This window comes from Bacteroides sp. AF20-13LB, from assembly GCF_003603065.1.
Classification (GTDB): Bacteria; Bacteroidota; Bacteroidia; order Bacteroidales; family Bacteroidaceae; genus Bacteroides; species Bacteroides uniformis.
The window spans coordinates 192214-249884 of record NZ_QTMH01000006.1 but is presented as its reverse complement, the minus strand read 5'-3'; the positions used below and the strand labels follow the sequence as shown (position 1 = coordinate 249884).

40 protein-coding genes and 1 pseudogene (2 of these 41 only partly in view) are annotated in these 57671 nt (G+C 48.0%); 20 read left to right on the top strand and 21 right to left on the bottom strand.

The features are described 5' to 3' along the window. Positions 1-371, bottom strand: partial view of a 16S rRNA (adenine(1518)-N(6)/adenine(1519)-N(6))-dimethyltransferase RsmA gene (gene rsmA, locus DWX62_RS09030; protein WP_120172753.1) — the start only. It extends 424 nt beyond the left edge of the window; the window shows 371 of its 795 coding nt (coding positions 1-371); it begins with the start codon at positions 369-371; the stop codon falls past the left edge of the window. A gap of 135 nt (positions 372-506) precedes the next feature. Here rsmA and DWX62_RS09025 point away from each other — a divergent pair, with 135 nt between their 5' ends. The 6 genes from DWX62_RS09025 (at position 507) to DWX62_RS09000 (ending at position 12899) form a co-directional block, all read left to right on the top strand. After that, positions 507-1493: a lysylphosphatidylglycerol synthase transmembrane domain-containing protein gene (locus DWX62_RS09025; protein WP_009037168.1), complete on the top strand. Its 987-nt coding sequence runs from the start codon at positions 507-509 to the stop codon at positions 1491-1493. A gap of 370 nt (positions 1494-1863) precedes the next feature. After that, the gene (locus DWX62_RS09020; protein WP_118940842.1) at positions 1864-3321 is read left to right on the top strand and encodes an aminoacyl-histidine dipeptidase; all 1458 of its coding nucleotides are present in this window, start codon (positions 1864-1866) and stop codon (positions 3319-3321) included. Between the two features lie 703 nt (positions 3322-4024). Beyond that, positions 4025-9922, top strand: a complete 5898-nt coding sequence (locus tag DWX62_RS09015) for an alpha-2-macroglobulin family protein (RefSeq protein WP_120172752.1) — start codon at positions 4025-4027, stop codon at positions 9920-9922. Between the two features lie 141 nt (positions 9923-10063). After that, positions 10064-11137, top strand: a complete 1074-nt coding sequence (locus DWX62_RS09010; RefSeq protein WP_016274130.1) for a DUF1573 domain-containing protein — start codon at positions 10064-10066, stop codon at positions 11135-11137. Between the two features lie 49 nt (positions 11138-11186). Next, on the top strand, positions 11187-12290 hold the full coding sequence (meaB, locus tag DWX62_RS09005; RefSeq protein WP_005824008.1) for a methylmalonyl Co-A mutase-associated GTPase MeaB: 1104 nt from the start codon (positions 11187-11189) through the stop codon (positions 12288-12290). A 24-nt stretch (positions 12291-12314) separates the two neighbouring features. Then, on the top strand, positions 12315-12899 hold the full coding sequence (locus tag DWX62_RS09000; RefSeq protein ID WP_005824006.1) for a Crp/Fnr family transcriptional regulator: 585 nt from the start codon (positions 12315-12317) through the stop codon (positions 12897-12899). 16 nt (positions 12900-12915) lie between these two features. Here the strand turns inward: DWX62_RS09000 and DWX62_RS08995 are convergent, their stop codons facing one another. Then, the gene (locus DWX62_RS08995; RefSeq protein WP_009037165.1) at positions 12916-13827 is read right to left on the bottom strand and encodes a DMT family transporter; all 912 of its coding nucleotides are present in this window, start codon (positions 13825-13827) and stop codon (positions 12916-12918) included. Between the two features lie 139 nt (positions 13828-13966). On the opposite strand from DWX62_RS08995, the gene DWX62_RS08990 reads away from it, so the two are divergent. The 4 genes from DWX62_RS08990 (at position 13967) to DWX62_RS08970 (ending at position 17888) form a co-directional block, all read left to right on the top strand. After that, positions 13967-14797: an AAA family ATPase gene (locus DWX62_RS08990; RefSeq protein WP_009037164.1), complete on the top strand. Its 831-nt coding sequence runs from the start codon at positions 13967-13969 to the stop codon at positions 14795-14797. An 11-nt stretch (positions 14798-14808) separates the two neighbouring features. Continuing rightward, on the top strand, positions 14809-15822 hold the full coding sequence (locus DWX62_RS08985; protein ID WP_009037163.1) for a DUF4435 domain-containing protein: 1014 nt from the start codon (positions 14809-14811) through the stop codon (positions 15820-15822). 27 nt (positions 15823-15849) lie between these two features. Next, positions 15850-17127: a mechanosensitive ion channel domain-containing protein gene (locus DWX62_RS08980; RefSeq protein WP_009037162.1), complete on the top strand. Its 1278-nt coding sequence runs from the start codon at positions 15850-15852 to the stop codon at positions 17125-17127. Between the two features lie 335 nt (positions 17128-17462). Then, positions 17463-17888 (top strand): hypothetical protein, encoded by a 426-nt coding sequence (locus tag DWX62_RS08970; RefSeq protein WP_005835201.1) that lies wholly within the window; start codon positions 17463-17465, stop codon positions 17886-17888. A 121-nt stretch (positions 17889-18009) separates the two neighbouring features. Here DWX62_RS08970 and DWX62_RS08960 read toward each other — a convergent pair whose 3' ends face one another. Together DWX62_RS08960 and DWX62_RS08955 are read right to left on the bottom strand one after the other, a co-directional pair. Then, positions 18010-19191, bottom strand: coding sequence for a hypothetical protein (locus DWX62_RS08960; RefSeq protein ID WP_117877855.1), 1182 nt, complete (start codon positions 19189-19191; stop codon positions 18010-18012). Between the two features lie 119 nt (positions 19192-19310). Beyond that, positions 19311-22016, bottom strand: a complete 2706-nt coding sequence (locus DWX62_RS08955; protein ID WP_081028757.1) for a TonB-dependent receptor — start codon at positions 22014-22016, stop codon at positions 19311-19313. 234 nt (positions 22017-22250) lie between these two features. Between DWX62_RS08955 and DWX62_RS08950 the strand changes: the two genes are divergently transcribed. Beyond that, positions 22251-25034, top strand: coding sequence for an ATP-binding protein (locus tag DWX62_RS08950; protein ID WP_120172763.1), 2784 nt, complete (start codon positions 22251-22253; stop codon positions 25032-25034). A gap of 135 nt (positions 25035-25169) precedes the next feature. Here the strand turns inward: DWX62_RS08950 and DWX62_RS08945 are convergent, their stop codons facing one another. From DWX62_RS08945 to dxs, 14 genes are all read right to left on the bottom strand, one after another. Next, positions 25170-26609 (bottom strand): NADH-quinone oxidoreductase subunit N, encoded by a 1440-nt coding sequence (locus tag DWX62_RS08945; RefSeq protein WP_005835210.1) that lies wholly within the window; start codon positions 26607-26609, stop codon positions 25170-25172. Between the two features lie 121 nt (positions 26610-26730). Then, positions 26731-28215, bottom strand: coding sequence for an NADH-quinone oxidoreductase subunit M (locus tag DWX62_RS08940; RefSeq protein ID WP_005823976.1), 1485 nt, complete (start codon positions 28213-28215; stop codon positions 26731-26733). Positions 28216-28266: 51 nt separating this feature from the next. Further along, entirely contained in the window at positions 28267-30180 is a 1914-nt protein-coding gene (gene nuoL, locus DWX62_RS08935) for an NADH-quinone oxidoreductase subunit L (RefSeq protein ID WP_057253163.1), read from the bottom strand. Positions 30181-30238: 58 nt separating this feature from the next. Then, entirely contained in the window at positions 30239-30547 is a 309-nt protein-coding gene (gene nuoK, locus DWX62_RS08930) for an NADH-quinone oxidoreductase subunit NuoK (protein ID WP_005823972.1), read from the bottom strand. Positions 30548-30552: 5 nt separating this feature from the next. Further along, complete coding sequence (locus DWX62_RS08925; RefSeq protein WP_005823970.1) at positions 30553-31065, bottom strand: NADH-quinone oxidoreductase subunit J; 513 nt, start codon at positions 31063-31065, stop codon at positions 30553-30555. A 30-nt stretch (positions 31066-31095) separates the two neighbouring features. Then, a complete protein-coding gene (locus DWX62_RS08920; RefSeq protein ID WP_005835213.1) occupies positions 31096-31599 on the bottom strand; it encodes a 4Fe-4S binding protein in 504 nt (167 codons plus the stop codon). A gap of 57 nt (positions 31600-31656) precedes the next feature. Beyond that, positions 31657-32733, bottom strand: a complete 1077-nt coding sequence (gene nuoH / locus DWX62_RS08915) for an NADH-quinone oxidoreductase subunit NuoH (RefSeq protein ID WP_009037156.1) — start codon at positions 32731-32733, stop codon at positions 31657-31659. A gap of 140 nt (positions 32734-32873) precedes the next feature. After that, positions 32874-34463 carry an NADH-quinone oxidoreductase subunit D gene (locus tag DWX62_RS08910; RefSeq protein ID WP_008665629.1) on the bottom strand — a complete coding sequence of 530 codons (1590 nt, stop codon included), beginning with the start codon at positions 34461-34463 and terminating at the stop codon, positions 32874-32876. A gap of 15 nt (positions 34464-34478) precedes the next feature. After that, positions 34479-35060, bottom strand: coding sequence for an NADH-quinone oxidoreductase subunit B (locus DWX62_RS08905; protein WP_005823959.1), 582 nt, complete (start codon positions 35058-35060; stop codon positions 34479-34481). Beyond that, positions 35051-35401 (bottom strand): NADH-quinone oxidoreductase subunit A, encoded by a 351-nt coding sequence (locus tag DWX62_RS08900; protein ID WP_005823956.1) that lies wholly within the window; start codon positions 35399-35401, stop codon positions 35051-35053. Before DWX62_RS08900 ends, DWX62_RS08905 begins: the two co-directional genes overlap by 10 nt. A gap of 111 nt (positions 35402-35512) precedes the next feature. Then, on the bottom strand, positions 35513-35884 hold the full coding sequence (locus DWX62_RS08895; RefSeq protein ID WP_005823953.1) for a hypothetical protein: 372 nt from the start codon (positions 35882-35884) through the stop codon (positions 35513-35515). Positions 35885-35987: 103 nt separating this feature from the next. Next, complete coding sequence (locus tag DWX62_RS08890) at positions 35988-37439, bottom strand: TrkH family potassium uptake protein (protein WP_005835219.1); 1452 nt, start codon at positions 37437-37439, stop codon at positions 35988-35990. Positions 37440-37460: 21 nt separating this feature from the next. Next, the gene (gene trkA, locus DWX62_RS08885) at positions 37461-38801 is read right to left on the bottom strand and encodes a Trk system potassium transporter TrkA (protein ID WP_005835221.1); all 1341 of its coding nucleotides are present in this window, start codon (positions 38799-38801) and stop codon (positions 37461-37463) included. Positions 38802-38867: 66 nt separating this feature from the next. Beyond that, the gene (gene dxs / locus DWX62_RS08880) at positions 38868-40772 is read right to left on the bottom strand and encodes a 1-deoxy-D-xylulose-5-phosphate synthase (protein WP_117877857.1); all 1905 of its coding nucleotides are present in this window, start codon (positions 40770-40772) and stop codon (positions 38868-38870) included. A 571-nt stretch (positions 40773-41343) separates the two neighbouring features. Between dxs and DWX62_RS08870 the strand changes: the two genes are divergently transcribed. The 6 genes from DWX62_RS08870 (at position 41344) to DWX62_RS08845 (ending at position 50849) form a co-directional block, all read left to right on the top strand. Further along, positions 41344-42441 (top strand): hypothetical protein, encoded by a 1098-nt coding sequence (locus tag DWX62_RS08870; protein ID WP_117877933.1) that lies wholly within the window; start codon positions 41344-41346, stop codon positions 42439-42441. A 154-nt stretch (positions 42442-42595) separates the two neighbouring features. Further along, positions 42596-43585, top strand: coding sequence for a GSCFA domain-containing protein (locus DWX62_RS08865; protein ID WP_009037151.1), 990 nt, complete (start codon positions 42596-42598; stop codon positions 43583-43585). Further along, complete coding sequence (locus tag DWX62_RS08860; RefSeq protein ID WP_009037150.1) at positions 43561-46077, top strand: bifunctional UDP-N-acetylmuramoyl-tripeptide:D-alanyl-D-alanine ligase/alanine racemase; 2517 nt, start codon at positions 43561-43563, stop codon at positions 46075-46077. Before DWX62_RS08865 ends, DWX62_RS08860 begins: the two co-directional genes overlap by 25 nt. A gap of 111 nt (positions 46078-46188) precedes the next feature. Continuing rightward, positions 46189-46404, top strand: a complete 216-nt coding sequence (tatA, locus tag DWX62_RS08855; protein WP_005823939.1) for a twin-arginine translocase TatA/TatE family subunit — start codon at positions 46189-46191, stop codon at positions 46402-46404. A gap of 192 nt (positions 46405-46596) precedes the next feature. Beyond that, positions 46597-47418, top strand: a complete 822-nt coding sequence (gene tatC, locus DWX62_RS08850) for a twin-arginine translocase subunit TatC (RefSeq protein ID WP_009037149.1) — start codon at positions 46597-46599, stop codon at positions 47416-47418. Beyond that, entirely contained in the window at positions 47418-50849 is a 3432-nt protein-coding gene (locus DWX62_RS08845) for an AAA domain-containing protein (RefSeq protein ID WP_009037148.1), read from the top strand. Before tatC ends, DWX62_RS08845 begins: the two co-directional genes overlap by 1 nt. Before the next feature lie 321 nt (positions 50850-51170). On the opposite strand, the pseudogene DWX62_RS08840 reads toward DWX62_RS08845, so the two are convergent. The 3 genes and pseudogenes from DWX62_RS08840 to DWX62_RS08830 form a co-directional block, all read right to left on the bottom strand. Further along, positions 51171-52657, bottom strand: a pseudogene (locus tag DWX62_RS08840) (MFS transporter). Between the two features lie 141 nt (positions 52658-52798). Next, entirely contained in the window at positions 52799-53755 is a 957-nt protein-coding gene (gene kduI, locus DWX62_RS08835; protein ID WP_005823932.1) for a 5-dehydro-4-deoxy-D-glucuronate isomerase, read from the bottom strand. A gap of 27 nt (positions 53756-53782) precedes the next feature. After that, the gene (locus DWX62_RS08830) at positions 53783-55174 is read right to left on the bottom strand and encodes a PTS sugar transporter subunit IIC (protein ID WP_005823931.1); all 1392 of its coding nucleotides are present in this window, start codon (positions 55172-55174) and stop codon (positions 53783-53785) included. 467 nt (positions 55175-55641) lie between these two features. On the opposite strand from DWX62_RS08830, the gene DWX62_RS08825 reads away from it, so the two are divergent. The 3 genes from DWX62_RS08825 to DWX62_RS08815 form a co-directional block, all read left to right on the top strand. Continuing rightward, a complete protein-coding gene (locus DWX62_RS08825; protein ID WP_005823929.1) occupies positions 55642-56208 on the top strand; it encodes an RNA polymerase sigma-70 factor in 567 nt (188 codons plus the stop codon). Between the two features lie 104 nt (positions 56209-56312). Continuing rightward, positions 56313-57488 (top strand): FecR family protein, encoded by a 1176-nt coding sequence (locus tag DWX62_RS08820; protein WP_005823927.1) that lies wholly within the window; start codon positions 56313-56315, stop codon positions 57486-57488. A gap of 18 nt (positions 57489-57506) precedes the next feature. Further along, a protein-coding gene (locus tag DWX62_RS08815) for a TonB-dependent receptor (RefSeq protein WP_117688888.1) crosses the window boundary here: on the top strand, positions 57507-57671 show its beginning. It continues 3192 nt past the right edge of the window; the window shows 165 of its 3357 coding nt (coding positions 1-165); its start codon is at positions 57507-57509; its stop codon lies beyond the right edge, outside the window.

The window sequence follows — 57671 nt, the reverse complement described above, 5'->3', positions numbered from 1 at the left end:
AGGTCCTTATATTCCAGCATTTTGAAGAATATCTGGCTGGAGATATTATAAGGATAGTTTCCCGTCAATACAAAAGCTTGTCCGCCAAACAACCGTTGCAGGTTCATTTTGAGGAAGTCGTCCTCAATGATGTTGTCTTTCAGTTGCGGATAGGCTTCCCGTAGGTAGGCCACTGACTCGTAGTCCAGTTCTACTACTTTGACGTTGCGCTCTTTGGGCAGAAGAAACTGGGTCAGTACCCCCATTCCCGGACCAACTTCGAGGATGGGAATTTCGGGACAGACATCTACCGTGTCGGCGATGTCTTGTGCCACTTTCAGGTCTTTCAGGAAGTGCTGCCCGAGAAACTTTTTAGGTTTAACTACTCTCATGTATCAACTAAATCATTACTTTTGCTCCGTAAATGCAGGCTGTAATGCGAACTACAACCTATCTTTACACGGAGCAAAGGTAGTTCTTTTCAATGAAGAATGAAGAATGAAGAATGAAGAATTTGGGAATATCGTATGAATAAGCTGCTAAAAAAGACATTGAAAATCATCTTACCCATTTTATTAGGTGGTTTTATCCTCTATTGGGTATATCGTGATTTTGACTTTTCAAAGGCAGAAGAAGTTCTCCTTCATCAGACGAACTGGTGGTGGATGTTGTTGTCCTTGTTCTTCGGTGTGATGAGCCATGTGTTACGAGGCTGGCGTTGGAAGCAGACTTTGGAGCCACTGGATGCTCATCCCAAAACAAGCGATTGCGTCGATGCCATTTTCGTATCTTATGCCACCAATCTGGTACTGCCCCGTGTGGGAGAGGTTTCACGTTGTGGAGTACTTGCCAAATATGATAATGTTTCCTTTGCGAAGTCCTTGGGGACGGTGGTGACAGAGCGGTTGGTAGATACGCTTTGCATTCTGCTGATTACGGGGATTACTTTTTTGGTGCAGATGCCCGTTTTTTTCCGTTTTTTCGAGGAGACGGGCACCAAGATTCCTTCGCTGGTGCATCTTGTGACTTCCCCTTGGTTTTATGTGGCTTTTTTTTCTATTATTGGTGTTTTGGTACTTCTCTATTTTCTGTTGCGTATGCTTTCTTTTTTTGAAAAGGTAAAGGGAGTAGTCTTGAATATATGGGAAGGTGTGATGTCGCTTAAGAATGTGAAGAATGTGCCTTTGTTTGTTCTTTACACTTTACTTATTTGGCTATGCTATTTCTATCATTTCTATATAACTTTCTATTGCTTCCAGTTTACGGAGCACCTTAGTTTCCTTGCCGGGCTGGTGATGTTTGTCGGCGGAACGTTTGCAGTTATTGTTCCCACGCCCAACGGGGCAGGACCCTGGCACTTTGCTGTCATCACTATGATGATGCTTTATGGGGTAAATGCTACGGATGCGGGTATATTTGCTCTGATAGTGCATGGCATACAGACGTTGCTGGTGATAGTGTTAGGCATCTACGGGTCGTTGCACCTGGCATTGGCGAATAGGGCAAAGAAATAGACGTTTCTTGTGGTGGGTTCCTATATTGTCACTTCTTGTGTTAGAGGATAGAGACAGTACTTATAGAGAGTACTCCTTTAAAAGTACTGTAATACTTCTTTGCAAGTACTTCAGTACTTCCTTATAAGTACTGAAGCCTAAAGGTTGTTGGAAGATTGGTTTCTTTAAACGATATTGTTGCTTGGATATAGAAGTGGGAGAAATTCCTAAATATGGTAGCTATATTAGGTGCAGATGTTCTATCGCAATATGTGAAGATGTAAAAGCCATGTTTAAGATAGCTGATGATTTAGTACTTTAGAAAAATCCCGGTTTATTGTACTTTCCGAGAATAAACCGTTATATTTGCGAAAACTAACTTTTTAGAATTATGAGTACAATCTTACAGTTAGCTCCACAGAATGTATGGAAGCACTTTTATTCACTGACCCAGATTCCCCGTCCGTCAGGACATATGGAGAAGATTACCAAATTCCTTATTGATTTTGGAAAAGGTTTGGGGTTGGAATCATTTGTCGACGAGGTCGGCAATGTTATTATTCGTAAGTCTGCCACTCCGGGTATGGAAAACCGCAAGGGCGTCATCCTTCAGGCGCATATGGACATGGTGCCCCAGAAGAACAACGATACTATCCACGATTTTACAACAGATCCCATTGAAACCTATGTTGACGGTGATTGGGTGAAAGCCAAAGGAACTACGCTGGGAGCAGATAATGGTTTGGGAGTGGCTGCCATTATGGCGGTGCTCGAAGATAATAACTTGAAGCATGGTCCATTGGAAGCCCTGATTACCAAGGATGAAGAAACGGGAATGTATGGTGCATTCGGCTTGAAACCCGGGACTATGCAAGGGGAAATTCTGCTGAACCTTGATTCTGAGGACGAAGGCGAACTCTATATCGGCTGTGCCGGTGGTCTTGATATTACTGCTACTTTGGAATATAAGGAGGAGACGCCTATGGCCGATTTCGTTGCTCGTAAGATTACGCTGAAAGGTTTGCGTGGCGGTCACTCCGGTTTGGAAATCAATGAAGGGCGCGGTAATGCCAATAAATTGCTGGCACGCATCGTACATGATTTGCTGATTGAGTTTGACTCCCAGCTGGCAAGTTTTGAAGGTGGTAATATGCGTAATGCTATCCCTCGCGAAGCACATGCAGTATTGGTGTTCAATCCTGAGGATATGGACGGTTTGGAAGATTATATGAAGGAATACGAGGCACAACTGAATGACGAATATGCTCCGATTGAAAGTGGTATTACCCTGAGTATAGAAGAGGTAACTCTACCCACTGCCGTTGTTCCTTCAGAAATCCAGGATAATATGATTAACGTGTTGATGGCTTGCCAGAATGGTGTGATGCGTATGATTCCTACTGTTCCCGATACTGTAGAAACCTCCTCTAATTTGGCTATCGTAATCATTGCAGATGGTAAGGCCGAAGTTCGTATTTTGGCGCGTAGTTCTTGCGATACGATGAAGGATTTCCTGGCAGACAGCCTGACAGCTTGTTTCGCTATGGCAGGTATGAAGGTGGAGTTGAGTGGTGGCTATTCCGGATGGCAACCCAATGTGGATTCTCCCATACTGCATGCCATGAAGCTGTCCTATAAGCAGCAGTTTGGTGTGGAACCTGCCGTGAAGGTTATTCATGCAGGTTTGGAATGCGGTATTATTGGTGCCAATTGTCCAGGACTCGATATGATTTCTTTCGGTCCCACTTTGCGTTCTCCGCATTCACCGGACGAGCGTGCGTTAATTCCTACTGTTTCCAAGTTCTATGATTTCTTGGTGGCTACATTGGAGCAGACTCCTGAAAAGTAGAGAATACTTTATGTAATGAATAGGGGCAGGGTGCTTTATTAAGTATCCTGCCTTTTTTGTCTGTGACAGTTTGTCCTCTTTCTGCCAGAATGTCCCAGACTTATTACAATGGTATGTCAATATCCTTGCACTTTCTCCCTAAAAATTGACCTAAGTCAAGAAATATGTTATAAAACATGTTTTCTATCTGTTTTTTGCTTGTTATCTTGAACAAAGGCTCTATTTTTGTGTTGTAAAACATGAAAACAATAGAAAACTAGTAGATTTTTTAAGGATAACAAGATTGATTTTAGGAGGATAACAAAATGAAAATGTTAAAGAGTTTTTTTAAGCATGTCGGCGAAGCCGATAAGAACATTTGGGGTTACGTAATGCTTTAAGCATTCCCCCCCCTTTCGTGAAGTATTGAATTTTAGTTTTCAGGTATTAGTTTAATTTTTTAAGATTATGAAAAAGAAGATTGCAAATTCATTTAAGCACATTCTTACCGCAGCTGGTAAGAATTGGATGGAGGCAATGAGATATTATAGCCTCCAAATGTGAGTACACTAACATTTAAGTATAGCACAAGGGATATGTTTGCAAAACATATCCCTTGTTTTTTTGTAGGAGTAGAATAAGATTTTTTATGTCCAAAAGTACATTTGTTTGAACTTTATTCACTTCCTTTGTTATTAATACAAAGACTAACAAACGAATAATTATGAGAGTAATTCAAAGAATTTGTAGCATATTGTTGCTGCTGGTTACATTTGGGGCTTCGGCATTGTATGCGCAGACGTACGATAAGTTGTGGAAGCAGGTGGAGCAGGCTCAAAAGAAAAGCCTGCCTCAAACAGTGATAAAACTGGCTGATGAAATCTATCGGAAAGGTCGGCAAGAGCAGAATGCTCCGCAAATGTTGAAAGCCTACATTTGTAGGGAGACTTATCAAGAGGGGCTGACTCCGGACAGCCTTTACTCCAGTCTGAAATATATGGAATCTTGGGCACAATCGGAGAGGAATCCGGTGAACAAGGCTATTCTACACTCTTTGTTGGCATATGAATATGCTGACTTGATGCGGAAGAATCGCCGTGTCTTGCTGTCACGTACTTTACTGACTGTTGACGAGGTTCCAGAAGATATCCGTGAGTGGAGTATCAGCCAGTTTGTGGATAAAATAGATAGGTGTAACCGTGCATCCTTGCAGGATTCCATCCGCTTGCTCAATACATCTGCAGAACAATATGTGCCTTTTGTGGTGTTGGAAGACGGTAGCCGGTTCTATGGGCACGATATGTACCATCTATTGGTAAGCCGTGCTGTTGATGCTTATCGGCAGCTGGATGGTTTCAGCGTGGATTCTTTGGTACAGACCCGTATCGAAAGGATTTATCTGGATATGATGAATGCTTATCGCCATCGTGCCGGTTCGGAAGATGCTATGTTGCTCTGTTGTCTTGATTATTGGAACTGGAAGTTGACCGGTGGTATCAGCCAGCAGCCTTATCCTACTTTCCGAATGCGTCAGGAAAAGGCTAATCGGGAATATCTTGAGGTTTTGGATAAATTGATAAAGGAATACGGTTCACGAGAGGTTTGTGCCGAGGTTTACATTCATAAAGCCAACCACCTGCGCCGTTTGGAACCGAAACGCGCTGATGAGGCTCTAAAAGTCTGTGAAGAAGGCTTGAAGCGCTATCCTGCGTATAAGCGTATCAATGAGTTGAAAAATATCCGTGAACAGATTTTACAGCCTGAACTCATTCTGACTATGAATGAAAGCGGTTATCCCGGCGATTCGGTGAATATGAGGCTGCATTATCGTAATGTCGAGGGCTTCACTCTCAACTTATATACCACTACTTTAAGTGAAGTACCTTGGATGGACCATGGTATAAATAAAGATACTTATAGAAAGTATGCCCGGAAGTTTTCTTCCACGCATTTTGGCTTAAAGCCGTTGCCAGGCAAGGATAAATTGCCTGAAGATGTCCCTTATCTTGCCTCGGACACTGTATTTAAGTTCATGATTCCTCGGGAAACGGGAGTCTATATTCTTCAAATAGTACCTGATACTGAAACGGCCCGTACAGATGATAAATTTCTGGTATCTACCCGCTTCAAGGTGCTGACATTGGATTTGGGTGACAACCGTATGGAAGTGGCTACATTGGATGCCCGTAGTGGACAGCCGATTGCTGGTGCCAAGGTGAGTTTCTACTCTTCTTATGATGAGAAGAATAGAAAAGTGATGGCAGAGGTACTGACTGATGCCGGGGGGAAAGCTGTATTACCCTGGCAGAGTGAAATCCGAAGTTATGTGGCGCGTAAAGGCAGAGACACAGCCATGATGCCGCAGAACGTTTATATGAATCATCCTTATTACGGTATTAAGGATACAGATTGGAGGCAGATGGCATTGCTGACAGACCGTTCGCTTTATCGTCCCGGGCAGACCGTTCATGTAAAAGGGATAGCTTACAAGCAGAATAGTGATAGCGCCCAGGTACTACAAGGAGTTGATTATGAGCTTGTCTTGTTGGATGCCAACCGCAAGGAACTTGCCACCAGGAAGGGGCGGACCAATGATTTCGGCTCTTTTGCTACGGAGTTTGTACTTCCGGCAGCTTGCCTGAATGGCATGTTCAGCATACGAACCAAAGAGACTCAATCTACCGTCACTTTTAGGGTAGAGGAGTACAAGCGACCTACGTTCGAGATTGCCTTCACTCCGGTTTCGGAAGCTTATCGGCTGGGTGACAAGGTTGTGTTGAAAGGAAATGTCAAGGCCTTCAATGGCATGATGGTGCAGGATGTGCCATTGGCATATACGGTGACTCGCCGGAATCCGAGACCTGGTTATTGGAGCAATGCTGATAAACCATTATTGTCTGACACCATACAATTGGATACCAACGGGGATTTTTCCATACCCTTGACTTTGGAAGCTCCGGCTGTAGATACAGACGGGTATGGGAGTGTGTATACTTATCATGTGGAGGCGGTGGTGACGGATGAGGCCGGTGAAACGCAATCCGCTTCGTATAACTTGTTGGCAGGTCCTAAGGCTTATTCCTTTGATATTCGCTTGCCTCAATATGTTTGTAAGGAAGACAGTATGCTTTTCACTTTTGGAGTGAATAATGTAATGAATATTCCTCAGCACATTGAAGGTTCCTATTGCCTTTATCCATTTGCAGAACAAAATGGGGCAAGGAATATTGCAGGTTCTGAACCCTTGGATGATGTTGTATTGGAGGGTACCTTCACAGCCAATCGGCTCCAGGATTTTTCGGCTTGGAACAAGCTTCCTTCAGGTAACTATCGCTTGAAACTTTCTGTACGTGATAGTTTGGGACGTGAAGAGAATAATGGGGCATATGGCAGTGACAGTTTCATGCTCTTTTCAAAGAGTGACAAGCGTCCGGCTGCGTTTACAGATTTCTTTTATTATAAAGAAAATGAGGAATTTGATGTACAGTACCCTGCCGCTTTTCTTTTGGGGACTTCTTATCGGGATGCATATGTGCTGATGGATGTCTTTTGTGACAGAAAACGCATTGAAAGCCGTGTGTTGCAGTTGAATGATACTATTATTCGTATGGAATTCCCTTATAAGGAAGCATATGGCAAGGGAATCACCATTCTTTTCAGTTTTGTGAAAGCTGGCGAGATGTACAGTCATCAGGTTGAACTGAAGAAGCGGGAGCCGGAACGTGCTCTCGACATGAAATGGGAAGTGTTCCGTGACCGTTTGCGTCCCGGACAGGAAGAAGAGTGGAAGCTCGTCATAAAGACGCCTCAAGGTATGCCTGCTGCGGCTGAGATGTTGGCTACGATGTACGACGCTTCACTGGATAAGATTTATAAGAGTAACCAGATACTACGGGTTTTCTATCCGGATAATCTGTATGGGGCATTCCGTGGTGCGAGCCGTTATAATAGCAATTACTTCTCCGTTTATTTCCCGTTGAAGGCTTGGAGGGTTCCGGTGTGGTCGTTTGACTACTTCTGTTCTCCTTATATGGATGGAAGGATGCGGATAGTGATGGTAGAAGACAATGCGCTTTTGGAAGAAGTAAGTGTTGTGGGGTATGGGACTACCCGGAATAGCTCTTTGACCGGTAATCTTAGAATACGTGGTGCCAACCAGCCGATGCTTGCTTCCAAAGCAGAATCCGGGAATGCCGTTGAAGTGAAATATGTTCCTGCACAAGTAGCGGAAGACGCGGTGGAAGATGTTGTTTTTGAATCGGAAACGATACCGGTTGGCGAGGCCTTGCAACCTATTGAGGGGCTTCGCACCAACTTTGCCGAAACAGCCTTTTTTTATCCTCAACTTCGTACAAACGAACAAGGGGAGCTTGCGTTTTCTTTTACGATGCCGCAGAGCTTGACTCGTTGGAATTTCCGTGGTTACTCACATACTAAGGATATGCTGACTGGGATATTGGATGCTTCCGTTGTAACTGCCAAGGAGTTTATGCTGACTCCGAATATGCCTCGGTTTGTCCGCGTTGGAGATAAAACACAGATAGCCGGAACAATAGCCAATCTGACGGGTAAAGCGGTGAAAGGAACAGCAGTATTCACACTGTTCGACCCTATGACGGAGAAAGTTATTGCTACTCAACGTCAGAAATTCTTGGTAGAAGCAGGAAGAAATACTGCTGTCAACTTCCATTTCGAAGTGTCCGACCGCTATGATTTGCTTGGTATTCGTATGGTTGCCGATGGAGGTACGTTTAGCGATGGCGAGCAGCATCTGTTGCCCGTATTAAGTAATAAGGAGTATATTACGGAAACGCTTGCTATGCCTATCCGTGGCGAGGAGACCCGTACGTTCTCATTAGACAGCCTTTTCAACCGTAATAGCCGTACAGCGACAGACCGTCGTCTGACTGTAGAATTTACCGGGAATCCGGCTTGGTATGCTGTACAAGCGTTGCCGGCATTGAGCCTGCCTGCCAATGATAATGCCATTTCTTGGGCTACAGCTTGGTATGCCAATAGTCTGGCAGGCTTCATTGCCAACAGCCAGCCCCGCATTAAGACTGTATTTGACAGTTGGAAGGCTGCCGGTGGCACGAAAGAAACCTTCCTCAGCCAGTTGGAGAAGAATCAGGATGTGAAGAATATCCTGCTCAGCGAGTCTCCGTGGGTACTGGAAGCTACTACTGAAGCCGAACAGCAGGCACGTATTGCCACGCTGTTTGATATCAACCAACTGAATAACCGCAATCTTTCCGCTTTTACCAAATTGAAAGAATTGCAGGGTGAAGACGGTGGATGGAGCTGGTATAAGGGAATGTCCGGTAGCCGCTATATAACTGGCTATATTACAGAATTACTTGTTCGTCTTCCTCTGCTGACGAAAAATGAACAGCCTGAAGAAGTTGCCGCCATGCGGCAGAAAGCTTTCGGCTATTTGAATCGGCAGGCTTTGGAAGAGTATCGCAATATCCGTAAAGCCGAAAAAAATGGCGCCAGAATTACTGCCAACTCCGAATCGGCAATGACATATCTGTATCTGATAGCCCTTAGCGGCGAACAAGTGCCGGCAGACAATCAAGCGGCTTACCGCTATTTCCTATCAAAAGTAGGTGCCAATCTTAAAGATGGAACCATGAGCAGCAAGGCGCAGTCTGCCATCATCCTGAAAGCAGTAGGGCGTACAGCCGAGGCGAATGAATTCATCGCTTCCCTCAAGGAACATCTGGTACAGACGGATGAACTGGGTGCATACTTTGCTTTCCAAGCAAATCCGTATAACTGGGGTATGCTGCCCATCCCTGCCCATGTGGAAGTAATGGAAGCCCTGCGTATGGCAGGTGGCAACGATGCTTTGGTGGAGGAAATGAAACTCTGGCTGCTGAAACAGAAGCAGACTACCAGTTGGAATTCTCCGGTTGCAACGGCTGATGCTGTTTATGCATTGCTTTGTCAAGGTACTAATCTGCTGGAAAGTCGGGGAGACGTACGTATCACGTTAGGTAACAAAGTTTTGGAAACATTGTCGCCTACAAAGACCATAATCCCGGGTTTGGGTTATGTCAAGGAAACCTTCGCTCAAGGAAGTCCGGAGCTGAAAGCTAAAACCGTCACCGTAGAGAAACGGGATGCAGGCATTGCCTGGGGAGCTGTTTATGCCCAGTATCTGTCACCCATATCTGATGTAAAGCAGCAGGGGGGTGAATTGAATGTAGAGAAGAAACTTTATGTAGAGCGTATATCGGCCGGTGGTAGCAAGTCCTTGCAACCGGTTACGGAAGGGACCGTATTATCCGTCGGTGATAAAATAGTGGCCCGTTTGACTATCCGCTTGGACCGTACTATGGATTTTGTTCAGTTGAAAGACCAGCGGGGTGCCTGCTTTGAACCTATAGGCTCGCTTTCCGGTTATCGTTGGAGTAATGGCCTCGGTTATTATGCAGAAGTGGAAGATGCCGCAACCAATTTCTTCTTCGACCATTTGGGCAAAGGCGTTTATGTCTTAGAGCACAGTTATCGCATAGCCCGTGGCGGAACATACGAAACGGGGCTGGCCACGATACAGTGTGCGTATGCTCCGGAGTATGCTTCGCATTCGGCGGGAGGGATAATTGTAATAAAGTAACAATAGAGTATGGAGCGGAGCGCAATTTGTACAAATTGCGCTCCGCTATTTTAGGTACTCTCGCTAAAAACACCTATTTTTGTCCGACTAATATTGAATGAGAGTGGCAGAATTAGGAAATCTTGATATTAAGAAAAATAGATGAAGCGGATATTGATAACTTTATATGTGCTTGCAAGTGTGGTATTGACTGCTGTAGCGCAAGCTCGTTTTACCTCGAATACAGAGATGTACAGTTTCGGCCAGATAGAATGGAAGCATCCCGTGACTGTGCAATATACCATCACCAATACGGGTGACCAGCCTTTAGTGCTTACAGAAGTGGAGCCGGATTGTGCCTGCTCCGTGGCCCAGTGGACAAAAACGCCTATTGCTCCGGGGGCAAAAGGAACGGTGAATGTGACTTTTGATGCCAAGGCATTGGGACATTTCCAGAAATCCGTGGCTATTTACAGCAATGCGCAACCCAATCTGGTCTATTTGAAGTTCAATGGTGAAGTAGTACAGGAAATCAAGGACTTTACCAAGACGCACCCTTATCTTATCGGTCAGATACGTATTGACAAGAACAGCCTCGATTTTCCCGATATTCAGCATGGTGAGCAGCCGGTGATTCATATCGGCGTGGTCAATCTTTCCGACCGTCCTTATGAACCGGTACTGATGCATCTGCCCCCTTATTTGCAGACAAAAGTAGAACCTAACGTGCTGCAAAAGGGAGAAAAAGGAGTGATTACACTTACATTGAATTCGGAAAGACTGACTGACCTCGGACTGACTCAAGCGTCGGTCTATCTTTCTCGCTTCTCCGGTGACAAGGTGGGCGATGAAAACGAAATTCCCGTTTCTGCCATTCTTTTACCGGATTTCTCCGGAATGACGGAAGTGGAGAAGGCAAATGCTCCTGCCATCAACCTTTCTACCAAAGAAGTTGATATGAGTGCGATATTGGCCAAGAAGTCAAAAGCACGTCAAGATATTACCATTACCAATACTGGGCGTTCTCCTTTACAGATAAACAAGCTCCAGGTATTCCACCCGGCAGTGGGAGTTAACCTCAAGAAGAGTGTATTGCAACCCGGTGAAAGCACTCGCCTGCGGGTAACGGTAGTGAAGAAGAATATAGGCAAGAAGCGTCGTCATCTGCGTCTGCTGATGATTACCAATGACCCGATGCAGCCGAAAGTTGAAATCAACATTAAAGCAAAACAATAAGAAGTCGTAAAGTCCTTCATAACTCATAACTTATAACTCACAACTCGCCATGGAACATCCCGAAAATAATGAAGCATATAAAGGCTTGGTTGTCAATGCAGGCATTGAGCAACCTTCATCGGTCAATCCTTACTTGAAGAACCGTCCCAGGCGGAAGAAACGCGAGCTTTCCGTATCAGACTATGTGGAGGGTATAGTGAAAGGTGATGTTACGGTACTCAGCCAGGCTGTAACACTGGTGGAAAGTGTGAAACCGGAGCACCAGGCTGTGGCGCAGGAGGTGATAGAGAAGTGTTTGCCCTATTCGGGCAACTCCGTCCGTGTGGGTATCAGTGGTGTGCCCGGTGCCGGTAAAAGTACCTCTATTGATGTATTTGGCTTGCATGTACTGGAGGAACACGGCGGCAAGTTGGCCGTTCTTGCCATTGACCCGAGCAGTGAACGCAGCAAAGGCAGTATTCTCGGTGATAAGACGCGTATGGAGAAGCTCTCCGTTCATCCCAAGTCCTTTATACGTCCCAGTCCCTCTGCCGGTTCGCTGGGTGGCGTGGCACGCAAGACGCGTGAAACGATTGTGCTTTGTGAGGCTGCCGGTTTCGACAAGATATTTGTAGAGACGGTAGGGGTGGGGCAGAGTGAGACTGCCGTACATTCTATGGTAGACTTCTTCCTGCTGATACAGCTGGCGGGTACGGGCGATGAGTTGCAAGGCATCAAACGCGGCATCATGGAAATGGCCGATGGCATTGTTATTAATAAGGCTGATGGCGACAATCTGGAGCGGGCCAGACTGGCAGCAACGCAGTTCCGTAATGCGCTGCACCTCTTCCCGGCTCCGGAGAGCGGTTGGACACCCCAAGTGCTGACTTATTCCGGTTTCTATAATCTTGGTGTAAAAGAAGTGTGGGATATGGTCTACAAATACATTGACTTTGTGAAAGATAACGGCTATTTTGAATACCGCCGCAATGAGCAAAGCAAATACTGGATGTACGAGACCATTAACGAACAGCTGCGCGACAGCTTCTACCACAATCCGCAGATTGAAGCGATGCTGACTGGCAAGGAAAAACAAGTGCTACAGGGCAACTTGACTTCTTTTGTGGCTGCCAAGAACTTGCTGGACACCTATTTTGCAGAACTGAAGAAATAGGGGCATATCCCTTTCTCTATATCGATGACTAAGGAAAACAACATGGAAGTGGCGCGGCGGTTTACCCGCCGCCTTCATGAACTCCCTTCTGAGGAGCTGGAGCTCATTGCCGGTTTGTTTGTACGCCGTGAGGTGCACAAAGGAGAACTGTTGATTAGTGAGAAAGATATAGCCAGGGATATTGTTTTTGTAGAGAAAGGACTGCTTCGCCAGTTCTATTTCAAAGAAGGCCGGGACATTACAGAGAACTTTGCCTGCGACGGTGACGGCGCTATGTGTATCGTCAGCCTTTTCACCGGACGCCGTAATTGCCTTCAGCTGGAATCCTTGGAGGAAGGCGTCATCTGGAGCATTTCGTATGCAGGACTGGTCGAACTCTCTGAGCGTTATCTGCATATAGCCCGTCTGCTTCGCCATTTATTGGAGGGGTCTTTAATGCTTTCCCAATATAAAGCAGACTCTTGGCGTTTCGAAACCTCACGCGAGCGGTATGCGCGCTTCGTCAGGGATTATCCGGAGATAGCCCGGCGTGCCTCAGTCAATCACATAGCATCTTATCTGTTAATGACTCCCGAGTCTCTGAGCCGGGTACGTGCCGGAGTACTGTGACGGTGGAACGGCTGTTTTATACGGCTTTCCCTTCTTTCTCGAAATCCTTGCGTGACTTGCTTTGTGTCACGATGTACACTCCCAGGAATACCAAGGCTATGGCTATTCCCTTTTCCAAATTGAACACTCCCAATCCTAAGATGATGGCAACGGTTGAGGCCACGATGGGCTGCATGTAGTTGTACATGCTCACCACAGTGGGGCGCAACAGCCTCTGCGCACTCATTATGAAGATATAGGCAAGGAAGCTTCCTCCCACAACCACATATCCCGCTTGCAGCAGGGCGGCTGTAGATATTTCGCTCCACTGTATGGCAGCCACGTCGTGGTAAGAGAACGGGATGTAGCACATGGAGGCATAGACAAACATCCATTTGTTCAGGGTGATGGGAGAGTATTTTTGCGACAACCCCTTGAATACGGTCAGATAAATGGAGAAGCTGATTTGGGCGAGCAGGCAGAGAAGGTCTCCGATGAGGCTGCCATTGCCGGCACCGGTGGTCTGGCTGCTCATGATGAGTATAAATGCTCCCATAGCCCCTACAAAGATGCCCAGCACTTTCTTGTTGGTGACCGGTTCTTTCAGATAGATTGCAGCCACTATCATGGTGACGATAGGCAGCGTGGTTGTAACGATGGAGGCGTCTATGGGCGAAGTCATGGAGAGTCCGAAGATATAGACACCCTGATTGAATACCAGTGCGAAGAGTGCGGCGAAGAATATCTTCAGCATGTCCCGGTGGTCCACCTGTTCGCGTTTGCAGAATAAGGAGAGGAGCCAGAAGCAGGCGGCTGCGCCTACCATGCGGAATGTGGTTACTGACAACGCGGAAAACTCTACCAGAGCTGACTTGCCTATAGGTGCCATCAAGCCCCATAAGATATTTGCGGTAAGGGCGAACAGATGCCCTTGAATGTTCTTGTTCATACTCTTTTGTTCTTTGCGGGTGCAAAAGAACAACTATTTTCTGAAAAGAGAAAATCTTTCATTATATGATTTTTCTGGTTCATGGGCGTAGAAATAAGAGATTATCGTGTATATTTGCTTCTAATTAAAGCAAGAAACCATGGAAGTACAAGCCAATTACATCAAGCGTATCGAAATACACGGATTGTGGCATCGGTACGATATTGCCTGGGACCTGCGTCCTGACGTCAATATACTTTCCGGCATCAACGGAGTGGGGAAAACCACTATCCTGAACCGTTCGGTCAACTATCTGGAACAGACATCGGGTGAAGTGAAGAGTGACGAGAAGAACGGCGTACACGTCTACTTCGACAATTCTGCAGCCACCTTTATCCCCTATGATGTAATCCGCAGCTACGACCGTCCCCTTATCATGGGCGACTTTACGGCACGCATGGCCGATGCCAACGTGAAGTCGGAACTGGACTGGCAGCTCTATCTGCTCCAGCGCCGTTATCTGGACTATCAGGTGAACATCGGCAACAAGATGATAGAACTGCTCAGCGGTGATGAAGAGCAGCGTAGCCTGGCTCCCTCCCTTTCCCTCCCCAAGCGGAAGTTCCAGGATATGATTGACGAGCTTTTCAGCTATACCCATAAGACGATAGACCGCAAAAGCAACGACATCGTTTTCTATCAGAACGGTGAACGCCTGCTGCCCTACAAACTGTCTTCGGGCGAGAAGCAGATGCTGGTCATCCTGCTGACCGTGCTGGTGCGTGACGATGACCACTGCGTACTCTTCATGGACGAGCCGGAAGCCTCCCTGCACATCGAATGGCAGCAGAAGCTTATCGGCATGATACGCAATCTGAATCCCAATGTGCAGCTTATCCTCACCACCCATTCGCCCGCAGTCATCATGGAAGGCTGGCTGGATGCCGTCACCGAAGTCAGCGAAATCTCATCCCTAATCCCTAATCCTTAATTCCTACCCAAGTGCCCACTTCCCTAAGACATAACCTTACTTCCGCCTATCTGGATGCCGCCCGCAAGTTGTCCCCCAAGAGAGCACGCAGGCGCATAGTGGCGTATGTGGAAAGCTATGACGACATCGCTTTCTGGCGGACGCTGCTGTCTGAGTTCGAGAATGAGGAACGTTATTTTCAAGTGATGCTTCCCTCGGCCACCTCCCTGGCAAAGGGCAAGAAGATGGTGCTGATGAATACGTTGAACACATCGGAACTGGGGCGCAGCCTGATAGCGTGTGTAGACAGCGACTACGACTTCCTGCTGCAAGGTGCCACCAAGGTGTCGCATAGGATAAACAAGAGTCCCTATATCTTCCAGACTTACGGTTATGCCATCGAGAACTTCCACTGCTTTGCCGACAGTCTGCATGAAGTCTGTGTGCAGGCGACGTTGAACGACCGGCATATCCTGGACTTCCCCGCTTTCCTGAAGCGTTATTCGCAGATTGCCTATCCGCTGTTTCTGTGGAATGTCTGGTTCTACCGCCAGCACGACACGCATACCTTCCCGATGTACGACTTCAACGCCTGCGTGCGCCTGCAGGAGATAAACCTGCGTCATCCTTACCGTAGTCTGGACGAGATGCAAAAGACGGTGTCGGCAAAGCTGTCCGAACTGCAAGCCCGTTTCCCCCGCTACATCGACCGGGTGGAGCAGCTGGGCACGGAGTTGGAACGTTTGGGACTGACTCCGGACAATACCTATCTTTATATCCAAGGACACCATATCATGGATTGTGTAGTGCTGAAAATCCTTATCCCGGTATGTACGGTGCTGCGTCGTGAACGCGAGCAGGAGATAAAGCGCCTGGCAGAGCATAACGAACAGTTCCGCAACGAACTGACGGGGTATGAGAACAGTCAGGTCAATGTATCCGTGATGCTGAAAAAAAACAGCGGCTACAAGAACCTTTATCTTTATCAGTGGTTGAAAGAAGACATTATGGAGTTCCTCGAGCGGGAGGAACAGTCGCGTAGATAAGATTGCCGTTATGATAAACATACGATTATGGAGATATTGAAGAAGATAGACGACCTTTTAATCGGGTGGGGCATATCCCCTTCCCGGGCTGATATGCTCGACCAATTCATTGCCTTCGCACTGATACTTGCCGTTGCTTTCCTGGCGGATGCCCTATGCCGGAAAATCCTGCTGAAGGTAGTGGCACAACTGGTGAAGAAGACCAAGGCTACGTGGGACGACATCGTATTCGACCGTAAAGTGATGGTGCACCTCAGCCGCATGGTGGCTCCCGTTATCATCTATCTGTTTGTTCCATTGGCATTTGTCGAAGTCGGTTCATCGGCAATGGATTTTATCCGGCGTATCTGCCTTATTTACATCATCATTACTTTCCTGAGTTTCGTCAACTCGTTCCTGAAGGCTGTTTACAGTGTATACAGTGAGAAGGAGCAATTTCGTGACCGCCCTTTAAAGGGGATGTTGCAAACTATGCAAGTCATCCTATGGCTGGTGGGCGGCATTGTGGTCGTGGGCGAACTGATAGGCCGCGACCCGCTTTCGCTGCTTGCCGGATTGGGTGCTTCGGCAGCCATCCTGATGCTGGTATTCAAGGATTCCATTATGGGCTTTGTCTCCGGTGTGCAGCTTTCGGCCAACGACATGCTGAAGGTGGGCGACTGGATTGAGATGCCCAAGTACGGTGCCAACGGTACGGTGATAGAGGTAACGTTGAACACCGTAAAAGTGCGCAACTGGGACAATACCATTACCACCATCCCTCCTTACCTGCTTGTCAGCGACTCCTTCCAGAACTGGCGCGGCATGCGCGAGAGCGGTGGGCGGCGAGTGAAGCGCAGTATCAATATCGACATGACCAGCGTCCGTTTCTGCACCCCGGAGATGCTGGCAAAATATCGCAAGATACAGCTACTGAAAGATTATGTGGAGCAGACGGAGGAAGTGATTGAAAAGTACAATGTGGAAAACGGCATCGATAACTCCATCCTCGTCAACGGACGCCGCCAGACCAATCTGGGGGTGTTCCGGGCGTATCTGACGGCTTATTTGAAAAGTCTTCCCGACGTAAATCAGGAACTGACCTGCATGGTGCGCCAACTCCAGCCTACCGACCGCGGTATCCCGATAGAACTTTATTTCTTCTGTGCGCTGAAGGATTGGGTGCCCTATGAAGGGGTGCAGGCGGATGTATTCGACCATGTGCTGGCAATCATCCCCGAATTCGATTTGCAGGTATTCCAGTCTCCGTCCGGCAGAGATTTCCAGCGGGTACTGCCTGCTGCTTCCGAAGAAAAAGGAGCTTGATTCCGACCATCAAAAAGGCCTATATCTATTGTATTTCTCATAGGGAGTCATTACCTTTGAACCCTATACTGAAAGGTCAGAACATCCCCATCTTTTCTCCCAAAACATCCCCATGTTTTGGGGTATTACATCCGGGTGTTTTGGGTGAAAACATCCCCATGTTTTGGGGCAATACATCCGGGTGTTTTAGGTATTCAGTCATATAGTGAAAGGTATTCGGTCACGGAGTCTTTACCGTAAGGTATAGGCTTTGTGTATGCAAGTTGTAGGTGTGCCTCGCGTCGGGCGGGAATATCTTTCGTTTTTTACGAACCTAATTATAAAGAAAGATTGGTATGTCAATGAATTATGTGGTCCGCAAGAAGGTGGACAAGAGTGGAGACAAGGAAGTGGTGCGCTACTACGCGGCGTCAAAAGTGCTTCAGCCGGAACCGGTGAGCAATGACGAACTGGCCAAGAGGCTGGCTTTTGTCAGCTCCCTGCAGGTGGGCGATGCCCAGTCCGTGCTGGTGCAACTGCCGGATATTATAGCGGACTATCTGGCCAGTGGACGCACGGTGAACATCAAGGGACTTGGAAACTTTTTTCCCTCCATCACCAGCGAACCGGTGGAACGGATAGAGGACTGTACGGCAGATAAAGTGCGCATTTCGCGTATCTGCTTCAGGGCGGCAGGCAGTTTCATGCAGCGCGTTTGCCGTCATCTGGACTTGTTCAGCTTTCAGGTTCAGGAATTGAAGAAGGAGCTGAAGAAGAAGTAAACGGTACTTTTAGTTTCTTTCTTGAAACAGCGCGTACCCCTTGAAGCCGGAAGGCATTCGAGGGGTACGCTGTTGAAGAAGTTGTGTGTTTCTTTATAGTCTTGTGAGTGCTTCTTTTTTTTTACTTCACCCAGTTTCCGTTCATCCAGCTGCATTCTTTCTTGATGTCCTCGAAAGAACTATAGCTCAGGTTGGCGTCCACCTTGTTGCTTGTCACGGCGATAAAGTCGGCATGGGTGTAGATGCCTTCTTTGCAGCTCAGCTCGGAGGTGAGGGTGATGTTGGTCAGCTTGGAAGTGCCGTTCTTCAGGGCGTTTTCGGTAAGGGCGGTTTCCACGGTCAGGGGTTGGCCTTTGCCGCAGACCTTGGCGTTGTCTATTTCCACTTCCGTGCCGGCACGCAGACGGATGCCTTGCTTGCTGCCGCCGTTGCCGACGAGGATGAGGTTCTTCAATACGGGGTGGGCAACGGGAGTGGCGGCGTTGTTGCTGCCGTTGTTGTCGCACTCCATCAGGCAGTCGCAGTCGTAGCCCAGTGTGGATTCGGCTTCTTGGTAAGCCACGAGGTTGGTGCCTTTGCCGTTCCAGCCTTCGGTCCAGTCGAAGGAGTCGTCGCTACAGCTTACGGCTACGAGGTTGCTCACGTTTACCGAGCCGCCGAAGAACTCAAAGCCGTCATCGGAACCTTTGTAGGCTTGGCAGTGGTCCACGATGGTACCGTTGCCTACGCCGTAGAAAGAGATACCGTTGGCTTCGTGCTCTTCATCGAAGGCAAAGCCGGTGTATTCCAGACGAATGTATTGCAGCGTGCCCGAGTTGTCGGCATCATCGTTGCCGCCGTAAACGGCACCGCCTATTTCAGAACTTCCCTTGCCGCCTTCGGCATTGGTGTGGGCGCGTCCGCAGATGTGGATGCCTCCCCATGCGCCCGGCTCTTCTTTTTCGCTGGTCATTACGATGGGTTTGTCCGGCGTGCCTACGGCGTTGATTTTACCGCCCTGCTTCACGAGGATGTAGTCTGCGATGTCATCGTAGACGGCGATAATCTTCACGCCTTCCTCTATGTGGAGCGTGGCACCTTCTTCTACGATGTATTCGCCGCTCAGCTTGTAGGTGTTTCCGGCAGCCAGGGTCACGTCGGAGGTGATGGTACCTTTCAATATCGTACCGTTTTCGATTTCATTGCCGTTTCCGTTGCCGCCGTTACCGTCATTGTCGTTGTTGTCGTCGCTGCTGCAAGCGGTGAGGATAGACATTCCGGCTACAAAGGCCAGAGAGTAGAATTTCCATTTCATTGTTTTCATAATTCAATTGTTTTAGTTGTTATATCCAATTTATCTGTCTGTCATTCAGATTGATTCTCTTAAATCTGCTTGTTTGTCAAAGAGTGTTCTCCGTTCCCTTCAGGGGGAGGGCGGGGGCTTTATAGGTTGTAGCTTATTCCCACCTCAAAGTTCGTTCCCTTGTGGTAGCGTTCCACTTCCATTTCCTGCCCCGTGGTGGGCACATCTTGCTTGAAGATGACATCGCGGTTCAGCAGGTCGTTCACTTGCAGCTTCAGGTTGAAGTGCTTGTTCAGGCTATATCCGGCGCTGAAGTTCAACGTGTGCAGCGTCTGTTGCCTGACATCGCCCAGACCCGACACGCCTACCGCATGGATGCGGCTGCCTTGCAGGTTGTAGAGCAGGGCGAGGTTGAGCTGCCTGTCTTCGCCGAAGCGTGGCGAGTAGGTGAGGTCGGCATTGGCAAGGATGGGCGATGCGCCTTGCAGCGAACGTTCCTTGTTGGTGTAGGCACCGCCTTGGGGCAGCTTCACGTTGGTGTACATGTAACTGATGTTGGCGCCTAGGCGCAGGTCTTTGACGAGCCGTTTGCGCATCTCCAGCTCCACGCCGGCAGCCATGCCGTTGTCGGCATTCTTGAAGCTGTGCAGCGTGGCGCCGCCTTGCAGGTCTTGGATGCGTTCGATGGGGCTGTCGAGGTATTTGAAGTAGCCGGTCACGGAGAGCATGTCGCCGTCCTTGCCGAAGCGTTCGTAACGTAGGTCGAAGTTGTAGTTGTAACCGTTCTGCAACTCTTCGTTACCGCGGATTTGTGCCGAACCGTAGGACTCTTGATAGAGGAAGGGGGCCATCTCGATGAACGAGGGACGGGTGACGGTGCGCGAGGCAGAGAAGCGGATGCTGTTGGTGGGGTTCACCGCATATTTCAGGTTCAGGGCGGGGAAGAGGTCGTTCTTGTCTAAATTGCGCCGACGGGAGTACCAGTCGCCGCCGTCGCTGGCGTAGCGCACCCATTGCTTGCTCATTTCGTAGCGCAGGCCGAGGTTCACCAAGAGGGCTTCGGTGGGATAGAAGTCGGTCAGCAGGTAGGCGGAGTAGATTTCGTTTCCGGCGCGGTAGCTGTCTTTGGGCTGCATCACACGCTGTACCACGATTTGTCCGTCGGCAATGTTCTGCTGGTTGAGGAAGCCGTCGGTGTTGTAGATGTCGGTGATGACGGGGTTCAGTTTGTTCAGGTTGTAGTAGAAGCGGGTAGCGTTGTAGTCGCGGTTCTTGTCCTTGTAGTTGAAGCCGAGCTTGAGGTGGCTGGTGTCGTTCCACTTCCAGCGCATGGCGAGGTTGGCATTCCACTCTTCTTCGTCCAGGCTGCCGAAGTAGCGCATAGTCTCTTGGCGGTTCAGTTTGAAGAGCCTGAGACTGCCGTCGTTGTCTTTGACGTACATCACTTGCCGTCGGTCGGGCTCTTCGCTGCCGGTCTTGCTGTACGAGCCTCCCCAGGTCAGTTGCCACCTGTCGCCCTCGCCGAAGTTATGGATTCCGTTCAGTTGATGGTTTTGCAGGGTGTATATGTGCATGATGTTGTTGCTGCCGGTCAGCTCGTGTCCTTCGGCATCAGTACCTTCGCGGCGTTGGTAGGTGTCGATGGCATTGCGGGCGTAGAAGAAAGTGTAGCCTATGCGGTCGCTCCGGCGCAAGGTGTAGCCCAGGTAGCCGAGGGCGGCGAGCTTCAGTTCCTGCGCAAAGCTGTCGTAGGAGAAGTCGTCCTGCACGGTGCCAGTGGCTTCGAGTGTCTTGTAGAAGGCATCTTCCATGTTTTGGTAGCCGTTGCTGGCGCTGAAGGAGGCAAGCAGGCTGAGTGTCTGGTTGCTTATACCGAAGTTCTTGCCGAAACCGAGGTTTCCACCCAGTTCGGGCAACGAGCTCTTCTTGCTGGCGGCAAAGGAGGTATCGAAGATATTGTGGGTCTTCACGTATTTGTCAAACTCCATCAAGGGCATGTCGAGGGCGGCCGCGTCTACGCTGGGTGTCTTCAAGAGCGAACCGCTGCGGTCCATCTGATAGCGGTCTTTGCCTAAGGTGTTGAACTTCCCGCCCGTGTTGAGGCTCAGTTGGAAGAAATCTTCCGGTATGTTTTCTTTGGTGCTGATGTTGATGTGCGCACCGCTGTAGTCGGCAAAGGCGGCTGCGTCATACACTTTGCTGACGGTGATGTTCTGTACGGTGGACGAGGGGAACAGGTCGAGCGGCACCAGCTTGTTGTCCGGGTTGGGCGAGGCGATGGGCAGTCCGTTCAGCGTGGTGGTGCTGTAGCGGTCGCCCAGTCCGCGGACGATAAGTTGTCCGGCGCTGGCGATGGAGATACCCGTTATTTTCTTTACTCCTTCTTCCACATTGCCGATGCCTTTGAGGGACATCTCTTTGGAACCGAGGTTCTCGATGGCGAGGGTCGCTTTTTGCCGTTCCATTTGCAAGGCACGTTCGCCTTCGAGGTTCTTCTTGGCGGTGACCTGCACTTCGCCCAAGGTTTGCGTGTCCGGCTCCATGTCGAAGTTCAGCACGGTTTCACCCTTTATCTCTACGGCGTTCATCGTCATGTCTTTGTAGCCGATGTAACGGACGGTGAGGGTATAGGTCCCGTTCTTCAGCTCCAGTGTATAGTTACCATCCAAATCGGCGACGGCGCCTTGTGCTGTTCCGCTTACTTGCACGGTGGCTCCCGTCAGCGGCTCTTTGGTTTGTCGGTCGGTGATTGTCCCTTTGACGGTTCCCGCCGTGGCAGCCATGACGGAAAGTGTGAGGAATAAAATAAGGAAGAAAATCTTTCCCAAGTCTAATTTCATGCTCATCTCTTTTCTTTGTACGTTTTTTAATCCGCTGCAAAGATGAGGCAATGACATTACACCGGTGATACATGGAGCATACGTTTCATTTTCAAATCTATTACGATTTGGTTACCGCACATTCTTCCGGATTGTTTGTTATCCTTATATATAGGCTGCTTGGGACGAAAAAGGTTTCTAATGGTTGCTTATTAGAGTTTTATGGCTATTTTTGTATCTCAAACCAATATTGATAAATATATGGCTGTTCATCGTGACGATAGTGAACGTTTCCGGCGCCTTTCCATTCTTGGCCGGATAGGTTGGTGGGAGGCTGATTTTTCTTCAAGGCAGTATCTCTGCTCCGAATATGTCTGTAAGTTGTTAGGCTTGGAAGGGGAATACCTGAGCTTTGAGGATTTCGGTAAAATGATACGCGAAGACTATCGGACGCGTATCAGCCGGGAGTTCCTTGCCATTCAGAATATGGAGGTCTATGAACAGACGTTTCCTATCTATTCTACTGAAGGAGTGGTCTGGGTCTACTCGCGCGTGGGGTATAAGGAGCATTTGCCGGATGGTACATTGAAGGCTTTCGGAGTGTTGCAGCGCGTAGAGATGCCGAAGGAGGAGGCTGCGAAGCAGGCTTTGCAAAGAGTGAACGATTTACTTTATCGGCAGACCTCAATATCCCATTCCCTATTCCGCTTCCTGAAAGACGAGGATATAAGTGCGGGCATTTACGACATACTGAAAGATATTCTTGATTTCTTTCGCGGCGGACGTGTCTATATATTCCAATATGATGAGAAGTGCCGGTACCAGAGCTGCACATACGAGGTGGTGGCTCCGGGAGTGGCTCCTGAGAAAGAAATGCTTCAAGGAGTTCAGGCTGACAGCCTGCCGTGGTGGACGTCACAGATTATGGCACAAAAGCCCGTTCTGCTGGAAACGCTGGGGCAACTGCCGGAGCACGCTTACGCCGAATATGAAATTCTGGCGAGACAGAATATAAAGTCCTTGATGGTAACTCCGCTGGTTGCCAATGACCAGGTGTGGGGATATATGGGCATTGATTTGGTGGACCGTACCCGAATGTGGACTAACGAGGATTACCAATGGTTTAGTTCGTTGGCAAATGTCATCAGCATTTGCATAGAGTTGCGCAAAACGAAGGATGAGGCTGTGCGCGAACGTACTTTCCTCAGCAACTTGTTCCGCTATATGCCTTTGGGGTATGTGCGGATGTCCATTGTCTGTGATGAAAAGGACAATCCCTACGGGTATTATGTGACAGATGCGAATTCTATCTTTGCCGATTTTCTGGGAAAACCTGCGTCGACGTTTATCGGCAAGACAGCCTCGTCCTTTTCAAGGGAGGCGGCCCCCAGACTGGAATATCTGCTTGAGATAGTGAACACCGGGACACATAAGGAAATGGACATGTGTTTTGAGCTTACCAACAAGCACTGCCACGTGGTGATATACTCTCCGGAAAAGAATGAAGTGGTGGCGTTATTCCTCGATACGACAGACTCGGTACAGACTCATCTGGCTTTGGACCATAGCGAAAAACTGTTCAAGAATATCTTTGCCAATATACCGGCCGGGGTGGAAATCTATGACAAAGACGGATTCCTGGTAGACATCAACAATAAGGATATGGAGATATTCGGGGTCCGTGACAAACAGGATGTCATTGGAGTGAACTTATTCGAGAACCCGAATGTGTCCGCCCAATTGGCAGAACGTATACAGACTGAGGATATGGTCGACTTTCGCCTGAATTATGCTTTCGACCGGACTGAAGGGTATTACTCCACTTCCAAACAGCCGAAGGATGTGATACATCTTTATACGAAAGTGAGCAAGGTGTATGACAGTAAAGGTAACTTTACCGGCTATGCCATGAATAACATCGACAATACGGAACGGATTGATGCCATGAGCCGTATCTGTGATTTCGAGAATTTCTTCCTGCTTATATCGGATTATGCGAAGGTAGGTTATGCCAAGCTGAACCTGCTCGACCGGAAAGGCTATGCCATCAAGCAATGGTATAAGAATATGGGAGAGGACGAGAATACCCAATTGGCAGATGTCGTGGGAATATACAGCAAGATGTACCCCAGTGACCGCAGGAGGATGCTTGATTTCTTCAGTAAGGCCCGTGTGGGCGAAGCCAAACATTTCCAGGGAGAGATGCGCATTGAGCGTCCGGGCGAAAAGGGAAAATGGAACTGGGTACGTACCAATGTGGTTGTCAATCTGTTTGAACCGGAGAACGGACAAATAGAGCTGATAGGCGTCAACTATGACATTACGGAATTGAAGGAGACGGAGGCTATGCTGATTGAAGCCAAGGAGAAGGCAGAAACCGCCGACCGTCTGAAGAGTGCCTTCCTTGCCAATATGAGCCATGAGATACGTACGCCCCTGAATGCGATTGTCGGTTTCTCCAGTCTGATGGGAGAGACCGGGGACATGGAGGAAAAAAGGCAGTATATGGCGATTATTGAAGAAAACAATGACCTGCTGTTGCAGCTGATTTCCGACATACTGGATTTGTCCAAGATAGAGGCCGGGACATTTGACTTTGTGGAAAAAGAGCTGGACGTGAACATGCTGTGTGAGGACATCGTGCGCTTCATGAAGATGAAGGCTAAACCGGGTGTGGAAGTTCTCTTCGACCGTCATCTGCCGGAATGCCGGATTGTCAGTGACCGTAACCGTTTGAATCAGGTCATAGCCAACTTTGTCAACAATGCCATCAAGTTCACCACTGCGGGAAGTATACGTGTAGGATATAATAAGGTGGATGAAACTCATTTGCGTTTTTATGTGGCCGATACGGGCCTTGGCATTGAGCCGGAAATGCAGGCTCAGATATTCGACCGTTTTATAAAGCTGAATACGTTTGTGCATGGCACCGGCCTGGGGCTTTCTATCAGCAAGAGCATTATAGAGCAGTTGGGTGGCACAATCGGTGTGGACAGTGAACCGGGGAAAGGCTCATGCTTTTGGTTTGTGCTGCCGATTGTATAGTATGGAAATGTGCTAAAATACACACTCACCACAAATTATGCAGATTAACACAACTCAAAGCTCTTGATTATCAGAACTTCTAAAGATGATTTGTGCCAATCTGCGTAATTTGTGGTAAGTGATGATACCCTCCGGTTATAATCCGAATGAGAACTTGTCGATGGATTGATATACCACACTTGCAATACTCAGTACCACAATACCCAGCGTGCAAATGGCCAGGCTGGCACGTGTATAGTTGTCACTGCGGAATGCTGCAATCGGCTCGTCGCTCTTGTTGATGTACATTGCCTTTACAATCTTCAGATAGTAATAAAGCGAGATGATTGTATTGATAAGGGCAATGAATACCAGCAGATGGAAGCCGCCTTCGAAAGCTGCCGCGAAGATGAAGAACTTCGAGAAGAAGCCCGCAAACGGCGGGATGCCTGCCAGAGAGAACAGTGCCAGTGTCATCAGGAACGCCAACTTCGGATTAGTGGTATACAGCCCGTTATAGTCTTCAAGTGTGAACTTGCCTGCCCGCAGTGCCACAATCGTGATAACGGTAAATACGGCAAGATTGGCAAACATATATATCAGCACGTAGTATACCAGCGACGTCATACCTTGTGCGCTTCCGCTGATGACACCCAGCATGATGTAACCTGCTTGCGAGATACTGGAGAAAGCCATCAACCGCTTCAGGTTCTGCTGGCGTAGGGCGAAGAGGTTGGCAATTGTGATGGAGGCGATGATAACCCAGTACAGCACTTCCTGCCATTGTTCCACCATTGGAGCGAATACCTTGATGAGAATAGCCATCAGCACGAAAGCGGCAGAGCCTTTAGAGATGACACTCAGATAGGCTGTCACCGTGCTTGGAGCACCTTCGTAAACGTCTGCTGTCCAAAGATGGAAAGGCACCAGTGATATTTTGAATCCCATGCCGGAGAAGAAGAATACGAATGCCATAATCTGCAACGGGTCGCCGGTGAGGCGTGCCGGTATGTCGGCAAAGTAGAGAGTGCCTACCGTACCGTAAATCAAAGATAATCCGTATAGCAGCAATCCGCTGGAGAACAGTGCCGTGAGAATATATTTGGCACCTGCCTCGGCAGAGTGGTGGCGGTATTTGTCGAAGGCAACCAGGGCTGCCATCGGGATGCTTGCCGTCTCCAGTCCGATGAAGAACATCAGGAAGTGTCCGGCGGAAATCATGAAGTACATACCCAGCAGGGTGGAAAGTGTCAGAATGTAGAACTCACCTTGTTTGATGGCAGTGTCCGGACGGCGCATCCATTCGTGGGCCATCAGGAATACAATCAGTGTACCTATACTGAGAATGGATTTCACGATGCTCTGTATCGGCTGGTTGTGATACATGCCGCCAAAGGCATCGGCCACAGGACCGGGGACGATGGTGATAAGTGTATGTATGGTCAGCAGAACAACTGGCAGCATTGTGTTCAGCACCGGTTTGCCGTCATTCTTGTGTGCATCCGGACTCATGAAGAGGTCGGCGACAAAAAGGATGACGATGACCAATATCAGCGAAAGCTCTTCTTTGAGCAGGAGGAATTGGGAATAATCCATATCTATTTACGATTTTACGATTTACGATTTACGATTGAAATTACTCTTGGGATTTACGATTTTACGATTTACGATTGAGGTTACTCTTGGGATTTACAAGTCATTTATCAATCGTAAATCGTCAAATCGTAAATAAATCAGTTATTGGCAGCACGCTGTCTCCAATCATGCCGCTAATCCACCATGGTGCCATACCGAGGGCGGCAACGCATGCGATGAGGATGATGACCGCTGTACGTTCGTCCCAGGTTGCATCGCTCAAGGTGAGGTGATGCTTGTTAGTGCAGGTGCCATAGAGAATCTTTCCTACCAGTCGCAGGATATAGACTGCCGTAATCACGATGGAGCTGCATGCAATGACCGTCCACACGCGGTGGAACGTATCGGGATGCTGGAACGAACCGGTGAAGATGGTCATTTCGGCAATGAAACCGCTGAGTCCGGGCAGTCCCAGATTGGCAAGACCGGCGATTACATAGCAGACAGCCAGAAAAGGCATAATCTTCATCAGACCGGAGAGTTCGCGGACGTCACGCGTATGGGTACGTCCGTATATCATACCGATAAGGGCGAAGAACAAGGCTGTCATCAGTCCGTGAGAGAGCATCTGCAGAACAGCACCCGTGCAAGCTGTCTGGTTCATCATCAGGATGGCGAACAACACCAGGCCGCAATGGCTGACGGAAGAGTAGGCATTGATATACTTCAAGTCGGTTTGTACACAAGCGGAGAATGCACCGTATACCACGGAGATTCCGGTAAGAATCAGGAATATCCATCCCAGTTCTTGTGCAGCTTCGGGCATCAGGTACATGGCTATGCGGAAACATCCGTAACCTCCCAGTTTCATCAATACACCGGCATGGAGCATGGATACGGCAGTCGGTGCGGAGGCGTGACCGTCGGGGCTCCATGTGTGGAACGGGAACAGAGCGCCCAGCACACCGAAACCGAGGAAGGTGAGCGGGAACCAGATACGTTGCTGTTCGATGGGAATATTGTGCATCTGTGCTATTTCCAATAGGTTCATAGAGGTGGCTCCGGCACCGTAGTAGATACCCAGGATACCGATAAGCAGGAAGGCGGAGCCGCCCATCAGCATCAGTGTCAGCTTCATGGCGGAGTACTCCTTGCGTCCCGACCCCCATACACCGATAAGCAGATACATGGGAATGAGGGCAACCTCGTAGAACATGAACATGGTGAACAGGTCTATCGAGATGAAGAACCCGAACACACCGATGGAGAGGAAGGTGAACCAAAGGAAATATTCTTTAGTCAGCGGTTGCAGCCTCCAGGAGGCGAATGTTCCGGTAAAGACAATGATGGCCGAAAGCAGCAGCATGGCTACCGAAATACCGTCTACTCCTACCGAATAGTGGATGTTGAGTGCAGGATACCAGACCATGTCAGCACGGAACAGCATTTCATCCGTGGCACCAGCGTGGCGTGCATTGAGGTACATCACGGTCAATGCTGCAGAAAGAACCAGCAGAGCCGATGCACCGGTCACCATCACCGCGCGTATTTGTGCGATGTTGCGGCTGAGCCAAAGACCCAGCAACATCAGCAAGGGGATGAGTACGAATAATGATAAAAAGTTCATCTTTATATTTACGATTTAACGATTTACGATTTACGATTGAAAAATCTCGGGTTATAGCAATAGTAGCAGTATCAGTGCCAGCGTGCCCAGCAGGAATACAAATGTATATTGCTGGATGCGTCCGCTTTGCAGGCCGCGTATCTCTTCACTGGTAGCTTCAGCCCCCCAGGCAAGGAAGTTGAAGAAACCGTCGACCACGTGGCGGTCCCACCATGCAATGGGGTGGCAGATGCAGCCGAAGATGATGCGGTGGGTGATGAACTGGTAGACCTCGTCCAGATAGAAGCGGTGGTAAGCTGCTGTCCACAAGCCTTTGAAACGGTGTGCCAATGTATCGGCAACGGGTTGCCGGCTACCTGCATAGATGTAGGTGGCAATGGCTATGGAAACCACCGCTACGGCGATACTTGTACCTGCCACACTCCAATCCAGATGGATGTTATATGCTTCACCGTTGGAACTGATGAAGTGTCCGAAAGGAATGAAACCGGCAACTATCGTAACCACAGCAAGGAGCATCAGGGGCAGGGTCATCGCCAGAGGACTCTCGTGGGGGTGAGGCATGTGGCTGTCGCCCCCATCGCTTGCCGACTTTTGTCCCGGCTCAGAGCCGGCCCAAAAGATACCATAATAAAGACGGAACATATAGAATGCTGTCATACCTGCAATCACTGTCATAATCCATCCCATGATGGGGCTGAACTGGAAGCATGCCGTCAGGATTTCATCTTTGGAGAAGAATCCGGAGAACGGAGGAATACCTGCAATGGCAAGGCAAGCGATGAGGAACGTGATATGCGTAATGGGCATATACTTCCGCAGTCCACCCATGGCAGACATCTCGTTGCTGTGTACGGCATGGATGATGCTACCCGCTCCGAGGAACAGCAATGCCTTGAACATGGCGTGTGTGAACAAGTGGAACATGCCTGCCATGTAGCCCAGTCCCCCTTCGTGTGGGTCGGCTGATGTACATACACCCAGCGCCACCATCATGAAACCGATTTGGGAGATGGTGGAGAATGCCAGTACACGCTTGATGTCACTCTGCACACATGCCACACTGGCGGCATAGAATGCCGTGAAGGCTCCTACGTATGCCACGATGTGCAGCACGCTGGGAGCATATTCTATGAACAACGGGAACATGCGTGCCACCAGATAGACACCTGCAACCACCATTGTGGCGGCATGAATCAGTGCACTGACCGGCGTAGGACCTTCCATGGCATCGGGCAGCCAGATGTGCAACGGGAACATGGCACTCTTTCCGGCACCACCGATGAACATCAGTCCCAAGGCAAGCGGAATCATTGCCGCACCGCCCTTTGCCAGCGCCATCTCATTAGGGCTGAAGGTGTATGTACCGGCATAATACCCATAGACGAGGATACCTATAAGGAATCCCAGGTCAGCAAAACGGGTCACGATAAAAGCCTTCTTCGAAGCGGCAATAGCCGCCGGCTTCGTATAATAGAAACCAATCAGCAGATAGGAGGACACGCCCACCAACTCCCAGAACAGATACATCTGGAAGATATTCGTTGCTACTACCAGTCCGAGCATGGACATGGTGAAGAGCGACAGGAAGGCGTAGTAACGCTGGAAACCGCGTTCGCCCTTCATGTAGCCGAAAGAGTATATGTGTACCAGCAGCGAAACGGTACTGATGACCACGAGCATCATAACCGAAATCGGGTCGAGTAGGATACCCATGTCGATACTGAGGCTTTCTGTGAAAGGCAGCCATTTGAAGTTATAGGGCATCAGCGCCTCGTACGTACCATCGGCAAGGCGGGGAGCGCTGAAGTACATTCCTGCGGTGAGATAGGAAAGCACTGCGACCACACCCAGTGCCGCAGTTCCGATAAGGCCGGCAGTGCGGTGTGACATCCATTTACCTCCAAGTCCCAGAGCGAGGAAAGAGAGGAAAGGGAGTAGAAGGATTAATATTGTATATTCCATATATACTATGTTTATCAATTATTACTATTCAAGAAACATCGCTTGGCGATTCTTGCTCTTACCACTTCATCTCATCCAGTTTGTTCACCTGGATACTGCGGATGTTACGGTAGATGTTAATCATGATGGCAATGGCTACAGCCGTTTCGGCCGCCGAGATGGCGATGGAGAATAAAGAGAAGAAATATCCTTCCAGTCCTCCGGGGAATAGGAAACGGTTGAACACCGCAAAGTTGATGTCCGTGGCATTCAGAATCAGCTCGATGCTGATAAGTATCGCCAGCGTGTTGCGGCGGGTAAAGAACCCATAGATGCCTGCGAAAAACATGATAGCCGAAACTATCAGATAATATTCCATGTGTATCATAATTCTTATCTTTTACGTGCTATTAATAATCCACCTACGATACATGCCAATAACAAGATGCTGACAGCTTCGAAGGGAAGCAGATAACCATACTTGTCACCGCTCAGCATGTGGTGACCGATGGTCTTGATGTTGACCTCCAAAGGTTCCACGTCGGTGGTGGCAATGAACTTATGCTTCAAAGTGATGAATACTACGATGATGGCACCGCCCACGGTGGCACCCAGTCCGGCAAGGAACCTGCTACGCTTTAACTTCTCGATGACATCGCCTTCGCCACTGGTAAGCAGTATGGAGAAGACGTAGAGCACTACGATACCGCCGGCATAGACCATAATCTGCACGGAACCGAGGAAGGTGTAACCCAGCAGAAAGTAGATGCCTGCCGTACCGAAAAGTACGAACAGCAGGTAGGTGGCCGAGCGCACCATGCGGTGGGTCGTTACCGTCAAGATGGAAAATACGGTGATAAAGGCCGCAAGGAAGTAGAATACTACTGTTTCAAGAGTTATTTCCATGTTGTTTAATTACAAGTTACTATTAACGAATTACTTTGTTGTCTCTTCTTTGGGAGCAGCGGGTTTCTTTTTTTCTTCTACATGGCTGCCCGGACGGTTCAGCGTCATGACCAGTTTCGTGCGGTCGAACACTGCATGCTCAAAATCCTGGTCGAACGTGATGGCATCGTGAGGGCAGGCATTCACACAGAGTTGGCAGAACATGCACGAACCGAGGTCGTATTCGTACTTAACCAATATCTTCTTTTTCTTGCCGTCTTCCGTTTCAACCATCTCGCCGGTCACCTTGATAGTGTCGTTGGGACAAGCCATCTGGCACAAACCGCAAGCTACACACCGATGTTCATTTTTATCATTATGGGGCATGGTCAGCGTGCCACGGAAACGGTCGGAGAGTTTCAATGTCGAGCGGTTTTCCGGATATTGTTCGGTAGTCTTTCGTCGGCAGAATACGGTCATGGTTGTCTTCATACCTGTCAGCAGAGAAGTGACGCCGTGTATGAGTCCGCCGATATAAGAGTTCTTTTCTTTCATTACTTTTGCCTTTATTAAAATTATCCGCAAGGAAATCTTGCTCCGGCGCTACGCCGGTTAGAAATGCAATTTAAATACTACAATTAATACCATCAAAATCAAGTTCACCATAGAGATGGGTACCAGGTACTTCCACTCCAGATTCAGAATCTGGTCAATACGCAGGCGGGGGAAGGTCCACTTTATCCACATCAGCAGGAAGACTACGAAGAAGGCCTTTCCGAAGAACCATACAAATCCCGGAATGTAATCCATCACTGCGTTGAAGCCGTCCAGGCCTACGATGTGTAGCGGCATCCAGCCTCCCAGGAAGATGGTGGCTGCCACGGAGGCTACGATAAACAGATTCAAATATTCTGCCAGATAGAAGAATCCGAAGCCCATACCGCTGTATTCCGTATGGTATCCGGCAGTCAACTCGCTTTCGGCTTCGGGCAAGTCGAAGGGACCGCGGTTGGTTTCCGCATTTCCGGCAATGAGGTAGATGATGAAGGCTATCAATGCAGGGATATGTCCCTTGAAGATGAACCAGCCGTCAGCTTGTCCTTCTACTATTTCGGAGAACTGCATGGTTCCCATCAACACTACCATTGTCAGTATGCTCAATCCGCAGGACAACTCGTAGCTGATAATCTGCGCACCGCTTCGCATGGCTCCAATCAGCGAGAATTTATTGTTGGAACTCCAGCCTGCCAGCAGGATACCCACTACGCCGATACTCGATGCAGCCAGCAGGAAGAACACTCCTACATTGAAGTCCAATACCTCCAATCCCTTGTTGATGGGCAGGCAGGCAAATGTCAGGAAAGAAGCGATGATTACCATGAACGGTGCCAGATTGTAGAGGAACCGGTCAGAGAATTTCAAATCAATGATTTCCTTTGTCAACATCTTGATGACGTCGCAGGGCACTTGGAGCAATCCCCATTTCCCCACGCGCATCGGACCGAGGCGGCATTGGAAGAAGGCGCATATTTTACGCTCCATGTAAATCAGGATGATGGCAAGCACGGCATACATCAAGATGATGCATACGCCAATCACCACGCATTCGAGGAATATTGCCAGACCTTCCGGCATCAGGGAAGTCAGCATCTGGTGTATCCAGTTGGTTACTATACTAAAGTCAAACACGTTGTTCATTTACTATTTACAATTTACTATTTACAATTTACGAGGCGCTTTTTGATTTACAATTCACAATGTACAATTTACAATTTGGCTGCGCTGTAATTCCGCATGGTAAATTGTAAATTGTCAAATCGTAAATCCTTTTATCTGTCAATATCTGGTACTACATAATCCAATGTTCCGCCAATGGCAATAAGGTCGGCGATTTTAGCTCCGCGGCAAATCGTATTTACGGTCGATACCAATGGCAAGCCCGTACTGCGGAAATGCAGGCGGTAAGGCATCTTGTCGCCATGGCTTTCGAGGAAGACGCCGAACTCACCGCGGCTACCTTCTACGGCTGCATAATAAGTGCCTTCCGGTACGCGGATAATAGGTTTCATCTTTTCCTGGTAGGCTCCTTCCGGGATGTTGTCTATCAGTTGCTCGATAATCTTCAGGCTCTCCAGAATTTCATCCATACGGATAAGGTAGCGTGCCCATGAATCGCCTTCGGTGCGGATGATTTCTTTAAAGTCCACCTTGTCATATACGGCATATGGCATACGCTTACGCACGTCGCAGGCCCATCCGCTGGCGCGTCCGGTGCCTCCGGTAGCTCCAAAGGCGATGGCATCTTCCCGTGAGAGTATACCCACACCTTTCAGACGTTGCTGGGCAATGATGTTCCCGGTGAATACGTCGTGATATTCGTGTAGGATACCGCGGAGGTAGGGGATAAACTCCTTCACTTTCTTTACGAAGCCGGGAGCAATGTCTGCCTGCACGCCACCGATGGTGTTGTAGTTCATGATGAGGCGTCCGCCGCAAGTTTCCTCAAAGATGTCGAGTATCTTTTCGCGGTCGCGGAAACCGTAGAAGAAGGCCGTTAATGCACCCAGGTCCATAGCAAGACAAGAATAGAACAGCAGGTGAGAGTCTATTCGCTGCAACTCGTCCATGATGGTACGTATGTACTGCACGCGTTCGCTTACTTCCACGCCCATTGCCTTCTCGATACACATGCACAAGGCATGGCGGTTCTGGTGTGCGCCCAGGTAGTCCAGACGGTCGGTTAGAGCCAAGGTCTGCGGATAGGTCAGGCTTTCGCACATCTTCTCGATACCCCGGTGGATGTAGCCGCAGTTGGCATCAATCTTGTCGATGATTTCACCCTCCAATGATACACGGAAGCGCATTACGCCGTGGGTGGCCGGATGTTGGGGACCGATGTTCACCACATATTCCTCATCACCGAAAAGTTGCATCTCCTTATTCTTGATGCTACCGTCGGGATTCAGCTCCAATTCCATGGTGGTGTCCACCGTTTCTTCGTTGTCCATACGCAACGGATTATCTTTTTCCGGCTCATTGTCTTTACGCATGGGATAGCCTACCCAGTCATTGCGCAGATAGAGTCGGCGCATATCCGGATGACCGATGAAAACGATGCCGTAAAAGTCGTAGACTTCGCGCTCGTTGAAATCCGCAGCTTTCCAGATATCGCTGACGGAAGGAAGTTCGGGATGTTCCCGGTTTAGAGTGGCGGTGCGTACCGCTATCCGTTCGCCGGTAACAGTAGATTCCAACAGATAGACTACACCGAGTCCGCGGGGGGTGTCCGGTGCGTCTTTCTCGTCGGGTATTCCCCAATCCATACCGCTGAGGCATTCCAGGAAGTCCATTTGTTTCTCTTTCCGCAGACGCAGCATTTCGTCGTGCAGGACTGAGGGCTCTATGTATTTTATTTCCATATTTTTAAGTACTGATTAGTGGTTCTCTTCTTTTCTGTTTACTCCACCGAAGTATTTCTCTATTTTCACTTTACGCTGCAATTGCATCATGCCGTAGTAGAATGCTTCCGGACGCGGAGGGCAACCGGGAATGTAGACATCCACCGGCAGAATCTTGTCCACACCGTTCACCACGTGATAGGATTTCTTGAACGGGCCTCCGCTGACGGCACAGCCGCCTACGGCTACTACATATTTCGGATCGGCCATCTGGTCGTAAAGACGTTTCAGAACGGGAGCCATCTTGTTGGTTATTGTTCCGCAAACCATAATCATGTCTGCCTGGCGCGGACTGGCACGGGCTACCTCGAACCCGAAGCGCGCCATATCGTAGCGGGCTGCGCCGAGGGCCATGAATTCGATACCGCAACAGCTGGTTGCAAACGTAAGAGGCCACAGTGAGTTGCTGCGTCCCCAGTTGACGAAATCGTCCAGTACGCCAAGGGCGACATTGGCGCCTCCGGCATTAAGTTCCCGAACCAGTTTCTCCAACGTTTCGTTGTCTGTAAACTCCTCATAAGGGATAGATTTAATTTTCGGTTTCTTTGTTACTTCCATTCCAAAGCTCCTTTCCTCCAGGCATAAGCAAGGCCCAGAATCAATATAATCAGGAAAAATAAAACACTGAAAAGTCCTGCCACGCCAAGTTCGCGGGTGATGACTGCCCAAGGGAACAGAAATACCGTTTCCACTTCGAACATCAGGAACAAGATGGCAAACAGATAGTAACCTACCCGGAATTGCATCCACGATTTACCGCGGGTAGGGATACCACACTCGTACGGCTCCATCTTCTGTGCATTGTACGAACGGGGTGCTATCGCATTGGAGAGCGCGATGACGATACCCACGAAAGCGATTGCCGTCAATAAGACGACCACTAACAAAGTAAAGTTCATAAACCTGATAAGATTTTAGATATATAATAATAGATACATCGCACCGGAGGACAAAACCTCTGATTTGTTGTCCGGCGAGGTCAGGGGCAAGCGTCTGCGCTTGCAGGCCTTCTAAATGATAATCTTTCTTAGCCCGAACACGTAATAATTCGCGTCGGGTACGGGATGAGGAGACAGATTCAACAAACGGTCGCATTCCGGTGCATAGGCATGCTGCTGCATCTTGTAGATGTACATGCGCAGGAGTACGCTTTTGTTGGTTGGTACTTGCGTATGGTCCACATGTTCTATGCAGAGGGAGTTTGGTGAAAACAAGTCGTAGAACTTCTGGACTGCTTGTTGGGTGGTAGGAGCTTGTGACAGCGTACAGCATTCTGCTTGTCGGGTGGCAGGAACGCACAAAATATCTGCAGCTCCGGTTGCACTGTCGTGCAATAGGGCTGCAAAGATTATGATTAAACAGTATTTAATGCATTGCTTCATACCACAATTCTCTCTTTCAAGGACGCAAAGATATAATAAGTATTGTTCAATTTGCTATCCCCGCATAACAAAAAATGATTATTTTTACACTTTTTATCCTAAATCAATTCCGTTTCCAGAAATCCGGTGTGAAAAGCAGCAGTACGGTAAATAACTCAAGACGACCCAGAAGCATTAAAAAGGATAACAGCCATTTAGCTGCATCGGGCAGGGCATTCCACGAATAGGCAGGTCCGGTTTCACCCAATCCGGGTCCCATATTACCGATACTGGAAATGACGCAGCCCATTGATTCTTCAGCCCCGACACCCATAGCCATCATGAGCAGTGTGCCGATGACTATAATGGAGATATAAATAAAACAAAAAGCCAGTACGGTGGAGACAATGGAGGGAGAGATTACCTGCTTGTTTATCCGTACCGGAAGTATGGCATTGGGGTGTAGGATGTGTTTGAACTCGTTTCGTGAGACTTTGGTAAGAATTACCATACGTATACACTTCAAGCCTCCGGTGGTACTGCCTGCACACGCTCCCATCAGCATGATGATGGTAAGCAGCCCCCACAAGACGGGTGTCCATTGCATATAGTCATCTGTCGCAAAACCGGTGGAGGTCTGGAGGGAGATTACCTGGAACAAGGATTTGCGGAAGGATTCTTCCATCCCCATGGGACTGGTATAGTAAAGCACGATGGCTATGACGGCAGTGAAGAGCACAACTGAACCGAAATAGAATTTCAGCTCGGCATTGCCGATGAACTTCTTGAATTTCCGGTTGACGAACAATAATAGCAAGGTGAAGTTGATGCCGGAGATAAACATGAAAATGGAGATGACATATTCTATATAAGGAGAATTGTAGTAGGCAACGCTGGCCTGCTTGGTGGAGAAGCCACCGGTACCGGTAGTGGCAAATGCATGGCAGATACTGTCGAACCAGTCCATACCTCCAAGCATCAGCAGACCGACAAGCAGAGCGGTTATGCCGGCATAGATACTCCAAATCCATTTGGCGGTGATACCGATACGGGGATGAACCTTGTCATGTGTAGGGCCGCTTGCCTCGGCGGCGAACACCTGCAGGCCACTGACTCCGAAGATGGGAAGCACTGCAATGGTGAACATGATGATTCCCAAGCCGCCAATCCACTGTGTCATACTGCGCCAGAACAGTATTCCATGAGGAAGTGACTCGATGTCGTCCAAGATGGTGGCACCCGTACTGCTGAAACCGGACATGGTTTCGAAGAATGCATTGGCAATGTCGGGTATGTATCCGCCTATATAGAAAGGCAGCATTCCGAAAAGAGAGAATGCCACCCAGGCAAAGCTGACCAGTACATATCCGTCACGGCGCGTCAGTTGTCGTTCACCTCCCTTGCCGAGAGCCGCCAGCAATAAGCCTACCCCTGCTGTGATGCCTCCTGCTTTCCAGAAGTCGAGCATATCGCTTTCTCTGTAGTAGAAGGACACGCCCGAACAGACCAGAAACATGACTGTTTCCAGCAATAGCAGAATACCGATAATCCGTATGATTGTCTTGAAGTTAATCATTTACCAACTACTCATTCTCAATTAGTTAAAGTATTTTTCGATTTTCTTAATCATCATGTTCAGGCAGAATACCACTACATGGTCACCCGGCTGTATCAGGGTGTTACCCATAACCACAACGCCTTCCCCCTGGCGGATAAGTCCGCCGATGGTGGCTCCTTTCGGGAGGCCGAGGTCTTTTACCGGATGTTTGGTAATCTTCGAGCCGGCCTTAACGGTAAATTCTGCTACATCGGCATTGGCAAAGGTCAGGCATTTCACGTTGCTGACGTCCGCATCCAGCATCATCTGGTAGATGTGGCTGGCAGCAATCATCTTTTTGTTGATGACGGTGCCGATGTCAAGGCTTTCGGCCATGCCTATGTAGTCGATGTTCTCCACTTCCGCTACGGTTTTGCTGACTCCCATGCGTTTGGCGGCAAGGCAGGCCAGAATATTGGTTTCCGAGTTGCCGGTCAAGGCTACGAAGGCTTCCGTGTTCTTCAGTCCCTCTTCCACAAGTAAGTCCATATCCCGCCCGTCGCCATTGATAATCATGGTGCGGTCGTCAAGCAACTCGGTCAGGCGGTTGCAGCGGTTCAGGTCGTTGTCCACGATTTTCACCTGCATGTAGTCCGGGACGTATTGGGCGGTGCGTACGGCAATCCGGCTTCCACCCATAATCATCACGTTGCGCACATCGGCATAATCTTCCTTGCCGGCTATTTTGCGGATGTAGGGGACGTATTTTCGTGTGGTGGTGAAGTATACGATGTCATGTAGCTTGATGGTATCGTCACCACGGGGAATCAGTGTTTCGCTTCCCCGTTTGATGGCTACCACGTGATAGGGCAGCTCCGGTCCGCCCAACTCATGGAGGGGGATGTTCAGTATCTCGGCTTTTTCGCGCATCTTGGTGCCTATCAGTATCAAGGCTCCTCCGCAGAACTCCCACCATTGGCGTACCCAGCTCATGCGGATGGAGGACACGATTTCCTTGGCGGCAAGCATTTCCGGGTAGATGAGTGAATCGACGCCCAGCTTCTGGAAAAATTCCTTGTTTTTGGGCAGCAGGTATTCGTAGTTGTCAATACGGGCTACGGTCTTCTGTGCTCCCAGATTGTTGGCAAGCATGCATGCGGTCATGTTCCGGCTTTCATCGGGGGTGACGGCTATGAACAAGTCGGCTTCTCCCACTCCCACTTCTTTCAAGCCTTTTATGGAGGTAGGGGAAGCTGTAGCCGTCATCAAGTCAAAGTTGGAGTTCAGTGTGCTCAACTTCTCTTCGTTGTCGTCCATCAGAATGATGTCCTGCTTCTCGCGGGACAGCAACTTGGCCAAGTGTGTGCCTACTGCGCCGGCACCTGCAATAATTATTTTCACTTTTAGTTCGCTGATAGTTGGTAATTAATAGTTGACCTATGGGGTAAATGCTCAAACTGTCAATTTTCAACTATCAATTATCAATTGATTATAGATTCCTTCTTCGTCCATTCCGCAAAGATGGTGCAACTCTTGTATGGTGCCGTGTTCTATGAAGGCATCGGGTACACCGATACGTCTGAAATGGGGAATATAGTCATTGTCCGCCATGAACTCCAGTATGGCACTGCCCATTCCTCCTTTTTTGACACCGTCTTCTATGGTGACGACATGCTGGAAGTTGAGTCCCACCTCGTGCAGCAGGGCTTCGTCGAGCGGCTTGAGAAAACGCAGGTCGTAGTGGGCTATGGAGATTCCTTTGTCCTTCTCCGCACGCTCTATGGCACGTGCGGCCACGTTGCCTATGGGACCGAGGGTGATGACTGCCAGGTCTTTGCCTTCTTTCAGTCTGCGCCCTTTGCCTACGGGGATTTCTTCCAGCGGACATTTCCAATCCAGCAATACGCCGCGTCCGCGGGGATAGCGGATGACGAACGGACCTTGGTCCGGCAACTGTGCCGTGTACATCAGGCGGCGCAATTCATGTTCGTCCATCGGTGAAGATATGGTCAGGTTGGGAATCGGACGGAAATAGGCCAGGTCGAAAACTCCATGGTGTGTCGGTCCGTCTTCTCCTACCAGTCCGGCGCGGTCTAGGCAAAGTACGACGGGGAGGCGGAGCAGGGCGATGTCATGGATGACATTATCGTATGCCCGCTGCATGAAGGAGGAGTAGATGTTGCAGAAAGGCTGCATTCCTTCTTTAGCCATACCGCCCGAGAAAGTGGCTGCATGCCCTTCGGCAATACCCACATCGAAGGCACGGTCGGGCATGGTGTCCATCAGCTTGTTCATAGAGCAGCCGGTGGGCATGGCGGGGGTTACTCCGACGATTTTCGGATTTTCCTTTGCCAGTTCTACCAGCGTTTCCCCAAACACGTCCTGGAAAAGCGGAGGCAAATTGCTGGTATCCGCCTTGAGGCGTTCTCCGGTTTCCGGATCGAATTTGCCCGGTGCATGCCAGATATCCGGATTCTTCTCGGCAGGTTCGAAGCCTTTTCCTTTCACAGTGTGCAGATGCAGTATTTTCGGTCCCTGCATATCTTTGATGTCCCGCAGGACACGGGCTATGTTTTTCACATCGTGTCCATTGATAGGGCCGAAGTAGCGGATGTTCATCCCTTCAAAGATATTCTGCTGCTGGGCGGCCATTGATTTCAGGCTGTTGGCGAAGCGAATCAGCGCTTTGCGGCGGTCCTCGTTCAAAAGTCCCATTTTGAACAGCAGTCTGGATGTCTTGAAGCGCAGCTGGTTATAGCGGTTGCTGGTAGTCAGGTTGAAAAGGTACTGCTTCATGCCACCTACACTTCTGTCTATCGACATGTCATTGTCGTTGAGAATGATAAGAAGGTTGTTGGGGGTGGACGAAGCGTTGTTCAGTCCTTCGAAAGCCAGGCCGCCGCTCATGCTTCCATCACCGATGACGGCGACCACATGGCGGTCTTTCTCGCCTTTTTCGGCAGCGGCAACAGCCATGCCAAGAGCGGCGGAGATTGAATTTGACGCATGTCCGCAGGTGAATGTGTCATAATCGCTTTCCTCTGGTGAGGGAAAAGGACGAACTCCCTTGAATTTACGGTTGGTGGAGAATGCTTCACGGCGTCCGGTCAGTATCTTGTGCCCGTACGCCTGATGGCCTACATCCCAGACTATGCGGTCGTACGGAGTATTGAATACGTAGTGCAGGGCAACGGTCAGCTCTACCGTGCCCAGGCTGGCAGCGAAATGTCCGGGGTTACACGAAACCTCCTTTATAATGTCTTGCCTCAATTCTTTACAGACTTCAGGAAGCTCTTCTACGCTGAGTTGGCGTAAATCCTCGGGAAATGTAATGGTGTTAAGCAAGTTATATGTTGTTGGTTCTGTTCTCATTTCTAATCTGAAGATTACAAAATGCAAAAATAGCAAAAGAAAACGGATGGCGGGAAGTTTTAGAAGGAAAAAAAGCCTCTTTTGTTCACTTCTGTTTTTACTTTCTCTTTGCATACGCCATATTTCTCGTTCAGCCTGCCTATGGTTAAGGGAAAAGATGCCTGATAGTAAATCGTTCCTCCATGGAGAAAATATTGTTCCATCCTGGAGAAAAAATCGTTCCACCATGGTGGAACGATTTTTTCTCCATATAGGAATAATTTAATTTTGGTAGGCAAAGATATTAGTCCTTTCAAAAATTGACTTGTACTTTCGTATGTGTGCATCTATGATAAGAGATGCTTTAAATTTAATGTTTATTGAAAAATACAACTTAATAAATTATTTATTGCAACTTTTTGAGGTTTTGGTTGTTATTTGATATAGTATTATGTATATTTGCGAAGTAGAATATGTCCTATTTATCAATATGTTATACAATTTTGAGTTGTATATAATGATATCCTTGGTTGTAATATGTGTCGGAATGGGGTGTAATCACGAATTGTTAAATGAATAAACAATGAATGATATGAAGAAAAAGCTCAACTTTGGAATTTTGGCTATTATGGGCGTAGTGGTATTTTCCGCTTGCGGTTCTGATAGCGATTTGTTCGACCCGGAAAAGGCGGCGGCTAAGAAAGAGGCACAGTATGCATCGGCTTTCGTGCAGAAGTATGGAGAAATTGCAGTTGATCAGGATTGGGGATTTGGGGCAACACCGACAACGCGTGTTGCTAACACTAATAGCAATCAATGGAAAGATTTTACGGAAGTACCCGAGGGTATTACGGCTACAGAAAAAGAAGTGGTTACGGAATGGTTTAAAACACATCAGAATCCACAATCCATTGGTGTGGATTGGACCGACTTTTTTGTTCAACATGTAAGTGGCTCACACTCTAATATGGATTTTTTGGTTGCAGCATCAGATGAGCATATCAATAATTTTAATGCTACTGAGGGGGCTATAATGCTAATGCAGAATAGTGGAACGTCTTCTTTTGGCTATAGGGTTTCTTTGGATGGTAAAATGCACTATAATTATACTATACAATATATTGGGGGTGCTTATTATGTGGGATTTGACTTTGAAGCTACCGGACAGAACCCAAATCAACAAGTGGCTGCAGATGGGTATTATAGTGATTGGATTGTGAAAATCTCTCCGGCCGTATATACGAATGCGTACAGAATCATAGCAGAAGACCTTGGAGACAGTGATGATTTTGACTTCAACGATGTCGTGTTTGATGTAGCGACCAATGGGGGAGCAACTATCATTACCCTGCAGGCTGCGGGTGGTACTTTGCCTTTGTATATTGAGGTAGGCGGTGATAGCCGTGAAGTTCATGAACTCTTTGGTGTTTCTAATACTACAATGGTAAATACGGATGCTGGGGCAACTAAGGCTCCGGTGATGTACAGAGTTAACGGTACCGGTGCCGTAAATATCAAAGTGGAAGGCCAAAATGCTGAAGTATATACACTGAAAGCAGAGATTGGCAAAGCTCCGCAGAAGATACGTGTAGAGACAAGATATGAATGGACTACTGAGCGTCAGGCTATTAATGATAAATATCCAGGTTTTGCAGATTGGGTGGCTGATCCTACGGCTAATTGGTATTAATAGAATATATAGTATTTTTATTTAAGGCAGATGATATAATGAGAGGTTATATCACCTGCCTTTTTTATATTGAAATTTACTATCTTTGTGGCGTAGCAAGCAGTTGGTACATCATTTTTTCAGAGAAAGTGAATGGTTTATTTATTTCGAACTTATGAATCTTTATACGCCTGTAGAAGTAGTTTCCAGTATGCCCCTTCTTTCGCAAGAGAATAATCTGTTGCTGATGGGTTCTTGTTTTGCGTCCGAGATGGGGCAAAGGCTGGCGGATGCCAAGTTCCGTTGTGACGTCAATCCTTATGGTGTGCTTTATAATCCGTTTTCCATTTCTGCGGCATTGCGTGAAATCATTGCGGGCAGATGCTACAATGAAAACGATATTTTCCTCTTTCATGAACTTTGGCATAGTGCCATGCATCATGGTAGTTTTTCCTCAGTCTCTGCAGAGGAAACATTGGCAGGCATTAACGGGCGTTTGAAAAGCGCCCATGAAAGGCTGGACCGGTTGGATTGTCTGCTGCTGACTTTCGGATCTGCCTGGGTTTATGAAAATAAAAAGACGGGAACTGTAGTTGCCAATTGTCATAAGCAACCTGAGTCCTGCTTTACCCGCCGTATGCTTTCTGTCTGTGAAATAGTATCTGACTACACCTCTTTGCTTTCCGGCTTGCTGGCGCGGATTCCCCGGCTGAAAGTATTGTTCACCGTCAGCCCCATCCGCCACGTACGTGACGGAATGCATGCCAACCAGCTCAGTAAAGCTACCCTGCTACTTGCCGTGAACCAGTTGCAAGCCACTTTCCCGGAACATGTTTTCTATTTTCCGGCTTATGAGCTGCTGCTCGACGAGCTTCGTGACTATCGCTTCTATGCAGAAGACATGGTGCATCCTTCCGAAACAGCCATTCGCTATGTCTGGGAACGGTTTACCCGGTCGTGCATCTCTGCCGATGCGTTACGGATTATGGAAGAAAGTGAAAATATCCGTAAGATGTTGTCACATAAGCCATTTTATCCCGCTTCAGAAGAGTATAAGCGTTTTTTAGGACAAATTGTGTTAAAAATAGACCAACTTAACGGAAAATACCCGTACTTAGATTTCCAAAAAGAGAGAGAAATATGTCGTATTCGATTGAAAGCATAACCGAAAGTATTGGCGCACGGCGTATGGGAAACGCGCCGGCTACCATAGACTGGCTGCTCACTGACAGCCGTTCCCTGAATTTTCCTGAGGAAACATTATTCTTTGCCTTGACCACCAAGAGGAATGACGGTGCGCGCTATATTACAGATTTATATGCCCGTGGAGTACGTAATTTTGTGCTTAGCGAAGAAAGCTTTAGATTAATGGACAATGGACAATTGACAATTGACAATGCTATGCAGCGTGATGATGCGCAGTCAATTGTCAATTATCTCATTGTTCCCAACCCGCTGAAAGCCCTGCAAAAACTGGCGGAACAGCATCGGAACCAGTTCCAGATACCGGTCATCGGTATTACGGGAAGCAACGGCAAGACCGTTGTGAAAGAATGGCTGCACCAGTTGCTCAGTCCGGAACGTGCCATTATCCGTTCTCCCCGCAGTTATAACTCCCAGATTGGAGTGCCTTTGTCTGTGTGGCAGATGAACGAACAGTCCGAACTTGCTATTTTTGAAGCCGGTATTTCCGAGCCGGGGGAAATGCGCGCTTTGCAGAACATCATCAAGCCTACCATAGGCATCCTGACCAATATAGGAGGGGCTCACCAGGAAAATTTCTTCTCGTTGCAGGAGAAATGCATGGAGAAGCTGACGCTTTTCAAGAATTGTGATGTAGTGATTTATAATGGTGACGATGAGTTCGTCAGCAACTGTGTGGCGAAGTCCATGCTGTCTGCACGTGAGATTGCGTGGAGCCGGAAAGATATGGAACGTCCTCTATATATAAGTAAAGTGGAGAAACGGGATGACTGTACTGTCATTTCCTATCGCTATCTGGATATGGACAATACGTTTACTCTACCGTTCATAGATGATGCTTCCATCGAGAATTCGCTGAACTGCCTGGCCGCATGCCTCTATCTGATGCTTCCTGCCGAACAGATTACAGAACGTATGGCAAGGCTGGAACCCATCGCCATGCGGCTGGAAGTCAAGGAGGGAAAAAACAACTGTCTGTTGATTAACGACAGTTATAATTCTGACCTTGGCTCATTGGATATTGCACTCGATTTTCTTTACCGCCGTTCGCAAAGTAAGGGATTGAGGCGGACTTTGGTTCTTTCGGATATATTGGAGACCGGTCAGAACACGCCGACACTTTACCGACAAGTGGCACAGCTGGTAAACAGCCGTGGCATTGAACGCATCATAGGTGTAGGAAATGAAATATCTTCCTGCGCTGCACGCTTTAATATAGAGAAGACCTTTTATCCGGATACAGCGGCCTTGATACGTGCCATTCAGCGTGGGGAACTTCGCCTTGAAAACGAAATAATTCTGATTAAGGGTGCACGTAAGTTCGGTTTTGACTCCTTGACGGAAGTATTGGAGAAGAAGGTGCACGAAACCATTCTGGAGGTTAATCTTGGAGCGATGATTGCCAATCTGAACTATTATCGTGGCAAGCTGAAGCCGGAAACAAAGATGGTCTGCATGGTGAAAGCCTCCGCTTACGGTGCAGGTTCTTATGAGATAGCCAAGACTTTGCAGGAACATCATGTCGATTATCTTGCCGTGGCGGTTGCCGACGAAGGCTCCGAACTCCGCAAAGCGGGCATCACTGCGAACATCATTATCATGAATCCTGAGATGACTGCTTTCAAGACCATGTTCGATTACAAGCTGGAGCCCGAAGTATATAGCTTCCATCTGCTGGACGCTTTGATTAAAGAAGCGGAAAAGGAAGGTATCACAAACTTCCCCATCCACATAAAGCTGGATACCGGTATGCACCGCCTGGGGTTTGCTCCGGAGGATATGCCCCGGCTGATAGAACGGCTGAAGGGACAGAATGCTGTGATTGCCCGTTCCGTCTTCTCGCATTTGGTAGGGAGCGATTCGCAACAATTCGACAGTTTTACACGCCGGCAGATAGAAATGTTCGAGAAAGCGTCCATGGAATTGCAGGAGGCTTTTCCGCATAAGATACTTCGCCATATCTGCAATTCCGCAGGTATCGAGCGTTTCCCCGGGGCGCAATTCGATATGGTGCGCCTGGGTATCGGCCTCTATGGTGTCAATCCCATAGACAATTCCATTATGAATAATGTGAGCACGTTGAAGACTACCATCCTCCAGATACGTGATGTTCCCGAAGAGGATACGGTGGGGTATAGCCGGAAAGGGCATCTCACCCGTCCGTCGCGTATAGCGGCTCTTCCCATCGGTTACGCCGACGGCCTGAACCGCCATCTTGGAAATGGACATGCCTATTGTCTTGTAAACGGCCAACGGGCAGCCTATGTAGGGAATATCTGCATGGATGTCTGTATGATTGACGTGACGGACATCGATTGCAAGGAGGGTGACAGTGTGGAAATTTTTGGTGACCATCTGCCTATAACCGTTCTTTCCGATGTACTCGAAACTATTCCTTATGAGGTGTTGACAAGCGTTTCTACACGGGTAAAACGTATTTATTATCAAGACTGAAGATAGGGGGCAGGGATTAGGGATTAGGGATTGCGATAAAATTAATCCTTAATCCTTAATCCCTAATCCTTAATTTTCCTATCTTTGCACTATAATTAATCAGATATAACTATGACAAACTTACTTTTATTAGGCTTTCTGCCCAGCGGTTCCGAATGGATAATTATTGCATTGGTCATCTTGCTGTTGTTTGGTGGTAAGAAAATTCCCGAATTGATGCGTGGTTTGGGCAAAGGAGTGAAGAGCTTCAAGGATGGTGTGAATGAAGCCAAAGAAGAGATAAACAAGGCTCAGGAAGATTTGGATAAACCGGCTGAAAAGAAATAAAGGAACAAGGGTATTTATTATTTGACAATTTACTATTTACTATTTGATACTCTGAGAAGTTCAGGAGTATGGGTAGGCTTGTTGCCTTTTCCACAGCGCAGCCCAAATAGTAAATTGTAAATTGTCAAATAGTAAATCCCCGCAGCGCAGCCCAAATAGTAAATAGTAAATTGTCAAATAGTAAATCCCTTTATGTCAGAAAAAGAACTAACCTTTTGGGACCACTTGGACGAGTTGCGCCGGGTGTTGTTTCGTGTACTCGGTGTGTGGTTTGTATTGGCTATCGGTTATTTTATTGCCATGCCTTATCTGTTTGACAATGTGATATTGGCTCCTTGCCATAACGACTTCATTTTCTATGACTTGCTGCGCTGGATAGGGCAGAGACTGGATTTGCAGGATGAATTCTTTACCCAGGAGTTTCATGTGAAGCTCGTCAATATCAATCTTGCCGCACCGTTCTTTGTCCACATGTCTACCGCTTTCTGGATGTCGGTGGTAACGGCTGCTCCTTATACTTTCTATGAAATCTGGCGCTTTGTAAGCCCTGCACTCTATCCAAACGAGCGTAAAGGGGTGAGGAAAGCGCTGGGTATAGGTACGGTGATGTTCTTCATCGGTGTGTTGCTGGGGTATTTTATGGTCTATCCGCTGACATTGCGTTTCCTTTCCACTTATCAATTGAGCGCAGCCATCGAGAATCAAATTTCCCTGAACTCGTACATCGACAATTTCATGATGTTGGTGCTTTGCATGGGACTGGCATTCGAACTGCCGCTGGTGACATGGCTGCTTTCCCTGCTGGGACTGGTGCACAAGACCTTTTTGCGGAAATACCGCCGTCATGCTGTTGTCATCATTGTTATTGCCTCGGCCATCATTACTCCGACCGGTGACCCGTTTACCTTGACAGTAGTGGCGGTGCCGCTTTATCTGCTCTATGAGTTGAGTATCCTGATGATAAAGGATAAAAAGACTGATGATGAAGCGGAAGAAGTGGAGACAGAGGAATGATGGATTGTGAAGTAAAGGAATATTTTAGTATATTGCTGGAAGCCTGCCACGTTGAGGAAATCTCCTTGGACGTGGCCTATCGGCAATTGCGCGAGTTGCTGGAGCGTTTGTGCCGTACACAGATGCCCGACGGCAGCTTGCAGATGACGGACCTTTCTGCACGTATCAGTTTCGTGGCTTCGAAGGCCGGACTTTCCACCGTGGAACAGAACCGTCTGCATACCTTCCGGCTGACCTCCAATGCTATTCTGAACCGCCAGGCGGAACCGCAACGTGAACAGTTGTTGCGTGATGCCAAGACACTGGCATTCTTTGTCAAGCGCTTGACGGGGGAGGAGATACCTGCCGAACTTTATCGCCTGCTACCCCGTGCGGATGCCACCTATATAGTGGCACCGCCCGCCAAAGAACGGATAAAGCGCATGCGCGTCTGTTTTCAGTATGCCGATGATACTTATTTATATGTACTGCCCGTAGACACTGTAGCCGATGAGCCGTTGCGTGTCCGTTATAATGTACCTCAGATTAATGAAGAGTTTGCAGAAATCTGCCGGATTCTGTGGCGGCATGCCCAGGTCAATCTGCTGGATGTTACGGTGGACGAAGTCGGCATACTCACCCCTTCCTTTATTATACTTGAGCCCGATTACTTGATAGACATCAGTTCGCTTGCCGAATGCTTCAAGGATTACGGGCATCATCCTGCCAATTATATCCTGGCACGGCTCCAGTCGCCAGACAATACCCGTCCGTTACTGTTGGGTAATATTGCCAACCTCTTTCTGGACGAATGGATTCATGCCAAGGAGGCACCCGATTATTTGGCATGCATGAAGAAGGCCTTCCGTTCTTATCCCATCGAGCTGGCAGCATGTGCCGACCTGCGCGACCGGGAGAAGGAAGCTGAATTCTTTTCCGATTGCAAGCGCCATTTCGATAATATCCACCGGACGGTGACAGAAACATTTCGTGCATCCGGCTATGAGCTCGATAGGACTGATGCCGTGCTGGAACCCTCTTACATCTGTGAAGCATTGGGTTTGCAAGGGCGTCTGGACTACATGCAGCGGGATATGACCTCGTTCATTGAAATGAAGTCCGGTAAGGCGGACGAGTATTCCATCCGTGGTAAGGTGGAGCCTAAAGAAAACAATAAGGTGCAGATGTTGCTCTATCAGGCTGTGTTGGAGTATTCTATGGGAATGGACCATCGACGTGTAAAGGCTTATCTGCTCTATACCCGTTATCCGTTGCTTTATCCGGCGCGTCCTTCGTGGGCAATGGTGCGCCGTGTGATGGATGTGCGTAACCGGATTGTAGCCAATGAATATGGCATCCAGTTACGGAATAGCCCACAGTATACGGCAGAGCGCCTGAAAGACATCCATCCGGATACCTTGAATGAGCGCGGTTTGGACAATACCTTGTGGAAACGCTTCCTTTGCCCCTCCATCGATGCCGTAGCGCAACGCATCCGTTCGCTTTCGTCGTTGGAACAAAGCTATTTTTATACGCTCTATAACTTTATAACCAAGGAACTCTATACCTCCAAATCTGGAGATGTGGATTATGAAGGACGTACCGGTGCTGCCGCCCTCTGGCTTTCCACACTGGCTGAGAAATGTGAGGCAGGTGAAATTCTGTACGATTTGGCTATTTGCGAGAATCATGCGGCAGATGCGCATAAACCGTATTTGTCACTCAGAACGAAGCAAATGGTTGCTTCCCGGCAGGAGCGGGTTCTGCCCAATTTCCGTCAGGGTGATGCGGTGGTTCTTTACGAACGGAATACGGATACCGACAACGTTACCAACAAGATGGTGTTTAAAGGTAATATAGAGCGCATATCCGATAACGAGGTCTGTATCCGTCTTCGTGCCACTCAGCAGAATGCGGGTGTATTGCCTGCTGCTAGCCTTTATGCCATAGAACACGACTATATGGACACCTCCTTTCGTAGCATGTATCTGGGACTTTCCGCTTTCCTTTCTGCCACTCAAAGACGGCGTGATTTGTTGTTGGGGCAGCGCCCTCCCGAGTTCGATGCTTCTTTGGATACTGGTATTGCGACCGCTCCGGATGATTTTTCGCGGATTATTCTAAAAGCGCAGGCTGCCCGCGACTATTTCCTTTTAATCGGTCCGCCGGGTACCGGCAAGACCTCTCGCGCGCTGCGGGGCATGGTAGAAGCCTTTTACCGGGAGGGGAAACAGATTCTACTGCTTTCGTATACCAATCGTGCTGTAGATGAAATCAGTAAGGCGCTGGCTTCCATTGAGCCTGAAATAGACTTTATCCGTTTAGGCAGTGAGTTGTCTTGCGATGACTCATTCCGCCCGTATCTGATTGAGAATGTGTTGGAATCTTGTGCCACTCGGCGGCAGGTGCAGGAGCGCATTGCCCGTTGCCGTGTTTTTGTCGGTACGGTTGCCACGCTTTCTTCCAAGACCGAACTTTTCCGGTTGAAGACTTTTGATGTAGCGATTGTGGATGAGGCTACCCAAATTTTGGAACCACAACTGCTGGGATTACTCTGTACCCGCAATCCCGCAGGCGCGGATGCCATCGGCAAATTTATTTTGATAGGTGACCATAAGCAGCTACCCGCAGTGGTCTTGCAGTCGTCCGAGCAGTCGGAAGTGTGTGACGAAGCTTTGCAGGCCATCGGATTGTATAATTTGAAAGATTCCCTTTTCGAACGCCTTTATAGGAATCTCTCCAAGGAAAGTGCCAATCGCCAGGCATCAACCTCTCATTCTTCATCTTTTATCCCTCATCCCTCCTACGACATGCTCTGCCGTCAGGGTCGTATGAATATCGAGGTAGCTTTGTTTCCTAACCGGGCTTTTTACGGTGGTCTGTTGGAACCGGTTGGTCTGCCGCACCAGCAGGGAGAGCTGATTCTTGCTCCTGAGCTGTGTGATTGTGAGTTTGCCGGCTTGCTGACTCGTCGTGTCGCTTTTCTGCCTGCCGCAGTCGAACCGCCGGCACAGTCGGCCAAGATGAACCATTCGGAGGCGCGGATTGTGGCACGGTTGGCAGCGGCTATCTATCGGCAGTATGCAGCTGTTTCCGGTTTCAACCCGGCTGTCACTTTAGGTGTCATCACTCCTTATCGCAGTCAGATAGCCTTGATTAAGAAAGAGATTGCTGCTTTGGGTATTGCTCCTTTGGAGGATATATTGGTAGACACCGTGGAACGCTTCCAAGGTAGCGAACGGGATGTTATTATCTACTCTTTCTGTGTGAACCGGGCTTATCAGTTGAAGTTTCTGGCAAATATGACGGAGGAAAACGGTACTCGGATTGACCGGAAATTGAATGTTGCCCTTACTCGTGCCCGCAGGCAGATGTTTATGACAGGAGTGCCGCAACTATTGAAACTTAATCCTATTTATGCCGAGCTCTTGTCTGTAGTTTGCCATTCGTAACCGTCTTATTTAGTAAATCTTAAATATTTTCTGCTTCTTTATAGAGTTTATTAATAACGCTGTGTGAGATAAACCATTATCTTTGCATCACGTTTTTTTCATAGAGATTTAGATTTAAGGTTAGAAGAATTGTGGAAGTCGTGAGACTTCCCTTTTTTTCATCTTAAATTGTGTTCCATTTACAGTTTTTTGTTTTTGACTGTAATTGAACGAAGAAAAGCCATTTCGTGAGAAAAGGCTTTTTTTGTGCGGAGTTTGCAAGGCATGTAATGCAGTTTGCAAACTCCGCATGATTCTGAATATCTATATAGAGACTTCTGATTAGTCCACTATAATCGGTTTGTACTTCGGAACCAGTGCCTTCATGATGCACCAGCCTATCAGGTAGGACACTGCACATACACAGAAGATGATGAAATATCCGGCAGGCTTGCCCTGGAATCCAAGAAATACCATTTGTGTCTTGTCGGCATAGTCGAACAGCAAACCGGAACTCATGTTGATAAGGAATGAGCTGATACCGCCCGCCATACCTCCGATTCCCACAATGGTGGCAATGGTGCTCTTGGGAAACATATCACCTACCACAGAATAGATGTTGGCCGACCAGGACTGATGGGCAGCGCCTGCAATACCTATGATGATAATCGGGAACCAATAGGCTTGTTCGCCAAATACTTCCTTGTTGCCCAATGGCTGTGCAAACAATGCCAATAGCGGGAACCAAAGATGAACATGGCCTGCATGCGTGCGGCGTAGGGGTTCTTACCGGTTTTGTTGATAATGATGGTGGGCAATTTCCCGCCATAGACGGACAACATCGTGATGGCATAGAGCACAAAGATAAGCATCTGTGCCGTGGGAGTATCTGAGGAGAATCCGTAAACGTCCGAAATGTATGCGGGTGCCCAGAAGAGGAAGAACCACCATACACCGTCAGTCATGAATTTGCCGAAAAATACAGCCCAGGTTTGCGGATATTTGAAACATTGCAGGAAAGAAATGCTCTTTTCATCCTTGGTTGTCGGAGTAGTCGCCTTTTTATCCTTCTCATTGTCTTTGTCTTGTTCTATATATGCCAGCTCAGCTGCGTTTACGTGTGGATTTTCATCAGGTTTCTTGTACATGAATATCCACAGTCCCATCCAGATGAAACCCAATCCGCCGATAACGATAAAAGCCATTTCCCAGCCGTTGCCCACGCCCATGCGTTGGAAGTAGCGGGCCAGGGTAGGGATACACAATGGGGCTATCAGTGCTCCGATGGTAGAGCCGGCATTGAATATGGAAGTGGAGAAGGCACGGTCTTTCTTTGGAAAATATTCGGCAGTCACCTTGATGGCGGCAGGAAAGTTTCCTGCTTCACCGATGCCCAGTATGATACGGGCGGCAATGAAGTAGTAAACGCTGGTGATGGCTATGGTAGAGGCCAATGCACCGGTAGCGCTAATCATGTTGGCGGCATTTTCAATGCCGAGGGTCATTTCTGTGGCAAGTCCGCAGAGGGCGTGCATACAAGCACCGATAGACCATACGGCAATGGCCCATAAATACCCTTTTTTCGTTCCCATCCAGTCGATGAAACGTCCGGCAAACAGATTGCCTAAGGCATAGACGATGGAAAAGATAGCTGTGATGTAGCCGTAGTGTGTATCGGTCCAGTGGAATTCGGGGGAGATGAAATCTTTCCAGGTCAATGAAAGAACCTGGCGGTCGAGGTAATTGACGGTTGTCGCGAAGAATAGCATGGCGCAGATAATCCAACGGTAATTGGTCATCCGCCCTGCGGTGTTTTGAAATGTACTCATGATAATAGATTTATATTTTGATGCAAATGTAGGGGTTTGTGTGTTGTTCGAGGTGTAATATTGAGTAAAAAGGATGTAGAAAATGACAAAAATAGGCATGGATTATTTAAGTCCATGCCTATCGGACGTTGCAGGGCAACTTTATTTCATATCGATGTATTTGATTTCGTCTTTGTCGCTGTATTTCAGGTTTTCACCGCCCATACCCCAGATGAAAGTATAGTTGCTGGTTCCGGCAGCAGCGTGGATGGACCATTCGGGAGAAGTGATGGCTTGTTCGTTGTGCAGCCATATCAAACGTTCTTCCTGCGGTTCGCCCATCAGGTGACAGATAGCGTTGCCGGGTTTCAGGTTGAAGTAGTAGTAAGCTTCCATGCGGCGAGTGTGCGTGTGGGCAGGCATGGTATTCCATACAGAGCCGGGAGCCAGTTCCGTGAGTCCCATCTGCAACTGGTTGGTACCGCCGTCTTTCACTCTTTCCAGTACATCTTTCACAATCAGCTGGTTTACGATACGGTCGTTGCTGTCTTCCATTTTTCCATAATGGTCGGAGATGCCCAGTGCATATTTCTTGGGGTTGGCTTTCTGAAGCTTGGCATCGGTGGTAATCAGCTGAGTAACATAGGGTTTGTAGGCCGGGGCCGAGTTGATGTAGAACTTGGCGGGATTGGTAGCGTCGTTGCTCTTGAAGGTTACTTCCTTATTTCCGCAGCCTACGTAAAGGGCTTCCTTATACTTCATGGGGTATTCCTTACCGTCTACAGTAACCACTCCGTCACCGCCGGTATTGATGACACCCAGTTCGCGGCGTTCGAGGAAGTAAGTGATTTCCGGACCCAGTTCACGGAACACTTCCAACTTCAATGTCTTGTTCACCGGCATGGCGCCACCGTAAATCAATCGGTCGTAGAGGGTGTAGGTTACGTTGATTTCATCCGGAGCCATCACTTTGTCCATCATGAATCTGCTGCGCAGAAGTTCCGTGTCATAATGCTTCACGTCCTGCGGATGGCAGGCGGTCTGCACTTTGTAATTCACTTGGGCATTGGCTGCCATGGCAGCTGCTCCCATCATAAATGCAAGTACTAACTTTTTCATAATCCGTTACTATTTAATTTTTAACTTTTAATTTTTGATTGATTTCTGGTATTTGATGATAGCACGACGGTTCATAATCATCAGGAACAATGTGCATAATACAAGGATACCGGAGCCTATCCATTTCAACGAGTAGGTCAGGTGGAAAATGACCCAAGCAAAGGGGCTGGATGCAAAATCCAGTGCGCCGCCTTCAAAGCCGGCGGGGATATTCACGGCAGCATCTTGTGTCTTCTCGTATACATCGTGGGCTGCTTGTGTGAAATAGGGGGCGAGGTCTGTTACGAAATAAAGACCGATGGTCAGTACAACGAGTCCGATGATGAACGTCTTTACTACATTTCCTTTCGTGATGGGCAGTACCAGTGGGAAGAGGTAGAACATTCCGGCCAGCGATGCCAGAGGCAGGAACTGGTTACCCGGCAGGATGACAGCCAGCAGTATGGTTACGGGAATCAGCAGCAGGGAAACCACCAGCGTTGCAGGATGGCCGATAACCAATGCGGGGCTCATACCGATGTTCAGGCCGACAGCACCTTTGAACTTCTTGGCAATCAGCTCGCGGGTAGCATCAGAAATAGGCTTCAAGCCTTCGATGAACAAAGCGGTGATACGCGGAATCAGCTCCATTACGGCGCCCATCTTGATACCCAAACCTAATATATAAGGTATCTTGTCTACCAGTTCCTGACCGTTCTTGCAAGACAAAGCACCGATACCGCAACCGACCAGAATACCCAGGAACAGAGGCTCACCCAGCAAACCGAATTTCTTCTTCATGCCTTCCGCATCAATGTTCAATTTGTCAAAACCGGGGATTTTGTCCAATGCTTTATTGATGACTACGGCAAATGGAACGAAACCTGCGCAGAAAGGCTGGGGAATGGAGATACCCTCCATCTTGTCGTAGAATCCCTGGAATTTGTCGGCGGTATAGTCGGCCATAATCAGGGTAATGATGTAGCAGATAATAGCGGCGAAGAAACCCCACCAGATATTGTCGCTGGCAAAATAAACGACTGCGCCGATAAATGCGAAATGCCAGTAGTTCCAAAGGTCGATATTGACCGTACGGGTCGTTTTCGTTAATAACATCAGAAGATTTACTCCCAAACATACCGGAATGATGAATGCACCCACCGATGTGTTATAGGCTACAGCCGCAGCTGCAGGCCATCCCATATCGAATACTTTCAACTGAAGACCGTAAATTTCAACGACTTGGCTCAGAGCAGGACCGAGGCTGCTGGTCAACAGCGCAGTGACAACTGACAGACCTACGAAACCGACACCTACCAGCAGACCACTCTTTAGCGCCTTACTGAATTTGATGCCGATGCATACTCCCAAAATTGTAAAGATTATAGGCATCATCACTGCTGCTCCTAAGCCGATGATATAGCCGAAAACTTGTTCCATTCTCTTGTGATTTAATTAGGTAATTGAGTTTGTTTTTGCAATAGTATGAATTAAAAACCGGGTCAAAAATAAGACCTTTTCTCAATTAATCAAACTCGAAAAGCATAATTATTTAGTAAATGGGACAATTTTGGACGAAATTGGTCGTTATCGTGCACAAAATTGCTCGTTTTCGTACACGAAAACCAAATAATACACTCTCTGCATTGAAAAGTATACATAGGAAAAACAACAATTTTGGGTGGAGTGAACTTTAATCCAGTTTACTGTGTTATTATAAGACATTGAAACAAACCGGACTATAATGATATATTTGATTTTTTTATTGGCAATAGGACTATTGGTCGGATGGAGCTTATGGAAAGCTCCATCCGATATTGATTTATGGGGAAAAGATTTAGAGGATTGATAGTTATATTGGTTATATTCTGAAAATTTAACTATATTAGCGCCCGAAAAGCATAAATATGGCGCTAAATCTGATAAAAAAGGATAAATCCCACTCTGTTGTAAGCATTAAGCTGGATGAGCAAGAGTTTCATAATATTTTTAAGGAATATTATGCGGCGCTTTGTTCTTTCGCGTTCCAATACATGGAGGATGCGGATATGTCAGCAGATATAGTACAAGACGTATTTGCCAAGTTGTGGCAGATAAGAGACGATTTCTTTTATCTTCATCAGGTGAAAGCTTTTCTTTATACGGCCGTACGTAACCATGCCTTGAACGAACTTGAGCATTCGAAGGTAGCTCATGAATACGAGCAAAAGATTATAGCCAAAAAAGCAGATGCTTTTTTTCGTGATGCGATTGTGGAAGAAGAGACTTTCCGGATTCTGTCAGAAGCTATAGAGAAACTTCCTACCCAAATGAGAGCCATCATGCAGTTGGCTCTGGAAGGTAAAAAGAATGCAGAAATAGCAGAGCGTCTCAATGTCTCTCCCGAAACGGTACATACTCTTAAAAAAGTGGCTTATAAAAAGCTTCGTGCATTCCTTACCGATTATTATTATTGCCTTCTGTTATTTATCTAAAAGCACATTTTTTTCTATTTTTTCAAAAAAAAGTCTTTATCGATTCACCATGTTTTCATTTTGGCTTGTATTATCATTAAAGATAGACTAAAACATGCCAAATTATGATAAAAGAGTACTTTCATATAGCTCATCTTATTTCCAGGCACCTATCCGGTGAAGTAACACCGGAAGAGAGCCGTTTTTTGGATAAATGGCGCAAAGAGAGCAAAAGCCATGAGCAGCTTTTCCAAAAGATTTGTAGTGATGAACATTATGCACAGCACGAAATTCGTAAAATGGAGTTTGATTCGCAGGCTGGATGGAAAGGTGTCGAAACACGTATCAAGAGGATGGAGCTCAGAAGGAGACATTTGAAACTGTTACGGTACGTTGCTCTTTTTATTGCACCGGTGCTGATATTGGTTTTTGCATTTCAGGATATTTCTGTACCCCATGTCATGGATGGCAATCAATTATTGGCTGCCCAGCAAATACTGCCGGGTGGAGCCAAAGCTATTCTTACATTGGATAATGGGGAAACGGTTTATCTGGATGAGAATGCCGATGGGCGGCAGTTGCAGTTGGCTGGTAAACAAATACAGATAGATTCGACGACCTTGAACTACAGCGCTGCAGACGGGCAGGTTGTGCTGTCAGCTTTGGCATATAATAAAGTTGAAGTGCCTCGAGGCGGTGAGTATACACTTGTTCTGAATGATGGTACAAAAGTACATCTGAATTCAATGAGCAGTCTACGTTTTCCGCTTGCTTTCGAAGCAGGGAAGCGGGAAGTGGAATTGGCGGGAGAAGCTTATTTTGAAGTAAATAAGACCGGTCATCCCTTCATTGTATCGACTCAAGGTATGCAGATTGAGGTGTTGGGAACAACTTTCAATATTTCGGCCTATCCGGGTGAAGAATATCAGGCGACTCTTGTCAGTGGTTCTGTTAAGGTGGACACCGGGGAGGGACAGAGTCTTGTCTTAAAACCTTCACAGCAGGCATCATTAATTCCCGGGAGCGGGAATATACAAGTGCGTACAGTAGATACTGCCTTCTATACATCATGGGTGAAGGGAAAAATCAATTTTAAAGATCAACGGCTGGAAGATATTATGAGAATCCTTTCAAGGTGGTATAATATTGAAGTGGACTATTCAGACGAAGCGTTAAAGAACCTGCGTTTCGGTTGCTATGTGAACCGTTATGAGGAAATAGCTCCTTTCCTTGAGCTACTGGAAGCGACGGAAAACATACATGTCAAAATCAACGGTAAAACTATTATATTCTATAAATAACCATTTAATAATTTAATTATGACTAAGGAACAGAGCTACACCAGGTTTTGGGAAGGTAGTAAACGTATGTGGATTACATTCCTGTTTTTCAGTTTTATTATGATTGGCTTTGTGCAGGCTGCCAATACGGCGTTTGCCCAGACAACAGTTACTGTAAATGTGCAGGACGCCACTTTAAGTGAC

Excerpts from the sequence above, each read along its gene's own strand:
- tatC (WP_009037149.1), top strand. The coding sequence starts at position 46,597 with ATGTCAGAAAAAGAACTAACCTTTTGGGACCACTTGGACGAGTTGCGC.
- DWX62_RS08910 (WP_008665629.1), bottom strand. The coding sequence starts at position 34,463 with ATGGAAATAAAATACATAGAGCCCTCAGTCCTGCACGACGAAATGCTG.
- DWX62_RS08990 (WP_009037164.1), top strand. The coding sequence starts at position 13,967 with ATGGAAGTACAAGCCAATTACATCAAGCGTATCGAAATACACGGATTG.
- dxs (WP_117877857.1), bottom strand. The coding sequence starts at position 40,772 with ATGAGAACAGAACCAACAACATATAACTTGCTTAACACCATTACATTT.
- DWX62_RS08825 (WP_005823929.1), top strand. The coding sequence starts at position 55,642 with ATGGCGCTAAATCTGATAAAAAAGGATAAATCCCACTCTGTTGTAAGC.
- DWX62_RS08870 (WP_117877933.1), top strand. The coding sequence starts at position 41,344 with ATGAAGAAAAAGCTCAACTTTGGAATTTTGGCTATTATGGGCGTAGTG.
- tatA (WP_005823939.1), top strand. The coding sequence starts at position 46,189 with ATGACAAACTTACTTTTATTAGGCTTTCTGCCCAGCGGTTCCGAATGG.
- DWX62_RS08860 (WP_009037150.1), top strand. The coding sequence starts at position 43,561 with ATGTCGTATTCGATTGAAAGCATAACCGAAAGTATTGGCGCACGGCGT.
- DWX62_RS08955 (WP_081028757.1), bottom strand. The coding sequence starts at position 22,016 with ATGAGCATGAAATTAGACTTGGGAAAGATTTTCTTCCTTATTTTATTC.
- DWX62_RS08865 (WP_009037151.1), top strand. The coding sequence starts at position 42,596 with ATGAATCTTTATACGCCTGTAGAAGTAGTTTCCAGTATGCCCCTTCTT.
- DWX62_RS08820 (WP_005823927.1), top strand. The coding sequence starts at position 56,313 with ATGATAAAAGAGTACTTTCATATAGCTCATCTTATTTCCAGGCACCTA.
- DWX62_RS09025 (WP_009037168.1), top strand. The coding sequence starts at position 507 with ATGAATAAGCTGCTAAAAAAGACATTGAAAATCATCTTACCCATTTTA.
- meaB (WP_005824008.1), top strand. The coding sequence starts at position 11,187 with ATGGAACATCCCGAAAATAATGAAGCATATAAAGGCTTGGTTGTCAAT.
- DWX62_RS08895 (WP_005823953.1), bottom strand. The coding sequence starts at position 35,884 with ATGAAGCAATGCATTAAATACTGTTTAATCATAATCTTTGCAGCCCTA.
- DWX62_RS08950 (WP_120172763.1), top strand. The coding sequence starts at position 22,251 with ATGGCTGTTCATCGTGACGATAGTGAACGTTTCCGGCGCCTTTCCATT.
- DWX62_RS08970 (WP_005835201.1), top strand. The coding sequence starts at position 17,463 with ATGTCAATGAATTATGTGGTCCGCAAGAAGGTGGACAAGAGTGGAGAC.
- DWX62_RS08890 (WP_005835219.1), bottom strand. The coding sequence starts at position 37,439 with ATGATTAACTTCAAGACAATCATACGGATTATCGGTATTCTGCTATTG.
- DWX62_RS08980 (WP_009037162.1), top strand. The coding sequence starts at position 15,850 with ATGGAGATATTGAAGAAGATAGACGACCTTTTAATCGGGTGGGGCATA.
- DWX62_RS08945 (WP_005835210.1), bottom strand. The coding sequence starts at position 26,609 with ATGGATTATTCCCAATTCCTCCTGCTCAAAGAAGAGCTTTCGCTGATA.
- kduI (WP_005823932.1), bottom strand. The coding sequence starts at position 53,755 with ATGAAAAAGTTAGTACTTGCATTTATGATGGGAGCAGCTGCCATGGCA.
- DWX62_RS08845 (WP_009037148.1), top strand. The coding sequence starts at position 47,418 with ATGGATTGTGAAGTAAAGGAATATTTTAGTATATTGCTGGAAGCCTGC.
- DWX62_RS08995 (WP_009037165.1), bottom strand. The coding sequence starts at position 13,827 with ATGAACAAGAACATTCAAGGGCATCTGTTCGCCCTTACCGCAAATATC.
- DWX62_RS09000 (WP_005824006.1), top strand. The coding sequence starts at position 12,315 with ATGACTAAGGAAAACAACATGGAAGTGGCGCGGCGGTTTACCCGCCGC.
- DWX62_RS09010 (WP_016274130.1), top strand. The coding sequence starts at position 10,064 with ATGAAGCGGATATTGATAACTTTATATGTGCTTGCAAGTGTGGTATTG.
- nuoK (WP_005823972.1), bottom strand. The coding sequence starts at position 30,547 with ATGATACACATGGAATATTATCTGATAGTTTCGGCTATCATGTTTTTC.
- DWX62_RS08900 (WP_005823956.1), bottom strand. The coding sequence starts at position 35,401 with ATGAACTTTACTTTGTTAGTGGTCGTCTTATTGACGGCAATCGCTTTC.
- DWX62_RS08960 (WP_117877855.1), bottom strand. The coding sequence starts at position 19,191 with ATGAAAACAATGAAATGGAAATTCTACTCTCTGGCCTTTGTAGCCGGA.
- nuoL (WP_057253163.1), bottom strand. The coding sequence starts at position 30,180 with ATGGAATATACAATATTAATCCTTCTACTCCCTTTCCTCTCTTTCCTC.
- DWX62_RS08905 (WP_005823959.1), bottom strand. The coding sequence starts at position 35,060 with ATGGAAGTAACAAAGAAACCGAAAATTAAATCTATCCCTTATGAGGAG.
- DWX62_RS09020 (WP_118940842.1), top strand. The coding sequence starts at position 1,864 with ATGAGTACAATCTTACAGTTAGCTCCACAGAATGTATGGAAGCACTTT.
- DWX62_RS09015 (WP_120172752.1), top strand. The coding sequence starts at position 4,025 with ATGAGAGTAATTCAAAGAATTTGTAGCATATTGTTGCTGCTGGTTACA.
- DWX62_RS08940 (WP_005823976.1), bottom strand. The coding sequence starts at position 28,215 with ATGAACTTTTTATCATTATTCGTACTCATCCCCTTGCTGATGTTGCTG.
- DWX62_RS08830 (WP_005823931.1), bottom strand. The coding sequence starts at position 55,174 with ATGGAACAAGTTTTCGGCTATATCATCGGCTTAGGAGCAGCAGTGATG.
- DWX62_RS08925 (WP_005823970.1), bottom strand. The coding sequence starts at position 31,065 with ATGGAAATAACTCTTGAAACAGTAGTATTCTACTTCCTTGCGGCCTTT.
- DWX62_RS08920 (WP_005835213.1), bottom strand. The coding sequence starts at position 31,599 with ATGAAAGAAAAGAACTCTTATATCGGCGGACTCATACACGGCGTCACT.